The following is a 54,871-nucleotide window of genomic DNA, read 5'->3' on the forward strand; positions in this document are numbered from 1 at the left end:
TAGGCCCCACCCACGATCAGGAGCAGGCCCACGACGAAGGCCAGCCCGGCCCACGACGCCTCCCGTTTCATGTCCCCCATCCCACCACCGTCCGGCCCCGGTTCACTCCTTCGTGGGTCCGCCTGTGGATAAACACTTCGATGTATCCACAGGCTCGTCTTCACTGACGATGTGCCGCGCAGAAGAGTAGAAAAGGATGGGATGCGTGATTGTCGCCATCCTGATCGGCTGCGAAGTCGGCTTCTGGCTCCTGCTCGGACTCGGCCTCGCGAGCCGCTACCTCTGGAACCGCCGCCGACTCAGCACCGCCCTCCTCATCTGCGTACCGCTCCTGGACGTGATCCTCCTGGCGGCAGCCGTCATAGACATGCGCGGCGGCGCCACGGCCGACCTGAGGCACGGCCTGGCGGCCGCGTACCTGGCGTACTCCATCGTCTTCGGCCACCGAACGATCCGCTGGGCCGACGCCAAGTTCCGCCACCGCTTCGCCGACGGCCCCCCTCCCTGGAAACCACCCGAGGGCGGCACGGCCCGCACCCGCTACGAGTGGGGCTTATGGCTCCGCATCGTCCTCGCGTACGCCATAGCCTGCGTTCTTGTGCTCGGTCTGGTCTGGCTCGTCAACGAACCGTCCCGCACGGGCGCACTGATCGATTTCATGTACGGCATGCTGAAGGTGCCACTGATCGCCCTGCTCTGGCCACTGAGCTACACCCTTTGGCCAAAGAAGGTGGGGTCTACTGGAACGTGATGGCGGTTTCTGGTTCGAGGCACGGCTCTGGACCCGCTATGCTGGTTCACGCAGCGAGCGGCCGTAGCTCAATGGATAGAGCATCTGACTACGGATCAGAAGGTTGGGGTTTCGAGTACCTCCGGCCGCACAGCACGTCAAAGGCCCTTCGGGATCATCCCGGAGGGCCTTTTTCGTGGTCGTACAGCAGCGTTGTACAGCAACGTCTGCGGCTAAGCGTTCTGATCCGTAGTCAGACGCTTATTCAACTGGTCGAGCGCCTTGCGGGTCTCTGGGCTTGGGATCTGCGTGTAGACGTCCATGGTCATCGAGATCTGCGAGTGACGCAGGATGCGCATGGCCACGCGCGGGTGGACGTCGAGGGCGGCCAGGAGTGAGGCGCAGGTGTGGCGGGTGTCGTGCACGCGGATGCGCGGGACTGCCGCGTTGCGGCAGTGGTTCTCGAAGGCCCGGTTGAAGTTTCGCGGTTCGATCGGTGTCCCGGTCCGAGTGGTGAACGTCAGGCCCGAGGGCTTCCACTTCTTACCGGCGGCCTTGCGTGCTTCCTCCTGGACGCGTTGACGGTGCCGCAGCGCCGAGACGCACAGGCCGAACAGGGGGAGGGATGCCGTCGAGTCGTCGGTCTTGGTCGTTTCGCGGTGGAGTAGCCGGCCACCGACCCTGGTGAGCTGGCGGGAGATCCAGAGCTGTTCGCCGCCCAGGTCCACGCAGTCCCAAGCCAGGCCGAGGACCTCCCCGCGGCGCAGGCCCAGGACGAGGATGAGCACGTAGGCCGCGTACAGCGGGTCGTCGATCGCTCGTAGGTGTTCGAGGAACCTGCGGGCCTCGTCGACGGTCCACACCGTGTGCTGACGCTTCTTCTTGGTCTTGCTGGCGCTCGGCAGCGTGGTCAGCGATGCGACGTTCTTGGAGATCAGTTCCTCCCGCAGGGCATGGCCGAGGGCAGAGCGCAGGACGCGACGAATGCCCGCGATGGTGCCGCGGGACGGGTAGCCCTTGCAGCACTTGCCGAGCGAGCAGCACCGCCGCTTGTGTTCGGGCCGTTTGTGGTCCTTCTTCTGATCGCAGCAGGTGCAGAGGGTGGGCAGGGTGTTCAGCCAGGTCTGTACGTCGCGGACGGTCAGCTTGTCCAGGCGCTTCGTGCCCAGGCCGGGGATGATGTAGAGCCGGACGAGTGGCTCGTAGGCGACGTAGGTTGTCGGTTCCCGGTTGGGTTTGATCACTTCTTCCAGCCAGCGGGACAGGAAGGCGGCCAAGGTGGGGTTCTTCGTCGGCACTGGCCCCTTGCGGGACTGCTCGTGCAGTTGGAGCCACTTCTCGTGGGTCTCCTCGCGGGTCTTGCCGTACGCCCACTTGCGGGTCTTCTGGCCCTCGGGCGTGGTGACCCAGACGTAGCCTGCCCAGCCGTTCTTGTAGGGGAAGATCGAGCCCTCGTTGTTGGCGCGGGTACGACGGCCTTGGCGAGGGCGCTTGGGCTCCTCTGGGGTGGCGAGTGCGGTCTTGGCGGGCATCAGGCGGCCTCCTCGCAGAGCCAGGTCACGTAGTCGTTGAGGGCGGTTGCGGGGATGCGGCGGCAGCGGACGCCGACGACGACGGAGCCGAGTTCGCCGGAGCGGATGAGGTTGTAGAGGGTCCAGCGGCTGACCTTCAGGGCGGCCATGGCCTGCGGGACGGTGAGCAGCTCACAGGTCATGTAGCCCGCCTGACTGCGTTCCGGAGAGCGCGGCGGCGAGGAGTTGGTCTCCGGCTGAGTGGCCCTTGCCTGCGTACTCCCATTCGCTGATCACGAGGACGGTGTCTTCGGCGAAGAGGGGGAGGCGTCCGTGGGTGACCTCTTCGGTGTGAACGAAGCGCTCTCTCGCTGCTCGGAGTTCGCCGAGGGTGGTGGAGTAGCGGCGGGAGCGGGTGGAGAAGTGGCCGCGGAAGCCGAGCATGTGGGCCCAGTCCATGAGCCGGAGTTCGGCCAGTTCATCGAGTGCGCCGAGGTGCATGCAGGTGGTGATGAGGCGTCGGGCGTGGTCGCGCAGGTTGAAGGCTTGCAGGTTGTCGAGGGGGTTGATGCGGCGGTCGAGGGTGCCGACGCATTCGGCGGCTTTGGTGGCGTACTTGGAGATGTAGCCGGCCACGGCTTGTTCGGTGAGGTCGCCGTCGAGGGTGATGGGGCGGATGTCGAGCTGATTGCCCCAGCGCAGCACTCGTGCGGGTTGATCGTCGTGGGCTGGGACGGTGGCGGAGACGGCTCTTGCCGCGTGTTGGATGGCTTGGGTTAGGGCGTCGGTGGTGGCCCAGGCAGGGGGCGGGAATGCCGGGCCGGTGGGGCCGTCGAGGCGGATGACGGCGTGGAAGTGGACGACGCCGCGTCGCTGGTATTCGGCGACCTTGGCGAAGGAGAGCGTGAGGTGGTGGCGGAGGTCTTTGAGGGCTAGGTCGCCGAGTTTGGCCAGGTGGCGGCGTACGGAGTCGGCGAAGCGCTTCCACAGCAGCGGGGCCAGGGCGTTGAACAAGACGGAGCCGGTGTAGTTGTAGCAGTCGGGGCAGAGCGGTTCGCCGAGACGGGGATCGTCTGTGCTGTGTCGTTCTGTGCAGGCCATGACGTGCCCATGGGGGCAGGTCTCGGCGTTGCGGCGGGCGTGGCAGGGCAGGGCCTTGCCGTTCTTGTCCTTGTGGGCGTGGACCGGGCCGAAGGACGGGGCGGTCAGGGTGACGAAGAGCGTCGGGTGGGTGGTGACGGTCTCGGGGACGCCTTTGCCGCCGATCAGGCCCGCGCGGATGAGGTGGTAAGTGTCGGAGCGGTAGGTCTCGGCGCAGGCCGGGCAGCGGGAGGCGCGGCGGGTCTTGCACGGCACCCGCAGGACGCCGTCGGGCTCGGTGCGAGTGGTGTAGCGGTGCAAGAGTCCGCCGGTGGCGCGGTCCCAATGTTCGACCTTGCCGCGTAGGTGGATGGGCTGTCGGCAGCCTCCGGTGCGGTGGATTTGAGCGGCCCAGCGGTCGTAGTCGGGGTGGTTGAGTCGGGCGATCATGCCCGCTTTTGCGTGCGCGGTGGTGTGGGTTGTGGGCAAGATGGAGACCTCCTTTTGCTCGTTTGGGTGGAGGGATGGCCCCCGACCTGGCGTGTGTCTTGGCGGATGTACAGCCAGGCCGGGGGCGCTGCGCCTTTAGGCGCCGTGGTTGTCGATGCCGGTGCCGTCGCAGTCGCGGCAGCGGTCGCGGTCGTTGTCGAGGCCGCTCCCGTTGCAGGTGCAGCAGTGGTAACGGACCACTTCGATCAAGGCCGGTCACCCCCTTTCGCGCGGCGCGGTGGTGAGGTAGATGCGCCAGTAGCAGGGATTGGCGCGGTTGGGGTAGAGCCGTGAAGCGGCGATGACGGTGAAGTACAGGCGCAGGTGGAGCAGAGCGTCGATAACTTCGGTGCGGGTTCCTTCGAGGCGAATGCGCATGATCGTCTCTCCTGGTCAGGCGGCGGGTGTCGGGTCGGGCTGAATGCAGCCGTGGTAGCTGGTTTCGGCGGCGTGGCGGGCGCGGGCGGCGGCGGAGATGGCTACGGCTCGGTATTCGACGGGGCCGAAGAAGACGGAGGTGGCGTAGTGGCCGTAGGGGGAGTCTTCGTAGTCGATGGGGGAGCCGACGCGGGCGGCGATCTGGTCGATCTCGGCGCACTGGTCGGCGTCGCTGTCCTGGCGTGAGAAGTGGTGCAGGGTGAGGCTCGGGGACACGGGCAGGTCGGGGTGGTCTTCCAGGAAGGCGGCCAGGTCGAGCAGGCCGTTGATGAGGGCCCTGTGGTGGTCGTTGGTCATGGGATGAGGTCTCCCTTCTGGTCAGGCGGTTCGTAGGGTGCGCAGCAGATCGGAGGCGAGCTGGTTGGACACGCCCAGGTGGGCGCGCAGGGCGTCGCGGGTGATCGGCCTGCCGTGTTTGGCGTGGTGTTCGTCGGCGACGCGGCGGGCGTAGTCGACGAGCGCGGGGGCGAGGTCGCCGTCCTGGTCGTCCTGACTGTCGTCCTCGGCCGAGTCGTTGTTCGGGACGAGTTCGGGGACCGGATACGAAGCGAGGACGGGCGAGGACGAAGCCGCGGACGGTTCGGGACGAGGACGAGCAGCGCGACGTTCAAGCATCGAGATGGCGATGAGGAACGCGCCTGCCGGAGTGGCGGCGGTGATCCAGCCCCAGGCCGTCGGGGCAGCCTGCTGCAGGTTGGCGGCCAGAGACAGGATGATGCCGCCGGTCAGGACGAGGACGGGCCAGGAGATGAGGCCGCGCCGGTCCTTGCCGTGCTTCTTGTCGCGTTGGCGTTCGCGGGCGGCCATGACGCAGGTCAGGTCGATGCAGACGGCTACGGCCCAGGACATCCAGCCGCTTTGGCCGTGCTCGGTGGCGGTGTCGCGAATGTGGGTGAACGATCCAGCACCCGCGATGACGGCCAGGACGAGGACCGGTCCGGTGTCGAGCATCCAGCAGGCCAAGCGCCGCATCGTCGCACCCTCCTTTGCTGTGGTCAGGCGTTAGCGGGTTCGGGTAGGTGGGCGGTGATCTCGTCCCAGGACGGGGCGAGGTCGGCGTGGGTGCGGGCGGCGTGTTCGGCGGTGGCCTCGGTGACGTAGAAGGAGCGGGCGCGGTACCACTGGCCGTCTTGGCCGGCGACGATGGCGACGCCGGGTGTTTCGGCGGCGATAGCGCGGGCCGACGCGAGGGCGGCCGGGTCGAGGTCGCCGAGCGTCATGGTCGCGGTCTCCGGATCGTTGACCCGGTGACAGATCCGTCCGGAGCACTGCGCGCGCAGTGCGGTGACGCCGGGGCCGAGGTCCGAGCCGATCCTTTGGCCGCAGCAGAACAGGTAGATGCCGAACGCCCGGCCGAGCTGGGCGACCCGCAGCAGGGCGGTCGAGGTCTTGGCGATCTCGTCTTTCTCGGACTTGTCGGCCATCAGGTAGAGCTCGGCCAGCTCGTCGACCAGGACCACGACTGGCACTGGGCGGAGGGCGGGCGGGAGTTGCCAGATGTTGCGGGCGGCTGTCTGACGGCACAGGCCCATCCGGTCGATCATCAGGCCGACGAGGTCGCACAGCAGCGTGACCGACTCGGCGCGGTTGGTGGCCAGCGCCGACAGGCGGGGCGCGTAGGGGGTGAACTCGACTCCGCCCTTGAGGTCGAAGCCGACCAGGGCCACGGGTTGCGGGGCCAGGGCGACGATGAGGGCGTTGGCGAGGTTGGACTTGCCGGACTGGGTGGCGCCCGCGTTGAGCCAGTGCGGCACTGTCCGGAAGTCGATCACCCAGGGGCGGCCGGTCTCCAGACGCCCCACGGTCACCTTGAGCAGGTCCGGCGACGGTGGGAGCTCGTCGACCTTGACCAGCGGGTCACGCATGGTCGCCATCAGCACGACCCGGCCGGGCCGGGGTGATGAGACCCGTACGGCGTGCACGCCCCAGGAGTGCGCGAGGCGCTCGGCGGCGTCGGCGTAGTCGCCGGGTGTCTGGCCTTCCAGGGTGTGCAGGGTGACGCGCCAGCCGTAGCGGGTAGGCAACGGCAGCCAGATGAAGGGTTTGGTGTCGACGGCGACCCGCTGGAAGCGACGGCGCACCTTGACCAGGCCGGTGGAGGCGATCGTGCCGGGCACGGTGGTGAACCACCAGCGTTGCCGCTTCTTGGTCAGGCCGCAGCCGAGCGCGACCCGCCGCCAGGACGTGCGCACCGATAGAGCGGTGAGTGGGAAGCCGAGTGCGAGCCAGAAGGACGGGTAGTGCCAGCGGCGCCAGGCCCACAGCCCGGCCGCCGTGGCGGCCAGGACTGCGAGCAGGACGGGCGCGTCAGACATCGGCTGCCTCCCGCACGGGCAGCAGGGCGGATGCGCGGTAGGCGATGCCCCACCGGCCGGCGATCTCCCACACGTAGCCGAGCAGGCCGACGGCGGTGACCTGGTCGCCGGTGGTGATGGGCGGCTCTCCGGTGGTGCCGATCTTGACGAGTTCGATCCGGCCGAACTCGTCTTCGACCGAGACGGTGACCTCGTAGACGGTGTTGCCGTTCTTGTCGGTCTTGATCTCGCCGGTATCGCGGTTGAGGACGCGCGGGCGCGGGGCCTTGACGCAGGTGATGGCGAGCTTGCTGACATCCACGGGGATCGGGACGGAACGCATGGGCGGTGACCTCCTTATTCGCCTTAGCCAACATAGTTAACCTAGTTGGCTCAGTTGTCAATGTTGGCGTGGCCGACTTGGTGTGGTGAGATGGACGGTGATGGTCAAGCACACCGGGCGGGCCGGCTATCTCCAGATCGCCGATGATCTCCGAGCGCAGATCCGCGGCGGCTCTCTCGCGCCCGGAACTCCGCTGCCGTCCACGGCCCAGCTCGCCGAGCAGTACGACGCGTCGCTGTCGGTGGTGAAGATGGCCGTCGGCATCCTGCGTAACGAGGGCCTGGTGATCGGGCAGCAGGGCAAGGGCGTCTTCGTCAGCGACCCCGACGAGGCGCCCGCCGCCGAGGGGGACGTGGCGGGTGAGGTGGCCGAGCTGCGCTCCGCCGTACAAGATCTGTCGGTACGGCTCGCGCGTGTCGAGGAGCAGTTGGCTACGTCCACGACACCCCGTTCCGGACGTAGCAGCCGGTAACCTTCCGGGCCAGCGACGCCGACACCCCGTCAGGGCGCTGCCGCAGGCTCAGTGCCTTGTCCTCGCGGCGGATGCCGACCAGGACCGTGATGTAGCCCACCAGCAGCGTGACGCCGAGTAGTCCGGCGATGATCAGCGGAATCACGTCCAGGTCACCCCCGCCGCGACGAGGCCGCGAGGGGTGCGCGGGGGACGGCGGGTCTCGCCGCGCTGTCGGTTGTTCTTTCGCTTGCCCGCCCGCCTCTTGACCCAGCGCTCACGAGCCAGGCACTTGCGGCACCGGGTCTGGCCGTCTTCCAGGCATGCGCCGCACTCGCAGGCGGGGTCGGGGTAGATCTCGTCGGTCATGTGATCACCTCTCCTTCCGGTCGCTGTTCTTGCTTGCGAACCGAGAATGCGACGGAGAGTCAGGACGAGATCACTACACGACGGGACATGTTCAAGACGTCCGGCCTACGATGGCCAGGTCCCCGGACGTCCCTCGGAGCGGGTGAGATGGCGAACGAACGGCTACGTGCGGCCCTTCTTCAGAAGGGCGTGAGCATCGGTGATCTGGCCGAGGCGATCGAGGTCGACCCCAAGACCGTCGAGCGGTGGGTCACCAAGGGCCGTGAGCCGTACCGAAAGCACCGGTTTGCTGCGGCTTCGTACCTGGGCGTAGACGAGGCGTACCTGTGGCCGGACGCGCTGACGCGTGAGCAGGTCGCCGCGGCGTCGGGCAGTGAGGTCATCGCGATCTATCCGCACCGCTGGGCCGTTCCCCGGGACATCTGGGGACGACTGTTCTCGGCAGCGTCCGAAGAGATCGGGGTTCTGGTCTACAGCGGCTTGTTCCTCGCCGATGACGGGGGCATGGTGCGGCTGTTCGCCGACAAGGCGCGCGCCGGGGTGAAGGTGCGCGTTCTGCTCGGTGATCCCGACAGCGCCGAGGTGGCGCAGCGGGGGAGCGACGAGGGCGTGGGGGAGAGCATGGCCGCGCAGATCCGCAGCGCTCTGGTCTTCTACCGGCCGATCACCGGCCTGAACAACGTCGAGATCAGGTTGCACCACACGGTGCTGTACAACTCGATCTACCGCGCCGACGACGAGTATCTGATCAACACGCACGTGTACGGCACCCGCGCCGGCAACGCGCCGGTCCTGCATCTGCGCCGGGTGGCCGGAGGGGACATGGTGGCGACCTACGCCGAAAGCTACGACAAGGTGTGGGCGCAGGCCAGGCCGGTAGAGTCCTGAAACATGGCCCGGCGGATCGACTTCCACCACGACCCCGACGCGCCCGCGGCCAACAGCCTGGTCCCGTCGGTGAACGTCATCGTCACCAACGAGCGCGGCGAGGTGTTGATGATCCAGCGGTCGGACAACGACAACTGGGCCGTGCCGGGTGGGGCGATCGACCTGGGCGAGTCGCTGCCTCAGGCCGCGGTACGCGAGACGCTGGAGGAGACCGGCATCAGGTGTGAGATCACCGGCCTGGTCGGCACCTACACCGATCCCGGACACGTGATCCTCTACACCTCCAACGGCGAGGCCCGCCAGGAGTTCTCCATCGTCCTGACCGGCCGCGCGATCTCCGGCTCCCCGACCCCAAGCACGGAATCTCGTGAGGTGCGGTGGGTGCCCCGCGATGAGGTCGCATCGTTGCCGATGGCAGCCTCGATGCGCATGCGGATCGAGCACTACCTATCCGGCACCGGCCTGCCCCACATCGGATAGCGCAGCCTCCACCGCGCGGACCGACGACACGATGCACGGGGTGGCGGCGGTGATCGACCGGCTCACCACATGGTCGGCCCCATAGCGGGCGTGGATCTCCGCCAGCCGGTCGCGTACATCCAGGTGCCGGCCGTCCGGGTCAGTGGTCATGTCGCAGTAGGTCAGCGCCCTGACCAGGTCAGGCCGTTCCTGGTCGAACTCCTTGGCCAGGACATCGAACAGGTCACGTTGCCGCGCCTCGTTGTCCGCGCATGAGTGGTAGGCCACCAGGCGGCTCAGCCGGTCGTCGGCCCCGGCCACATCACGCAGGTAGCGGGCGCCGTCGAGCTGATGCATGCCGGTGTCGACCAGGTCCGGGGCGTAGCCGATGTCATGCAGCAGACAGGCGGCGATCAGGGTGTCGGTGTCCGCGCCGAGAATCGGCGTCAGGGTCTCGGCCTGCTCGGCGACTGCCTGGGTATGCGCCCAGCGCCGGGGCAACGCCGTCTGCAGTAGGTCTTTGGCCAGGCCGTACGCCCACTCGATATGTCCCACGTCGTTCACGATAGGCATCAAGCACGTGCGGGAATCCAGAGGGCGAGCCTAGACGTCCCGGGACGTCTTCCCACTCTCGCGTTTCGGAGCCGGACGAATCAGAGCCGGACGAAGCGCCCACGCCCGTGCTCGGCCACGATCAGCCCTTCGCGTTCCAGGACGGACAGCGCCTGCCGCACCGTGTTGCGCGAGGCCGCGAAGCGTCGCCGTAGCTCGGCCTCGCTGGGCAGCGCGGCACCGGGGGCGAGGTCACCGCGTTCGATCTGCTCGCGCAACTCTCCGGCGATCACCTGATAGCGGTACGGGACCGCCGTACTCTCCCCAGGCACCACGCGGCCCTTGGACGGGACGGTGACCAACAGCCCTTCGTCCTCCAGGATCGCCAAGGCACGCCGTGCCGTGTTACGCGCCACCCCGAACGTCCGGCACAACTCCGCCTCTGACGGCAGCACACTGCCCGGCCCGAACTCGCCCGACCGGATCCGCTCCCGCAACCGGTCGGCGATCTGCGGGTAGACCCGACCACCGGTCAGCCATCGCCCCCTGGACATCGTGTCAGCCGCGGTAGGCATCGAGGATCTTGTTCAGATCGACGCTCAGGTCACCCTGCTCTCCCTCACGCCACCCCTCCCGAACAGCCCTCTCGATCCGGTCCACGGCGCCAGCCATCTGCAGGAACGACACCCGCTCGTCGTCCTGGTCGCCCCAGTAGAACCAGCAGAACGGCAGGTGCACGAACACCCGCCGCATCCGGCACCGGCCGTCGGTCACATCCAAGGCCGGCCGCCCGTCCTCCGCGAGGATGAGCACGGTCGTGACACCCCGGCTGGTGAGCTGTTCGCCCAGCGCGGTCAGGAGCCGCTCCGCGTAGGCCCGCTGCTGCTCCTTGATGGTCTTGCTCGTCTGCACCCTCGTCCTCCCTGACGTCCGTACGGAGTTCGTCGTGTGCGTCGAGATTCGCCCCGCAGCCGGGGGCGGGAACACCGCAACTCGGGGACGTCTAGGGACGTCTGATGTTAACGTCGCAGAGCAGGGTCATCTTGCGAGAGGAGCAAGCCGGTCCCATGAACGAAAACCTCCGCTACGCACTGGCCACCGCCCGGCTCAACACCACCGACGTCGCCGCCGCACTGGCCGTCGACCCCAAGACCGTCAGCCGATGGCTCCAAGGCCGCATCCCCTACCCACGCCACCGCTGGGCCGTCGCCGACCTCCTCCACGTCGACGAAGCTGACCTCTGGCCCGAGATCGCACCACGTCACCAAGCACTCGCCAACGGCGTTCAAGCGATCTACCCCCACCGCTGGGCCATCCCTCAGACCGTCTGGCGGAACCTCTTCAACGGAGCCAACGAGGAGATCGGCATCCTTGCCTACAGCGCGCTCTTCCTCGCCGAAGACCGCGGACTCCTCGACATTCTCACCGTCCGCGCCCAAGTCGGCGTCAAGGTCCGCATCCTCCTGGGCGACCCCGAAGGACCAGAAGTGGCCACACGTGGAGCCGACGAAGGAATCGGGGCCGTGGTGATGGCAGCCAGGGTCAAGAATGCGCTCACGCTGTACCGGGTGCTGCATGGTGTTCAAGGTGTCGAGATTCGGCTTCACCGCACAGTGCTCTACAACTCCATCTACCGCGCGGACGATCAGCTTCTCATCAACGCCCACGCCTATGGCACAGCAGCCGCCAACGCACCCGTCATGCACCTTCGCCACACCGACGACCGAGGACCGGCAGCCACCTACCTCACCAGCTTTGAACACATCTGGACCACCGCCGAGACCTACTGCCATTTGCCCTAAGCCACCTGTGGACAGCACAGAAAGCAACTTATCTACACGTCATTAAAGGCGGTCCGCTACGCGGCCCGCCGGGCGCGCCGGTCGGCAAGCGTGCCCGGCTGCGGCTCTTCGGCCGGTCCGGGCACGCACCGCCCGCACGCCCGGAAGGCTGGCACAAGTCCCCAGTCAACGCCGTGACGATCGCTCACTTCGGTACTCAATAGACGTGGTCGAGGCGATCGACTGCCGCGCGGCTTACGGTGCTCGGGCCTGGCGGCCCTGCGCTTCGGGTCCGCTTGCCAACGGTTGACGAGGTTGCTGTCTCCGCTAAGCGCACTATGGCTCCTCGGCCAGCCACCACTAGCGCCGCCCGCGCGCTCGCTACCGCAAGCCACAAAGTTGCTCCGAGAACAGGACACCGAGGCTGCTCAGGGACTCGGCCAAGGCTGAACGGTAGCGGTCGGGGCGGCGTTCGGCCAACTCCCGACGAAAGGCGACAGCTTCGTCAGTCAGGGAAGCGGCGTGGCTGGTGCCGGCCGGGACGACTCCTCACGGCCAGTACGTGCCGCGCCGCCGCGGGCCGCTGATGGGTGCAAACCGTTGCTGTCGTTTAACACCTCTTGTCGCTGTTTGTGGCTCTGCCATTTCCGTGGATCTGTCGTAGGCGATCTTCGTCAGGTATACCGAGCGGTCAAGCCATCCCGGGTCGCCTCTGATCAAGGCGGAAAGAGACAACGTCGATTATTCAAGGCCGGGAACTCCACACACACGGAATTCTGTAACTTTATAACCGTCTATCCTAACATCTGAATCGTTGGAGCCGAGAACTGTAGTGTCAGATCTGCAGTAGTGCAGGCCCTCTTGATGGCGATAGAGCTTGGTCACCCAGAGTGGCGTATTGATGCCAATATGCTCGTGTGATCGAGCCACTGATGCCGACATGCTGTTACGCGCAACAACGGCGTCAAGCCCTCGTCGTACATCGCCTACCACCAGTTCATCACCATCAATTACGCAATACCAATCTCCGTCGCGGCCTATCAAATACGAATTCCTCTTGTGAACTTCAGTGAGCCACACCTGCGCTGGAATGTAGGTGACTCTATAGAGTCTTCCCAGGCGCTCGATCAGCTCCATCGTTCCGTCGGTAGAGCTTAGAGACCAGGAAAAACAATGCCGCAAGAAGCACGAACGTTTTTGCGCGATCTCAGGCACTAGACCGTCGACGATAACAACATGATCGACAAACGGGCCGATCGAATTAACGGACTTCTCCAGCGACCGAGCCGAATTCCACACCGAATAGCATGCGTAAACAGTCATTTCTTGCTGGATTTCCTAACTCGCGTCCAGTACAGGTGGGCGCGGTGCGGAATGTCAAACTTGAGCACTCCGGGAAGCCAACTTCCTATGATCTTAGTCACTTCCAATAGAACGGAAGCCCGCACCTGTTCATTCAACTCTGAAATGAAGCTGGTTTAGGCAACACGGCCCAATAGGCCATCCAGATACTCACGTTGCACATGGCGAAACTGTTCATGGCGCAATGGCTCGAATGGTGCCCGTCGAAAGGCGGAAGGCCATGTGCTATTAGCATACCTTGGAGCGTTACCCGCATGTCGGTCAATTAGGCTATTCAGTTCTCGAATCCATTCCGCCAAGTCGTCCCTGACATTCCATACTAGAGCAAGCGACCCCTGAGGGCGAAGTGTGCTGTGGATCTCTGCTTGTGCTTGTCGGCCCCGAAACCAGTGCAACGACTGTCCCGCAGTCACGGCATAGACCGAGCTCGTAGGAAGAGGGACTGCCTCTGCAGCCGCCGCCAAGATATAAACTTGTCGTCGCGATGGGCGCTGTATTAAGCAGCGCAAGCATTCCCGCCACTGGTTCGACCGCGATTACTCTTCCTGCGAATGGAGTGAGTAGGGTGGTCAGCTTCCCCGGTGCCGGCTCCAAGATCAACTAGTACGGGCTGGGCACCTAAGCGAAGGATCTCGACCAGACGCAGTACTAGGTCGGCCGGATACTCTGGCCTTCCTCTGTCGTAAACGGATGCTGCCTGCGTGAATCCACGGCCAGCGGTCTTGTGAATGCATAGGCCTGACTTCTGACGGCTACTCACAAACCGGTTCCTCTGCGGCGATGGGTAGGCTTATCGGGAACACAGACAACCGTTCGTGAAAAGGTAGGGTACAGTAGGTTGAATTAGAGATCAAAAAAGCTTTTCCGCATTTACGGCCATCTTCAACCCAGAGAACACTGCCTACGCGAGATCGGTTTGAGGCCTGAATACACGCGCATAGGAACCCGATGGCATACAGGTTTCGATCAAAACCAGCGAGTTCGCTTGAAAGTTCCCCCGGGTCGATTCTCACATTGTTCGACTCCGCTCGGATAACCCTCAAGTACCTAGGCTGGAAACGCGATCGCGGCCGTCTGAACAACCAGTGTGTCCATCGGTCGAGACGCAGGTTGCTAAACATTGCAAAGCTGAATTCGGTTTTTAGACCGAAATATGGCGCTAGTCCGTTCATCGCGAACAGTGCGGTAAAGATGGCAAGGCCGCTTATCGGAGCGGCACCGTTAACAAGAAATGGATTGCTAGCATTGGCCGCGATGATCATCCAGAAGAGAACCAACCAGACTCCAGAGAAGCTCATGTGGTTGGCAATTGCAAGGGCACGCCAGCGATAAGGAACATGGTTCCCTAGTACCCACCCCATTACCATCCCAAGGAGCAGAAGTAGATAATGAGATCGCAGGCAGAGCCATAGGTCCATCGAAGACAGCTCCGGACGGAATGAGACGAGAGCAGCGATCATCATCATTGAAAAGTGCACGTGCGCCAGAATGCCAAAGGCATAATGGAGAAGCATGGCAGCTACGATCGCAACACGTTGGGTATCGGAATTCGTGAGCAGAATGGGGATGCCTATTTCAGCCACTACTATAGCATAGGGGGCTTTTCGGAGGGATTTGGGAATTCGCTCGAGTTCGGCTCCCTTCTGCAAAAGATAATGCACGGGCAGCCCGACGCCGCAACTAAGCATGGGGTCAAAGAAGTCACGGTTGAGCTTGTGCACCCCTGCAAAACAGTACACCAGAACAACGGCGACGCGGCACACTGTTGCGACGAAAGCAATCCGACTTTCGGCGTTAGAAATGCATGCCGAGCTCGCATATGCCCCTAGGATGAAGCACGCAAGCACGATATGGTTTGGAAGTCTCCTCGGAAAACTAGCGCTGTGTACAGACAGCACAGCAAATGCGATAGCGGCACTTGCTGTCGAAGGCGCAGCAATCAGTGCAACAGAAGCGCTAGCAAGTAGGGCGTGTACGAGCGCGTGACAGATTCCTGAGAGTCGCAAACCGAGGACAGGCGCCAATCCATCTGTGATGTAGGCAAACCCACGCGCGGAAAGATACACAGCCTCGTGCAGTAGGAGTCCCGACCCGATGAGCTGAAGTGTTAATGTGGCAGTCAAGATGGTCGCTCTGAGAGATCCTCAAGGAAATCGATTCCAAATAGCTGCGTCAAACGGCCAGAAGCTGTTGAGGTGCCAAATCCAGGGGAGGCGGCGTGAAAGTGACGAGCATCAAACAAGGCAACGCGATTGAACTGCATTGGCACATAGCCGATCTCTTCCCACTTCGATGGATCTGCCCCCTGGCTACGAAGCATCGAAATAGTGTTTGAATCAGCACCTACAAACGACTCAAGCTGCGTCTCTCGGTGCCGATAGAAGATTACTCCCTTTCGTCCGTTGCAAATCTCGGGCGTTGAGAGGTAGCATACTCCGGCCCACCGACCTGTGCGTCGATGGAAGTGCACCGTGTCACGATCGCCTTCAAGCGAAAGAGCATATGCACCCGAGGACGGAATACCCCAGAAACGAAAGGAGGACTCGACACTATCCCAGTCGGGTTGCTTTTGGCTCGAGATGATGTGGGCGAGCCGAAAGTACGTCGTTTTGGCATCGGGATGACGCTGCAGTGAATTGCTTGCTACTCCACTGCCGCTTAGATGACGCTCGAATTGGCAGCGAAGCCCGAACTCGCGTACGGAGGCAGCGTCCACGTAGAACTCGTCAATCACACGAAGGCGGCGAGCGACCGACGGCGTCCAGTCATAATTTGTGGTCAGTTCGAGCATGGATTGACTCGGCTTAGTCGTGAATTGCGGCAGGCAGGCGCGCTCTGATCCAAGCCGGGACCCCTTGCTCCTCAAGGTACCTGTCCGTCACGGACTTGAAGGCGTCCCGGAGTTCGTGCGTTTGCAAGTCGTAGCCATTTTCCTTTGCGTATTGCTGCAACTCCGTAAACGAGCCAATACTCGCCGTTCGCTCATCGGCCTGACTGATAATGCGCTCGACGAGCTCTATAGCCGCCGGCGTGCCTGCCTTGTGGGTGTGTGGCATTTCTTGATTTTCCTTTGTTTTGGGCAACGTTGAGTGATTTACGTTGCACGTGAACGATGGCTTGAGAGCTTGAGGAGAATACCAAAGTCATCCGCCCAACAGTGGCGCTTCAAAGCCCACCTTTCCCCGCTACTAGAAAAGTCAAAATAGACCGATTGCTTGGCCTCTCGTTGCTTCGACGTTGAATCGTGAGTGCATGAGATCCAAACGAAGCCTGATACTCCCCTCAACTTGAAGAAGGCGCAGGACCCCATCCTGACCCTTCGTGTTTCGTTACTTACCCATCGTGACGATACTCCATGCCGGCGAGCCTCGGCGACGAGCCGGGCAAGCGTGTCGGAGCTCGGCAGAACCGCGTGGTTGTCGAAGAAGAAGACACACTCACCGCAGCCCGGCAGGTGCCAGATGATGGTGAGGATGGAGCGGCCGACCGCGACGATGGCGCGTTTCTCGCCGCGGCGCCGGGCGATGCGCCCGTAGCGTTCGCCGAGGAAGGTGTTGGTCCTGCCCGCTATCACCGCTGTTTCGCCCAGGATGCGGGCCAGGTAGGGGTTGCCGTGGCCGGTCGCGCTGTGGCCCTTCTTGCGTCCGGCGGATTGCTTGACCCCTGGCGCGAACCGTGCCCAGGAGGCCAGATGCTCGGCCTTCCACGCCGCAATAGCCTCCTCATCCCGCTCCATCGCCCGCCGAACCGGCACCGGCACCGACCAGCCATGGCCGTGTAACAGCTTGCCCACGCCCTCGGTGGTGTAGCCGATGTGAAACAGCCGCCCGATCAGCGTCTTGACCCGGCCCAGCGTCCAGCACTGATCCTCGACGTATCCCCAGGCCAGCGGTCCGCGTCGCAGCTCGGCCTCCAGCCGCGCCCATTGCCGGGCCGACAGTTTCTCCTTCGACACCGGCCCTTTGGAGCGCAACGCCTGCGTCCCACCCTCCAACCAGGCCTTACGCCAGCGCGTCACCGACCGCTCGTGCACCCGTAATCGCGCGGCGACCGTCTTGGTCGACTCCCTGGCCTCGAACCACTCGGCCGCCTGCAGCCGTACACGCTCGCGCCGTTCCTGCTAGGCAGGCGTGTACCCACCCCTCTGCCCACACCGCATACCACGGTCGTACCACACCGAGCGCTATCCGTCGCGACCCGAATACACTACGCATTCGACCTGTGTAGCCGTGCCGTTGCGGCCCATCAAGTCAGCTACCCCGGCTGAGGTCTGCGACCTCAACAACGAACTCCTGGCTCGTGGCCGCGCTGACGCTGCGTATCGTTATCAGAACCTCTTAAGGGACTGGGCAAGAGCTGATTTCGTCGCAGACGAGCAGTTACGGCGACCCCCGTCCGTCGTGTCCAAGACCAGCCTCTCGCCGACGTCTGCCAATCTATGCTGCGCCAGGCGCACAGCCCCCACGCCATTTTGCTTTTCAGCCCAGCATCAGGCATCGTCGAGATCCTCCGCCAGCCAGATCTTCAAACAGCGATGCTCCGATAAGGCTCTGAGCAATAGTCGGGTCCTATGGATCACGCTTTCAAGCGGCTGGACAACTCAACGTATAGGGCTACCAGTGAGCGGTGGCCTGTGCCGATGGCGCTTGAACGGGGTGCGAATGGTGCCCCTGCGCCTGGTATCCCTTGTCGGCGAAGGCCTTAACGCCGGCAGCGGTCAGGGACGCGATCAGGCCTGCGGTGCGTACAGCGGTGGTCATATTAGTATATCAATAACGATATATGCATTTATTGGCCGCGGGAGGGTTTATCCAGCCGCCCATTAGTCTAGGTGTATCTAAATTAACAGTGAGCTAAATGCGAGGTATTCGCTAGACGCCTATGGCCACCGCCTCCGTTAGGCGATATATAGAAATGACCCTCGGCGACCCAAAGGCTATCAATGTTAGTCATGGTAAGCGTTGGCGCCATTGAGTCCGAATCCTCTAGGTGTTACAGTTGCAAGGAGTTTCTACTTCAAGATCCATGGAGCTCATCTATGGCAAAGGTTTATTGAAGCCCGAACGCCAATACATTTAATGATGGAGGCAGGTATGGCTTTCGTGCCCCAAAAAATCTCACTCGAAGAAATAGTGCGCATGCTCCAGGCTGACAAGGAAGAATACTCCAAGCCTCCCCTTACAGTGCTCTTTGGTGCCGGTTGTTCATCCTCCGCCGGAGTACTCTCCTCTGCAGAAATAGTGCGTCTAATACGCGCGAACTACGCTCCTTATATTGACAAATGGACGCCAGACCCTTCGTCAAATGCTCCAAGCACGTACGAACAGTATATGGATAGACTTGATCGAGATAGGCGTGCCATCATAGTCCGTGAGGCCGTCGCTGCGGGCATGAACAATGGGCGGAGCAAGCTAAATTGGGCACATTTGGCCCTTGCATGGCTTCAACAGGCCGGATATATCCGCCTTAGTCTCACCACTAACTTCGACCATCTGATCGCTGACGCCTACGCGCTAGTTGGCGAGCCAGTACGCACCTTCGATCTTGCCACCGCAAGCACCTACCCGCCAATCGACCATACAGCGAATCGCGCCTTTGCCTATGGCACGATTGTGCACCTCCATGGTCAAGAACCATTGCTTCATCTGGTCAACACGCGACGCGAAGGCGCGGGATTGGACAGGCGCTACAAAGAACTGTGGAACGATGCCTTGTCTGGATCCAATCTCCTAGTTGTTGGTTATAGCGGAAAGAGTGATCGAGTCATCCGAGCCCTCACTGCGCTGGATAAGGCCAAGGGTTCTACGATCTTTTGGGTCACCCATGAATACGCTCCGATAACGGGAAACGCTCTACAGTTGGCCAGGAAGTGTGAAAAGTTTAAACTTGTTGAAGGATACGAAGCCGACAGCTTTATGGCTCTTCTAGTAACGGAAGGACTCCGGCTGCCAACTATCGAACCACTAAAATTGCCGCCCCAGCAATTTCTGCGCACACAGCTTGAGCGTGTCATAACAGAACCCTATCCTGCCTGGAGTCGTCCCATGGCTGATGATGATCCAGCTAGATTTAACGATCCCGTTGTCGAGATTATTGGCCTTCTGTCAAAGCAGATAGATAAGTGGTATCGAGATCAAGAACGATCTGCGGGTATGGATTTGCTGATGGCCGGTTTCGGTAGGGATCGGCCTGAGATCGACGCGGCATTTGAATCATGGGCTGAAGATAGAGAAGATCCAGGGATTCTTCGATCAGCATTGCGAAACGCCATTCGCGCTACCGTTTCAACGGGTAAGCTGAACGATGCCCAGCATTTCAGAGAGCTATTGCGCCAACTGATTGCATCCCCAAGCTCGGCATACGATTTGGTGGACTGTATGGATCTGGCTGAGTCTAGCCTTGCTATCTTCGGGCTCCAGCGCGCGAAGAATAGAGAGCAAGCTGAACGTGAACTCGAGGACGCCGAGAATTACCTCTTGCGGGCGCTCACCCTCGATCCGGATCACAGAGATGCCCTACTCAAGCTCGGGGTGGCCATCGGTGAGCGTGCTAGATTGGTTTCCCGCAGGGATGCAAGCGCTGCCGAAGCCCTGTACGTAGACGCAGAGCGGCGCCTCCGTCATGCGCTCGATCTAAATCCGGAAGACCCTGTGATACTTCACAACCTGGGGCTAGTCAGCGGAGAACGCGCGTTGATGATTTCGGAGAGGGATCCAGAAGCTGCCGATGCCCTGTATCGGGACGCTGAGCGGTCCCTTGCGGATTCCCTCTCTAGGCGTCCGAATCATCCCGGCACCTTGTTCGATCTTGCGTGCCTCTCTGCGCTAAAGGATCCTATTAACAGAGCAGTCGAAAGAGTAATTGACTGGTGGATGCATGACCCGCGAGACGCAGAGGCAAAAAAATCCGCCATCGAAGCTGATGTCACCTTTGACAGAATACGTGACGAACCAGAGTTCGTAGAAATGCTAGAGCAGCTCAGTGTGGCATAATCATACTGCTGTGCTGCCTCCGGTGCTTGGGTCGGGCGCCTCTACGCTCTGGTCGCGCACCAAGGTATGAACGCGACGAGCATCTCGCAGTAAGCGTACGGAGGAATTCGCCCCCCTTCGAAGGCGCGGTTGAAGTTCCTCGGTTCGATCGGCGTGCCGGTTCGAGTGGTGAACGCCAGGTCCGAAGGCTTCCACCTGTCGCCGGCTGCCTTGCATGCCTCTTCCTGGACGCGCTGACGGTGCCGGAGCGCCGAGACGCAGAGGCCGGACAGGGGGAGGGATGCCGTCGAGTCGTCGGTCTTGGTCGTCTTGCGGTGGAGAAGCCGGCCGCCGACTCTGGTGAGCTGACGGGAGATCCAGAGCTGTTCGCCGCCAAGGTCTACGCAGTCCCAGGCCAGGCCGAGGACTTCCCCGCGGCGCAGGCCCAGAACGAGGATGAGTACGTAGGCCGCATAGAGGGGGTCGTCGACCTCTCGTAGGTGTTCGAGGAACTTGCGAGCCTCGTCGACCGTCCACACCGCGTGCTGGCGCTCGGCAGTGTGGTCAGCGACGCTACGTTCTTGGAGATCAGTTCCTCCCGTAGGGCATGGCCGAGGGCGGAGCGCAGGACGCGACGGATGCCCGCGATGGTGCTGCGGGACGGGTAGCCCTTGCAGCACTCGCTGAGCGAGCAGTTGCGGCATGAAGGCCCGGGCGTCTAAAAGGAGGGCGGGATCGTCTGCGTAGAGTTACGGTCGGGGTATGAGCCCCGTGGCGCCCGAGGTCGTGCTGGCCGCCAAGCTTCAGGAGCTGTTCGCGAAGATATGCGAGCAGAGTGATCGACTGAGCGATTTGCCCGACCGGCAGGCGACGGGCCAGGTGGCTGCGTGGTCGGTCGTTCAGGAGGTTAATGCGGTCGCCGCGGACGTCGCCGAGCGGAACAGGTACCTTCGTCGGTCTCTGACTGGACGACAACGAAGGCCTGTGAGCGTTCACTGGGGGAGGGCGCTGGATGGGGACGCGCTGCATTACCTTGGCGTAGTGGGGGTGCTTCGTAGCCGGCGATCGGTGCCCGATGATCTATGCGGCCAGGTCATGGCGTTCTTGGCGGGGCCTTCGATTCCTATCCAGCGGCATGTGGTGATCAACGCCAATCTTGATCTCGCCGAGCCTGTGGAGGTGGCCGGGTGGCAGCTTTGGCGTCCGACGCGGGAAGAGCTCGATTCGGTGCGTCCGGTTCAGGCGGCTATGGCATATGCGCCGTCCTCGGGATGGGATCCCCTGTTGTTCGAGGGCACTTGCAGCATGCTTTCTCGCATCGACGCGGAGGCGAACCCGAGAAGTCATGTCACCCGTCTACTCCCAGCTTTTATCATGGACGAGATATTTGGGCCGGAATTGAGCATCGCCGCCTGGCCGCCGCTGCTTCTGCTTAATCTCTTCTGCGATGATCCGGTCTCCGTGGTGTCGGAGTACGAGGTGGAGCCGGGGCGTTTTATGGAGATGGTCAGAGGGGAAAGGCTGACCACCACCATTATCGGCGGCCCAGGCGATGAACACGAGATTGTGGCGTTCGGCCCCTTTTGGGCATCGGGCGCCAAGTTGGCTAGCTTGCTCAGATTCCTAGCGCTTCTGTCCGACCATTTGGACGGGTGGTTGCCCCGAAGGAGAATGGCGCATCAGAAAGGGCATCCCTTTCACCGTCTTCAGCGGAGTGCACAGCGATTGCTGTCGCTCAATCCATGCATCGGCTACGACGGCACTGTCGTCTTCCGCAGGCGGTCTGGGGAAGTGGTGCTTTGGTGCGTGGCCGCCCTCGAGCACCTGCTGACCTCAGCCGGGGAGAGGGACGGCGATCTCACCCGCCGTGTCGCCCAGCGGGCGGCCGTCTTGGTGGGCCACGATGACGAGCACCGGCTTCAAATCGAAGAGTTCGTCAAGAGCGGGTATCGAGTGCGGTCCCTGCTCGCGCACGGAGACGCGCCCAGTGATAGCGGCACCACTGAGGCGCTAGCTGAGAGCATGCGCAGGTTGCTTCGTGAGGCGATCACCCGCCGGATCGTCCTCGGGCCGGAGATCGACATAGCCATGTCATGCGACCGCGCGTTGCTCTCGGCGAGCGAACGGGGGTCCGTCATCGCGGCTCCGTATGAGCAATTTCGAGCCGCTCTATGAACCGGGGGCCTCACTCCTTGAACATGACGAGCAGGCCGTATCCGAGCGGCGCCCCGATAGTGATCGTCGCCGTAATCCGGGGGGCGATTGGCTGACGCCGTGACGATCGCGTACTTCGGTGCACGCCGTTCGTGGTCGGGGCGATCGCCGTCAGGCCCCTCCTTCGTCGGGTCCCGCCATCGGGTGACCATGGCTGAGGTGACTGCCGTGCCAGCGGAAACATTTGGCGCTGGCCGATCTCGCTAACGCTGTCGCTAACAACGACCTTGGACGATCACGGACGTAGGTGCACTGGGATCGCGCGATAGAGGCCTGTGACCTGCATGTCGAGGCACAAGAGGACGGCTGTGGACGATCACGTTCTCACTCGTAATAATGTGTTCGGCTGCGGCCGGGGACGATCGATGGGCTCGGTCTTGTCTGATTAGGGTGGCGGGTTGCCGCGGTCCTCCTTCCTTGGCCGCTGAGAGGTTCGGGGTTATGGCTCGAATGTCGTCGGAAATGCGTTTCCGACGAGTTTGTAGCCTATCTATGCAAGTGCCGTATGATCTACTCATGTCACGAGGGCAACATCGACAGCCCGCTCGCGGAGGTCTTCACCTTACGAAAGAACAGCATGCCCTGCTAGCTCTTGTGACCTGGGCCGTCGCTGTGGTTTCGATGACTACCGATGTAGTCGGATCTTTCAAAGATGATCCAGCTCCAGTTGGCGTCGCTGTTACCCCTACGAGCGGCACGGCGGAATCCACTTCCAGCGGGGCTGAAAGTGATATGCGTGATTGGGTGGAAACGGCGCGAAAGGTATGCACCGACACCTATTCCGACAACTTTGATGCTTGGCGCATGTGCTACGACCAAATCGTCAGCCGCGCTGAACTGTCTGTGGTTGACAGGCCCGTTCGCTTAGTCAAGATATCCCAGTAGGATGCCTCGGTGATCTACGATGGCGACCTCGTGAGCCGGTTCACCCGGCACAGCGCTGTGCGCCGAGGTTGTTGTCGTTGAAGTTTGCCGAGCGATGAAGTTCTGGGTACAGCAGCGCTGTACAGCAACACCACCTCGCACGATCACACGCCACCGAGCCGCATCTACCGCCTGAGCACGCAGAAGTGTCGCTGACGAGACGCTCGCCCTTTCCTACGGATCAGAAGGTTGGGGTTTCGAGTACCTCCGGCCGCACACACGCTGGAAGGCCCTCCGGGATCATCCTGGGGGGCCTTTCTCGTACCCACCCGTAACCCGATTCGGTGGTTGGCCGTCTGATGCCCGCCCCGCCACAGAGGGCCTCCGCTTCGCTCCGGGCGTCCTTCTGGGGGCGCCTGCGGCGCACAACGGGCTTCGCTTTCTGGGCGCTACGCGCTTTCAGGGCTCAGGCGTTGCCTCCAGCCGGGCCGAAGCCCCGGCCCCTGGAGGACCTCGCTCCGCTCGGACGCCCTCCCCAAGCAGGCTCCGCCTGCGAAGACCTTGCTTGACCCTAGACCCGCCAATGAATGGACGGCAGGTGCGAAGTCACATTTTTTTCTACGCGCCCACCCGATCGGCCAGCCCACGCAGGTCAGGCGAGGCAGGATCCTGCATGGACAGCAGGTCAGACGCCAACTGGCGGACCACGCGATGGTTGCGGATCTGCTCCGGCGTAATGGACTCGGCCTCCAGGAGTACGGCCACCGCCTCGTCGACCTGGCGTCGCTGTGCATGCGCGCGAGCGAGGTCGACGTACAGCCGAGCCTTGCGCTCACTCGACAGCGTCGAGGTGTCCACTGCGGTTCCTACCCGCAGCGCGTGTCCGGCGTCGCCCAGCTCGACCGCGACGGCCACCTCGTGGAGGGCGACGTTGGCCGGTCCGAACTCGGTGTTGTAGTCGTTGTGCCCGTCACCGACCCGCTCGGCCATCTCGCGAGCTCGCGCGAGGTGCCCGTACGCGGTGTCGGCCTGGTTCAGCCGGGAGGCGGCCACGGCGCGTTGCAGGGTCAGGCTGCCCCACAGCGACATCGCTTCGGGCTTACCCTGATCGGTGAGGAACCACAGGGCGTCGGCGGCGGTGCGGGCGGTCTCCTCCACCTGGTCGAAGTGGCGCGCTCCGAGGAAGACGAAGCCGAGCCGGAAAGCGCCGGCCGCCATCATCAACGGATCACCCGCACGCTCGGCCGCGCTGATGGCCCGGTCGGCGGCGATCCATGCCGCTTCAGGCTCACCCAGCTTCGCCAACGACGCCGAGCACGCCTGATACGTGACCGCCAACAGCTCGAACAACTCGGCCTGGCGCTCGGGCGGGGCCGAGCGGACGGCGTTCTCCAGGATGGGCACCAGGCCGCGAAGCAGGTCGGCCAGTTCGTCGTAGCGGGCTTCGTGGGTCAGCTCCCACGCGTGATCCACCCGCGGCTTGAGCTGCTTGGTGGCAGGCACAGGGGTGGCGTGCAACATGGCCTGGAGCGAGTGAGCGCCCGACAGCACGAGGCGCAGCCCGGCCGTACCGGGTACCTCGTCGTTGGTGGCGGCGACCACGGGAGCTTCGGCGGCCAGCTCTGAGAGCGGCACATCGAGCGTCTCGGCGACCTTCTCCAGGACTGACATCCGATCGACTTTGCGTACGCCGCGCTCCACCTGGGAGATCCATGCCACCGATCGGTCCACCAGCCGGGCCAGTTCCACCTGAGACAGGCCTCGTCGCTTGCGCTCCTGGGCGATGCGTCTGCCCAACGCTCGCTGGTACTCGGTGCTCACGACGCCGTGCCCTTCCCGCTCTGTAGTTCCAGCCAGTCGACCTCGACCGAGGCCAGCAGCGCTTCGCGAGCCCCCAGGAACCGCTTGGTGTGCTCGGTCTGCTCGTGGGCGTCGAAGGCTGAACGGTCTCGGTACAGCTCGTAGAAGATCCGCTGGAGCGGCTGGCCGTCCACCCGGTGTGAGGCGTACACGAGCGTTCCCGGCTCGTGCTTGCGGATCGCCTCGATTGTCTCACCGACGAGCTCGTCGAACGCCGCGGCGCTCGTCTCGTCCTTGCAGGTGAATCGCACCATGAGTCCGAACATGTGCACCCTCCTCGGGCCGCCGCCTCTAACTGGATCTCTGCTCTTTACCTGACCAGTACTTATTGTGCGGCGCAAGTACATCAAGTCGCTTGTACTAGAAGTATAGCACCAGTACTTTAAGTACTGATAGCAGTTGGCAGGGCTTTGACCTGCACGAACGTGAGGTAAGCCGACGTGACAACAGCCTTGAAAAGCCACAAAGAGATCCACCGGTGGTGCCGCAACTTCCCAGGCACCAGGAGCCAGATACGCGAAGCCCGCCGCTTCGTCACCAGCTACCTGGCCGACCGCCCCGAAGCCGACACAGCCGCACTCATCGTCTCCGAACTGGCCACCAACGCCATCCGCCACACGCGCAGCGGCCAGGTCGGCGGCAATTTCGGGGTGACCATCCACGCGGGCGGTGAACTGCTGATCCTCGCCGTCCTGGACGATGGCGGCCCGACGGGCCCGCACATCCGGCAAGCTGCCGAATCCGAGCAAACCGGTCGTGGCCTTCACCTCGTCGAGGAACTGACGACACGCTGGGGCGTCTACGGCGACGAATACGGTCGGACGGTCTGGGCGCTCCTGGCCTTCGCACCAGCCCCGCCTGTCAGGTGACATCGCGCCTGGCTCCCCATGTGCCGCCGCCGGAGCCGAACTGCACCCCATTGATCTGGATGAAGCCACGCAACGACCCGCGGTGCCGGGTGATCGCCTGGACCTGCGACTGCGACGAGGTCGTATATGAGCTGTGCGCCGCCGGCGGCCAGACCTTCATCAAGCGCACACACCTCAACAGCCCCACCACCCATGAAACCCACCGCATGAATACACGCGAGGGAAGAGACATCTGGCGGGCGCTACTGTCCGGGCGCGTGCGATAGGCCAGGTAGTCCGCTCAGCCAGCCAGGAACTGTCTAGGACACTAGGCACAATCAAGATCATCCAAGACGCGCTCGACTCTGGATGAGAACTTTCTCTACGGTTTTCAAGGGCAGCCCGCCTGCGGCGACCTGCCGTGCGTCGGGCGGTCGCTGGCCGCGCTGCGGCTCTTCGGCCGGTCGCGACCAGCGCCGCCCACGCTCCACGTACCTACGCAACCATGTACCGGGTTCTCAACTTCCGGGAGCGCAAGGCTAACTCTGCGTTCATATATTTCTCGAGCTGGCGTGGACGTTTTTGCCCGATTCGGGCATAACGGCCAGGTCTGCATCCTTCATCCCACCTCAGAAGGTATAGCGCGAAGGCTCGATGATCTGATTAGGTTCTGGGATGTCGGTCCCCTGCCAGTGGAGCGTGCCATGTCGTCAATGTTGATGCGTATGTCGTTGGATGACGGATCGGGTCAGTTCATCGTTGCTGACGTAGATGCGGTTGACCTGGATGATGTCGAGCTGGTCTCGGGCGAGGGCCGCATTGCTAAGGTCTCAACGAGCCTTTCTCAGGCGTTCGACAATGTCGAGCCTGCCTTGAAGATGATCGTAACCCGTCTACGGGACGCTGCTCAGGCTCCAGAGGAGATCACAGTAGGATTCGGGTTGAAATTCGGTGGAGAGACGGGACTAATCTTCGCCAAAGGGAAAACCGAAGCGTCGCTGACGGTATCAGTAACGTGGTCAAAGCGCCCGAAGGAGGAGAACTCCCAACAGGGAGAAGCTGAAGATGACTCAGACGACCAGCCCTGAGACCTCCATCGTGCAGGTTCTGGGACCTGCGGACGCGCCGATAGGCATGGGCTTTATCGCGGGTAGCCGACATCTAGTCACGTGTGCGCATGTCGTTAACGCCGCTTTAAAGCGTGAGGCACGGGATAGGTCATCGCCAGGCCAGCCTTGGCTACAAGTCGAATTTCCGTTTGCTGGTGAGGTGGGTGATCGGATTGTGCGGCGTGCCCGAGTTGAGTCATGGCTGCCGCGCGAGGACGTTCCGTTCGAGATCCTAGATGTTGCGGGACTACGGCTTGATGAGCAATTGCCTTCAGGTGCAGAACCAGCAACCCTCGCCTCTAGGCAGCAAGCCGGAGAGACGCTCCGAAGAGTGCAGTTCTGGGGGCCCGGAATCAAGACTGTGCGGGGAGGTCAACGGGAAGGTCACGTTACTGGCGAGTCGCTGGGGAGGACTGATCGGGCTCGTCTTCAGGTTAATCAAGAGCTCGACGGAGTATTCCGTGCAGGGCCTGGTTTTAGTGGCGGCCCTGTCTGGGAAAAGACCACGGGGCAGGTCGTCGGAATTATTCAGGCGGTGCCAACTAATTCCGACGCAATTGATATTTATGTAATCGACGGCGACCTGCTTGTTGAGGCATGGCCCGATGTACTGTACCGCCCACCTCCCTGCCCATATAAAGGGCTGGCGGCGTTCACCGCGGACGATACGGAGCATTTCTTTGGACGCGAAGAGTTCACCGAGCAACTTATTGGGGCCGCACAAAGCGAACCCGTTATTACTGTGTTCGGCCCATCAGGCTCAGGGAAGTCCTCAGTAATCGCCGCAGGTCTTGTCCCTGCCCTTCAATCGCACGACGGCCTCGCAGTGGCAACATTCAAGCCGGGAAGTCACCCGATATTAAATCTTGCCGGCTCATTGGCAGGCCTAACTAGACATAATGCAACGGCCTCTCTGTCTGAGCTCGACAGATGGACGGAGGTTCTGCATCACGGCGGCATGGCAGGCGCTTACGAGATAATTACAGCAGCAACCGGCGCGCCGAGGCTCCTGATCGTTGCGGATCAGTTTGAGCAGCTATTTACTGATTGTGTCGCACTTGATCGTCAGGCATCCTTGCTGAACCTCCTTCAAGCGCTTGTTCACGACTGTCCCGATGGTTTGCAGGTTGCCATCACTATCCGAACGGATTTCTTCGGTGAACTGTGTGCAGCTGACGACCCACTGGGTTCTTACATACAGGCAACCGCTCACGCTCTACGCCCGATGACTGATTATCAGCTCAAACGAGCCATTATCCGCCCAGCCGAGGTAGTTGGAGGGAATAAGCCGACTCAATTTGACGATGGCCTCGTCGATTTGATTTGTGATCATTTCCGCGGGCAGCCAGCAGAGCTCCCATTGCTAGAATTCACACTCACTCGTCTGTGGGAGTTGCAGCATAGCCGTGTATTGAGTCTGAAGGCGTATCGCGACCTTGGCGGTGTTGCGGCAACTTTGGCTAGCTATGCAGACGATGTAGTCGGCAATCTTAACCCAGCTCAGTATGATGCTGCGCGGCGTATTTTTACAGAGCTCGTTCAGCCTACTCGAAAGGACATTGCACGGCAGGCTCGGCAGGGTGACCTTCGCCCTGCCGACTGGTCTACGGTCGAGCTTCTTCGAGACCAGCGTCTCCTTGCCATCAGCAGACCCACCGATGGTTCTGGGAATCACATAGTTGAAGTCGCGCATGAGGCCCTGCTCCGCACGTGGCAGCGTTTGCATGATTGGCTGAGCGCCAGCGAGGTATTCAGTGAATGGAAAGCGCGTACAATAGTCGCAAGGGATGTTTGGGAGCGATACGACAGAGATTCCGAACTTCTCTTGCGTGGTCCGTTATTGACGCAAGCGATGCAGATGGCGCGCAAATATCCGGAAGATGTTTTGGGGTTGCATGATTTCATAAACGCGAGCAGGATTGAAGCCAGGGCAGGGCAGCGACGCCCAAATCTAACCGTGCGACATGCGATTTCACTCCGCTTAGCTCACCGCAGCGAGATAATGCTGCGAGAACAGCGTAACGATCCTACAATAGCGATCGTGCTCGCCATTCATTCAGTTCTGCAGCTCCCCACCTGGCAAGGACACCAGGCTCTACGCCAGGCGACGAGAGGGCTCGGAACCCATGAGGGTGGTGCAGCATGGCAGGGGCTAATCCGCGAAATAGTATTCAGTCCCCATGGGACACATCTTATCAAGATCAGTACCGACCCGGGCAAGCCACAGTGGGAGATCGTCGTAGGAACAGGTCCTTCTCGCCTCATGCACGATGACGCTGTATATGCTGTAGCTTTCAGCCCAGATGGCTATCATCTTGCTTCATTCACCAGTAGGGCTGCAAATATTTGGGACCTAAATACAGGTAACCTAACTATCTGCCTAGGCCAGGATGGAAGTGATGGATGGAATGATTTTTCCTTCAGCCCTGATGGGACAAAGCTAGCCATTGCAGGAGCTGATCGCACTGCGCGCATATGGGCCGTCAGTGCAGGTATTGAGATAAGCCAGTTCGTCCACGAAGATGAAGTAAAAGACGTCGCATTTAGTCCTGACGGAACTAGTCTGGCCACCGCCAGCGGCCATACCGCACGAGTTTGGGATACTGGCACTGGAAGTGTTACTGCCGTCTACGATCATGGCAGCGATATACATGGTGTGGCGTTTAGTCAGGATGGCGAGCACATCGCGACCATAGCAAATCATATATTGCATATATGGAGCGCGCTCACTGGTCAAGGCATTGTGCGGATCAGTAATGGTGAAGAGATCTTCCGCGCCTACTTCAGCCCCGATGGGAGTTGTATTGCTACTCTTAGCGAACATGTCGTTCGCGTTTGGCAGGTCGGCACCGGCGTGGAACTGGTCAATTTCTTGCATGAGGAGAAAGTGTTTGATGTAGATTTCAGCCCCAATGGCACCTATCTCGCAACGGTAAGTGGGTCGATTGTACATATTTGGGATTTCGCTACAGGGCTCGAAACTACGCGCATCGCACTTGATGGTGCTGCACTTGGCGTCACCTTTAGTCCTGATGGATCGTATTTAGCTACCGCTGGTGCTGACCACACCGCACGTCTCTGGAATCTGGATAGCTGCTCAGATTCTACTCGCCTCAAGCATACGGGCCTAGTATGGGGCGTCGCCTTCAGTCCTGATGGTAACCACCTGGCCACCGCCTGCAGTGACGGCACTGCCCGAATCTGGGAATCCAATACGGGTACTGCCATAGCCGATTTGATCCATGGCGATGAAGTAAACAGTGTGGCCTTCAGCCCAGACGGAAGCCAGCTCCTTACTGCATGTGATGATGCCACTGCGCGCATTTGGAACGTAGTTACAGGTATAGAAGATGCTCGGCTTGATCACTACGGGGCAGTTTGGCAAGCTTGTTTTAGTCCAGATGGCCTGCGTGTCGCAACGGTAAGCAATGATGACACTGTCCGGCTATGGGAGACCGGAACGGGTTTGGAAATAAGCTGTCTAATCCCCGGCGGACAAGTAAATGCAGTTGCCTTCAGCTCCGATGGTGCTCGTCTCGCGACAGGAGGCAGTGACCACGCTGTGCGTATATGGGACCTAAGTACGGGTCTGGTTATTAGCGACCTTGCGTACGAGCATGCAGTGAATGGGCTCACATTCAGTACCGACGGCAACATGCTCGCCATTATTTGTAATCAGGTTGTGCATGTTTGGGACGCGAATGCCGAGGTTGAAATCGTTCAGCTGGAGCATCCGAGCGAAGTATGGGGGGTCGCATTCAGCTCTGACAGCACCCATCTTGCTACTGGGAGTAGCGACCGGGCGGCGCGGATCTGGGATCTTAGCACGGGTGCCGACATCATCTATACAATTCATGACGATCAGGTTAATTGCGTCGCTTTCAGTCCCGACGGTGCTCATCTTGCTACAGCAAGCCTCGACGGCACTGCATGTATCTGGTGGGTTATGCCACAGGCGGCGGCCCATGAGGCACTTGCGCTGCTTCCTAGAAACCTTACGGCCGAAGAGTGGAGCCAGTACCTTCCAAGTGCTGATTTCCGAAAGCTGCGACCTGACGTTGGATAGAGATCTTGGTGAAGATCTATTCAGATGTTTGGAATGGTGGCCGTGTCGATCGCCCACTTCTATCCTCACCGTAGGATGCGGGGGCGATCGGTTGCCTGGCACTCCCTTCATTGGGATTTGCCATCGAGCGCCATGAGCGACAGCACTGACGACAAACGTCAGTCACCTCCAGCGCGTGCTTGCGCACCCGTGACCGCTGACCTCGCGGAGTGTGAGCAGCAGGCGAGTCCGACCGCCTGAGATGCGGAAGGCGAGGCTGCCGCGGGGCTTCCGTTCCTCAGGCCTGGCGGCCCTGCGGTACGGGTCCCCTTGCCACTGGATAAGTCGGCTGGTCGTCTGCCGAACTGCTGTAAAGCAGCCGAGTACAGCAACGCCAACACACCTGAGCGCGTGGCATCACCCGCCATCTACCGCTTGTCCAACAAGAAGACCACTCGGCCATGTGTCTGGCTCCCGTTTGCAGGCGGGAGGTCCAGGGTTCGGTTCTCCCAAGCCTCTAGATCAGTTGGGCCAGGATCGTCGCGAACAACGGTCTACTTCCTGACGGCTGGCCGGCTTTCCTGGATGAACTAAAGCTGTTGGACCTACGATGACGGCCGTGGATGTGGACTGGGTCGCTGTTGCCGTCGCTGGAGTTACCGGCACGATCGCCATTGTGATCGCTTACGCCTCGTACCGGGCGTCAGCACGATCAGCCGACGCCTCAGAGACATCGGCTGTCGCTTCGAAGGACTCCGCCAAGGAGGCCGCCAAACTCACTCAGATCGAAAGCCAACGGCGCCAAGATGAACGCGAGGACCGCCACGAGCTGCTCGCCCCCGCCCTGCCGCGGGAGATCGAGACGACGTTGGAGCAGGGCTCGATCAGTGGCCACAAGAGCCTTTTCGCCAATGTCGTCGTTACGTCCCCCCGTAACTATCGCGCGCATGTAGTGGGCTGGACCGGGACCTCGATGGTGCCTGTCAGCGGGCTCGACCTGCAGGTGCTGGGGCAACGGATGTACAAACTCCACATTGAGCACTGGGCGGCTGACCAGGAAGCGCCTCACGTTAAAGAACTACGGTTCAAGTTCTGGCCCCCGATGGGTGTTGACGAGAGCAACCCGTGGTCATGTGCTTGCGGTCGGCCCACAAGTGAGGACACAGAGCGGCTGGGCCATTGGGAGATTCGCCTTCCAGTTGAACGACCGAGGCGCCCGCGGATCCGCATCCTGTCCCCATAAACAGCTACTCGACGACTTTGTCCATCGAACCCGGAGGGGTCCGCCGAAGCCGCAAAGCCGAGTCCCCGCGGCGAACGGGGTGACGACAGCAGTCAGCCCGCTATGCAGCCTGCTGTACAGCAACACCGCCTTACGCGATCACACGACACCGACCCGCATCTACCGCCAGAGCAGGGGAGAAGCTCGTCGACGTGGGCCTGCCCTTCTCTACGGATCAGATGGTAGGGCGCATGGATCAAGGAGCGAGAGTTCGTCTGCTGGGCGGACTGAACGTCTCTGCAATCAAGGCAAGTCAGGCCGCCGCGAGCGCCGATGTCGGCTGACGATCTGTCGTGTCCAGCGCATATACCAGTCCAGGAACGGCACCGGTTCGCTCCAGCCTCCATGCAGACGGCCCGACGGCTCGACATCCCTCCAGGGAGCCGATGGCCACCAATACATATCCTTCGCCCAGCCCATCTCGGTGAGCCAGACAGTGCCGGCGTATTCACCGTTCATGGCAAGCATGCTGATCCACGAGCACCCGTGGCTGCACAGGAACATGGTTCCAGGCGAGGGCTTGTCCATCCAAAGGGTGGGATCTGCCCCGTCGACGGCGAGGCGCCGCAGTTGCCGCACACCATCCCGAGTCACCGGGAAGGGCTCCCAGGGGTAGGCGGCGACCTCGGTTTCCTCCTGAAAGTACTCACGCTCCAGTTGGGTCTCTTCCACGATCCAACACAGGTCGAGCAAGTGGCTGGGCGAGACTCCCCGGCCGAAACGCAGCAGGAACGACCGGAACTCGTCAGGAAGCGGCGCGCCGATCACTTCCTCAAGGTCCACGACCTCGGATTCGGGCAGAGGAACAGCCGTCGAGAGATCAGCGAGCCGGGATAGTTCAGTAGCCATTTCATCCAGGCTGAGGTCTGATCGCAATGGCTTCTCCGGGTTGGAGGTCAAGACGCACAGGCTAACGGAGTCGAAGGCGGCTGCGTTCTGCCTGGGGCGGCGAGCCTGAGCATCCGGCCACAGGCAGGGTGATGCGATATTCGCCGAATGCCGCTCTACATCCCTCGCGAGGACGCCGGTTACCTCAGTGGCGCCGTACCGATGCTGGTTCTCGTCTCGACTGAACTAATCGAGCGGATTCCCGTTTTCCAGCTCGATGCAGGCAGGCCGTTGCCCTGTGAGGGCTGGCAGATCCTCGCGGCCTGACAGCCTCGGTGGTCGACGGCCCTGGTGATTCTGGGATCTTCGTCGAAGGCGTCGTCCGTCCCGAGGAGACCGAGGAGCGCTTGGCGTGGCTGAAGGCCATGGACCAGGCCGGTGGTGCGGTCGTGCTGGTCGTCGACTCGCACGTTTCGGTGGACAACTGGACGGCCCTAGCAGATGGTGGGAAGGCCCAAGGCGGGTTCGTGCCCACGGTGCACCGGACCAATTGATCGCCGAGAGGCGGGCGGCACCTGCATGCCGTCTCGGTACGGCCATCGGCCCGATCGATCTTGCTAACGCCGCTGCTAACAACTTCCCCGGACACCGGTGTACGCCCGTGGAACCAGATCAAGTCGGGGAGGTCGTTGAGCAGGTGCTTCTGACGGCGGTGGACACTTTTGGACGATCGCGAACTGACTACGGATCAGAAGGTTGGGGTTTCGAGTACCTCCGGCCGCACACAGCATCACCAGGGAGTTCCTTGATCTCAAGGGACTCCCTGAGTCGTTTCTGGGGGCCGACTGTAGCGACGCCGGTTCGTTCACTGAGGTTCGCCTCCGTTCGTAGTCGTCTTTTCACTTCGTTGATGTCGGGCGATGTACTCGTCCACAGCCTTCGAGATGAGCCACGATCGGCTCCGGTCCTCTCGCTCGCCGATGGCGTCGAGCCCCGCCTTCTGCTCGTCCGTCAGCCGGACGGTGGTCGGCTTGTTCGACACGACTACATTGTAATACGGATGACTACATTCGACTACACCTGTTTCAGATAGGCCGCGAGTGCTGGAATTGACCGCAGCCGTGTAGGGCTTCTCTTCGTGTTCCTGCACTTCAGCGGGTGTTTGTAGAGCTGTGTAGGGTCTATCTGTTCCACCTACGCGCCTATACATACAGAACCAATACCTGGATCCCTACACACCCCTACACTTCCGCAGGTCAGCAGCGTGCGGGTTCATTGAGCGAGGCGGCCGAAAAATCCGAGCCTGGCCAGCATCTACCGGGCCCTGGGCTGAGCACGACAAGCGGCAGGCCTACCCCGAGGCCGTCGAGGCGGCGTGGGTCGGCCATGACGAACAATGTGGGCGTGAACGTTTGGGTGGTACGTCCGTGAACTGGTGGCAGGGACTGCTGGGGTTTGTCGCTGGCTTGCTGATCTCGGTGGTGACCACGCCTGTCGGGGTGTCTGGAGCGGTGTTCCTGCTTCCGGTCCAGCTCAGCGTGTTGAATGTGCCCAACCCAGCGGTGACGCCGACCAACCTGTTGTTCAACGTCGTGGCCACTCCGGGGGCGTTGTTGCGCTACCGCAAGCGCGGCGATCTCGGTGGGCCGTTGACCCGTCTGCTGGTGCTGGGTACCTTGCCCGGCGTCGTCATCGGTGCGCTGGTGCGGGTCTTCCTCCTGCCCGGCTCTGGGGTGTTTCGCCTCCTGGTGGCCTGTCTGCTGTTTCCGCTGGGCTTATGGCTGTGCGTGCGCACGCTGCGCCCGGCGCGCGGCCACGGTGCGCCGGACGGCCCGTCGCCGCCTATGATCACCGCGCTTGCGGTGGCCGTGGGGACGGTGGGCGGGATGTACGGCATCGGCGGTGGGTCGCTGCTCGGGCCGATCCTGGTGGGGCGTGGACTGCCGGTCACGAAGGTCGCCCCCGCCGCGCTGGCCACGACGTTCGTTACCTCGATCGCCGGGGCGCTCACTTACGCCGTGCTGGCGCTGAGCACTCCTGGCGATATCGCGCCTGAGTGGGGGTTGGGCTTGCTGTGTGGGCTGGGTGGGCTGATCGGCGGCTACGTCGGCGCTCATCTGCAGCCCCGGCTGCCGGAGACCGCGCTACGGCTGCTTCTGGGTGTTTTGGCCACTGCTTTGGCTTGCCTGTACGCCGTCCAGTCCCTGATCTGACCCCCGCGCCAGGCGGCGCTCCCAATCCACCGGCTGGCCGTCCGGTCGGGACCGCTGCTGCCGGTTGGGCGCGTCCTACGGTCGGCGAGATTTTGACGGGGCCGGGATCTGGCTGCCCGCAAGATGGCGGCTAGGTCCTCGGGGACGGGCCCCTCCAGGCGCTGCCGCCGCAGGGGCGGGTCGGCGCCTGGTTTGGCGGAGTGCTCTGTATCAGGGTTCGGTGAGGTGGTGGTAGGCGTCTCGACTCGGGCAATCGATCGAGTGAACCGTCTGGGCCGGTCATCGGCTCGCTGCGGTGTGGGTGCCGGTGCGGGGCACCCACGCTTCTACCTGGGGCCGGCGTGGGTGCCGGACGGTGCGGGCAGAAGTTCGGAGGCGTTGTCGCGGCCTGCCGGCCAGAACAGGGGCTGGTCGAGGCCGGGGTAGCGGTGGTTTTGGATGAGCGCTTGGGTGGCGGGCTGGAGCAGGTGGTCCTGCAGGGCCAGCGCGCCGGCCACGTTCGCGCGGGGGAACTTGGCCAGGTTGACCACGACCGACACCATGATGCGGTGGAACATCTCATCGCCGTACAGCACAGGGCGTAAGGGGAGCGGGTTGTCCTGCTGCCAGACGAGGAACGGGGTGAGGCCCCAGAGGCTGTAGCCCCGCTGCTGGGCGGCCGCTCGCATGGCCGCTTGCGGTTGGAGTCCCGTGTCTTGGTACCAGCCGGTCTTGTCCGGTCGGCCGGCGGCGTTCCACAGGATGTCGGCGATGTAGGTCAGCCCCGGCGTTGCGGTGGCGATGAAGGGCGCACGCGCGGCGGCGATGCGGCTGAACGCCGCGACGGGATCGGTGAGCCCGGCCACGCCGGCCGGGTCGCTCGTGTGCATGATCAACGCGGTGGCGTTGAACAACACCGTCCGTGGCCATTGGCCGAGGCCGTCGGTGATGAACGCTTGGGTGTCGGTGTGCCCGAAGTGGGAGAAGATGAGGTCGGCCTCGCCTGCGCGGGCCTTGGCGTAGACGTCTTCTCCGATGTAGACCTGCACGCGCCGGCCGGTTCGCGCTTCGAACGGGGCGAGCAGGCGCGGCAGCAGGCCTCCGTCCTGGATGGTGGTGACGCTGGCCAGGCGGATGGTGGTTCTGGTCGCGGCCGCCTGGCCCGGTGTCGTGCTGGTCGCCGACGCGCTCGTCGTCCACCCCGTCACGCCTGCCGTTGCCAGTGCGAGCAGGCCGCCGGCCGTCACCGCGTCCCGGCGCGATAACTGCGGTGCGCGATCTTGTTGGTGCGCTTCATCTTGAGCGTGCATGTCTGTCTCCTTGTCCGGTCTTGGTTACCGGCCGTTTGCGTCGTTGGGTGTCGTGCCTGGGCGCGCTGGATGGCGAGGCGGCGTTGACGTGGTCTGCCCTGCGGGAAACAGGTGGCGGTAGCGGTCGAGGAACACCTCGATGCGCTCGGCCTGTCGCTGCAGATCGGTCGCGCGTTCGTGCAGGTAGGCCTCACCCGCTGGGGTCAGGCGGTAGGTGCGGCGCGGTGGTGCGTCATCACCCAGCATCCATTCCGCCGTCACCAGGTCCTCCTCCGCCAGTTGGCGCAACACCCGGTAGACCACCGACGCATCTTGCGCGGCCCGCCGGAAACCGAGATCGGCCAGGTAGCCGGCCAGCACATAGCCGTGCCTCGGAGCATCGGCCAGCGCGAGCAGGACAAACGGCACCATCCCCTGTCCCGTCCCGCTCCGATCGGCACCGCCGCGGCGTGCAGCCATGGCTCAGGCTCTTCCGTCCTTGGTGACAAAACGACCCTATTGACATATTGACCCCCACGGGCGCAAAGGCAACCCCGGCCTGGCCAGCATCTACCGGGCCCTGGCCGAGTGCGACAAGCGGCAGACCTATCCCGAGGCCTTCGCGGCGGCGCGGGCCGACTTCGCCGCTCTGCACGCCACCGGTCAGACTGGCTGATCACGTTGGCACCGGCACCGGCCAGTTAGACCGATGCCGGGCGTAGCCGGTGTTGCCCTCATCGGTCGTGTGACCGATGCCGAGCCGGGGCGCCCCAAGTTCACTTGGCCGTGGGTGCGTTGCTGCTTGTGCTGGTCTGCTCCGTTCCAGCTGGGGCGAATGCGCCGTCAACGGCGTGGGCGAGCGGCGCTTCGGCGGGCACCCAGGGGCGGGCCTCCGCGCGGACCAGCACGTCGTGGATGAGGGTGACCACTTCCTCAGGGGTGAACTCCATCGCGTTCTCGCCGACGGTGATCTCGAAGCTGCAGCGGGAGGGGTCGGGTCCGGACCGTACCCGTCCCCAGAGCTGGATGCCGTGCTCGGCGAGGATGGCCGCCCCGGCCTGTTCGACGGCCCGCCTGGGGGCGGGCAAGTGGATGTGGAAGATCGGCGTCTGGGGAGGGTCGGGGTAGGCGCGGGCGGTGCCGTCGGCGTTGATCGCGGCGGCGATGGCGATCGCGTGGTCTCGGTAGGCGGACATGTGCGGCGCCAGGGTGTCGAGGCCGACCAGGGCGGCCAGGGCCAGCGGCCACGCGTCGCGGATGCCGCCGCCGAGTCGCTGCCGCCACACCTGAGCGGCGCGTATCGTATCGGCGTCGGCGGCGAGCACGGCGCCGCGCACGCCCTGCAGGCTCTTGTAAAGCGAGACGTACACCGAGTCGAACAGGGCGGCGATCTGGTCGAAGGGCCGCCGGTAATAGGTCTGCGCCTCCCACAGCCGTGCGCCGTCTAGATGCGCGGCGGCGCCGGAGGCCCGTACGAGCGCAACCTGCTCGCACAAGTCATCCCATTCGGGAAGCAGGCCGCCGAGGTCGCGCTGCGGTAACTCCCACACGGCCGCCGCCAGCGGCTCGCCGATCGCCGCCAGATCCTGTGCCGTCATCAGCTCGAACAGATCCCCGGTACGGCGCATCCGCAGACCGTGGACGGCGTTGTAGCCCTGTTCCTCCCACACGTCCAGATGCGACTGGGGGTGAGCGGCGAAGGTGCGCCGTCCGCGCCGGTCGGCATGGATGCGCAGCGCGACCTGCTGCGCCATTGTCCCGCTCGGGAAGAACAGCGCGGCCTCCTTGCCGAGGAGAGTGGCCATGCGCTGTTCGAGCACTGCGACGGGGCCGTCGGGGCCGTCTGGCGGGGTGTCGTCGTCCACGAGGGCGAGCATGCGCTCCAGCACGGCGCGCGGCCTGCGCCGGATGGGCGCGTGCAGGAACAGGGACCGCCGTACGGGCGGAGTGGGGTCGGTCATGGTTACGCTCCATTCTGATGCGAATAAAGTGCAGTAGCGCAATATCCGCTACTGCTCTCCCTGCTGGCCTGCGCCTCTTCACTCGCGCCAGAGGCGAGTGGAGGGGGCGCGCAATTCCCTCGTCCGTGCATCGTCGTGCCGATGCTGGGATTGAGCCAGGCCGCCAGGCGGTGGCGGGCCCACCCGGCGGAGTGCTTGGCGCTGCCCGTGCAAAGCCGAGGGCCCGCGCCGGGGCGTGTAGTCGAGGGCGTAGCGCACATCCGGGGAGGCACCGCTTCAACTATCTCGGTTGCCAGCGGCCGATCTTCTTGGCGAGGAGGGTGGCGCCGATGCGCGCGTAGAAGCGTTGCGCGGCCACGTTGGCCTCGGCGACCTCCCAGTGGATCAGCTTGCCGTTGGCGGCTTCGGCGACGGCCCGCATCAACTGCTCTCCTACGCCGTGGCCGCGTTCCGCGCCGGTCACGTACAGGTCGTCCAGAGCGAGGTAGTCCTCGCCGGACCAGAAATGGATCCGCTGCAGCCAGGACACGTAGCCGATGGCCCGGCCGTCCCGTTGGGCGATCAGGTAGGTGATCTCCGGGCGAGCGAGCATCCGCTTCAGGTCGTCGACGCTCACCGTGATGGCCGAGGGCTGGCCTTGGTGCTCGGCCAGCGCACGGATGAGGCTGTACACGGTGGAGGCGTCATCGGGCGTGGCGCGACGGATGACTATCACGATGGTCCTCCCAGATGGGGGGCAAGGGGCAGCGGATTGGGGGGCTGTGTGCTCTTCCAGGCCGGTTGCCGCCGCCTGCCGGGCGGGCGAGCCGGCTGCGTCCGGCGGTCATTGGCCGGGGGTGCTGCCGGTGAGCGGGATGTGGCTCAGCCGGCGCATCGCCAGCACCGCCGCGCCGGCGGCGATGATCGCGGCGATGACGGCCGCCGTGTTGAGCCCGCCGGCGAACGCCGCCCGGGCGGGAGCGAGCACGGCCGCGGCCAGCTCGCCCGGCAGCGTCTGCGCCGCGGTGACCGCGCCGTCGAGGCTGTCGCGGCTGGCCGCGGCGGCCTCCTGCGGCAGGCCGCCGGGCAGTTCGGCGCTGACCTGGCCGCGGTAGATGGCGGCGGCGATGCTGCCGAGGATCGCAATGCCGAGTGAGATGCCCAGGTCGCTGCAGGTGGTGGCCAGTCCGGAAGCCGCGCCGGCCTTCTGCGGCGGTACCGAGCCGACGACCAGGTTGGTGGTCAGCGCCATCGAGGGGGCGACGGCCGGGTAGAGAACGATGAATCCCGCGACCAGGAGCGGAAGCCCGCCGGTGGCTCCGACCTGGGTGAGCATCAGATAGCCGATCACCTGCACGGCGAGCCCGGCCGCGATCAGGTGGCCGGGGCGGATACGGCGGACCAGGACGGGCGAGAGGGTGGAGACGACCACCAGCAGCGCCGCGCCGGGCAGCACCCACAGCCCCGCCTGCAGCGGTGAGAGTCCCTCGACGAGCTGCAGGTACTGGGTGAACAGCAGGTAGATGCCGCCGAGCGCGGTCGCGGCGAGCAGGAACACGCCCAGCGCGCCGCTGACCGTGCGGTTGGCGAACAGCCGCACGTCCAGCAGCGGCTCGGCCAGCCGGAGCTGGCGGAGTACGAACCAGGTGCCGAACGCCAGCCCGGCCGCAATGCTCACCAGCGCCGGCACGAGGCCGTCGTCCTTGGCCAGTTCCTTGACGCCGTAGACGATCGGCAGCAGGGTCGCCAGCGTCAGCGCCACGCTGACCAGGTCGAGGCGGCTCGCGGCGGGGTTGCGGTTGTCCGGCAGCAGCAGCAGCGCCGCGCCGATCGCCACCACCACCATGACGGGCACCGCGACCAGGAAGGCCGCCCGCCAGGAGAAGGCCTCCAGCAGCGCCCCGCCGAGCACCGGGCCCAGGCCGGTCCCGACGGAGATACCGGCCGACCACACCCCGACGGCGATGCCGCGCTGGCGGGCGTCGGCGAACGTGGCGAAGATCAGCCCCAGCGTGGCGGGCATCTGAGTGGCCGCCGCGACGCCCAGCACAGCCCGCCAGAGGATCATCAGAGCGGGGTCGGAGGTGTTGGCCGCGAACAGCGAGACGACGGCGAAGACGACCGCGCCGCCGATCAGCAGCCGCCGGTGACCGATCCGGTCGCCCAGGGTGCCCATGGTGACCAGCAGCCCGGCCATCAAGAAGCCGTAGATGTCGATGATCCATAACGTTTGGGCGCTGCTCGGCTTCAGCTCCGCCGCCAGCTGCGGGATGGCCAGGAACAAGATGGTGAGCATCATGAACAGCAACATGGCGGGCAGGACCAGCACGACCAGCCCGAGCCACTGCCTCAAGCCGGCGCGCTGAGTGGAGCCGATATCCGCAGATGACAACGGAACATCCCTTCAAGATCGAGTTTTAGGTGCTTGGCGACCCGTGCCGCCGAGGGATTCTCCGTAGGGATGGCCTCGTGCGCCAGATGCCTCCGGCGCACGAAGCCTTGAACCGTACCCTGGTTAGGTACATTCGAGACAGGACCTTACCCTGGAGGGGTATGAGGGCCGCGTATGTGTCCGATGAAAACAGCGAGTCTGAACGGGGCGCCTGAACCGGAAGGATCTATCCGCGTTCGGCGTGCTGCCCGTGGTCGGAGACCTGGGCGTCGAACCAGGCGTGCAGCGCCTTGATCAGGGACGCATCGGAGGTGGTGTAGGTGATCTGGGCTCCGGTGGAGGTGGGGGCGTAGCGGATGTCGATGCGGCTGTGGCCTTGTTCGAGGTCGCGCAGGCCCGGCATGTCGCCGCCGTGGATGGAGGCGGGGTCGCCGAAGTCGCCTTGCCTGAAGTTCGCGGCTTCCTTGGTGAGGTGCTCATGGATGAGCTTGACCTGCTGGGCGTCGGCCGGGTCATCCGCGGTGACGGTCTGCAGGCCGCCGGTGGCGGACTTGGTGAAGCGGTGGGTGGTGCGCTCAAGGTCGAACGGCATCACCTGCTGGCCTTTGGCCGCGATCTCCGCCTGGCGATCGGCCAAGGCGGGTTGTCCGTTCTGGCCGATGAGCACATAGACGGCCGAGGCGACGGCGATGGCCGCGAGCGCGGTGATGAGCAGCAGGACGCGTCGATTCTTACGTTTCATCTATTGCCTCCGTGAGGATTTCGAGGGCGCGCAGCACGCTGGCGTGTTCGCTGGCAGGGACACGGTTCAGGATCGCCGCGAAGCGTGCCGCTCTGGCCTTGGCCAGTTGCGCCGCGGCGTTGGTCCCGGCGGGGGTGAGCTGGACCAGCACGCCGCGCCCGTCATCTGGGGCCGGTGTGCGCTCGGCCCAGCCGCGGTTGATGAGCTGGGTGACCAGGCGGCTGGTGGTGCTCTTTTCCAGGCGGAGTCGCTGAGCCAGGTCACTTTGCCGTAGGGCGCCGTCCCTGGCCAGTTCGCCCAGCGCGTGGGCCTCCGATACCGGGATGGGTCGCCCGCAGGGGGTCTGGTCAGGCCGATGGAGACCGAAGGCCCGGACAAAGCTTCCCACCGCTTCCTGGAGTTCACGCTCATCCGCCATGGTTCGACCTTACAACTATCTTGTTGTAAGGCACAACCAAATCCGATGTGATCACACTCGGCCCCGCAGAAGACAGTGCAACTCAGCGCGCCGACCGGAGAATCCGTCTAGTCGTCCTCGGCGGGCAGTCGGCCTCACCATCCTGGACGGGGGTAGCACTGGTCGTTCTCATGGCGATGGGACCCGCCCTCAGTTGGCCGATCGCGGCAGCCTCGACCGCGAGTCTGATCCGCGTCCTGGCCATGACCCCCCGGGGACTCTCCGCGACTCTCACCCGTTGGCGTCGCCGCTAGTCTCCAGCGGCAGAGCTGCGGCGTTCGATGAAGATGACGTCGCGCCAGACGCCGTGGTGGCGGCCGATGCGCTCGCGGGTGCCGACCACGCGGAAGCCTAGTCCCTGGTGCAGCGACAGGCTGGCGGCGTTCTCCGGGAAGATCCCCGACTGGATGGTCCATACCCCGGCGTCCTCGCTGGCCGCGATGAACGCCGACAGCAGCGCCCGGCCGATACCGTGCGCCTGGCAGCCCGGGTGAACGTACACGCTGTGCTCCACGACGCCCGCGTACACGGGCCTGGCCGAGACCACCGAGGCCGCCACCCAGCCAACGATCTCGCCCGTCTCGGTGTCGGCGGCCACAAAACGCAGGTGCGGCAGCTTGGCCGCGGTGAACCCTTCCCAGCTCGGCGCGACGGTCTCGAAGCTGGCCTGGCCGGTGTCCAGCCCGGCCTGATAGATGGCCAGTACCTGCTCGGTGTCACTCCCGCGCATCGGCCGGATCTCTACCCCCGGCACAGAGGCGGGCTTGACGGCCTGGACGATCGCCGAGTGCACACCGTCGCCGTGATCGGCGCTCAGTGTGATCCGTACACCGGCGAACCCGGCGGCCGCCAGCAACCGCCGGTACTCCGCCACCGGCAGCGCCCCGGCCACGCATCCGATGCGCTGCTCGGCCGCCACGCGAGCGGCCGGATCGATCGAGCCGTCGACGACGACGTCGCTGACGCCGAACCGGCCGCCCGGCCGCAGCACCCGGAACGACTCGGCCAGTACGGCGGCCTTGTCACCGGACAGGTTGATCACGCAGTTGGAGATGACCACGTCCACCGACCGGTCCGGCAGCGGCACGCGCTCGATCGTGCCGTGCAGGAACTCCACGTTGGTCGCGCCGGCCTGCTCGGCGTTGCGCCGGGCTAGCGCCAGCATGTCGGAGCTGGCGTCCAGCCCGTAGACCTTGCCCTGCTCGCCGACTCGGCGGGCTGACAGCAGCACGTCGATGCCGCCGCCCGAGCCGAGGTCGAGCACGGTCTCACCACGCTGCAACGCGGCGACGGCGCCGACGAGGGATACGGTGGATGATCTTGCCCCGCCGCATCGCTCCTGGCGGCAGTCTCGCATAAGGGGAGAGGAGGTCAAGCGTTAGAGGCCGAATCACGGGCCGGCCGCCAGAACTCGTCCACGCAGAGCCTCCAACTCCCGTCTCAGGGCACATGGCCCGGCGAGCATCAGGGCATGTACGGTGCTTACCTCTCGGGCGGATGCCCAGATGTCCGAGGCGGGGGTCTGGAACGGTAGGACCTCGATCGAGTGGACTCGGAACGCAGGCGGGGTCCAGGTATCGCATGCCTCCGGTCCCGCATAGGTAGGTGGTAGCGCCGGTCAGCCAGGCGAGGTCGGCCAGCCGCTGCGAACGTTCGCCGCGTGCGAGCAGATCGCTGCTGTGCAGGATTAGCCCCGGCCACCCGATCTCCTCCAGCAGCATGCGCGTGGACAACTCCGTCACGTCCGCCAGCCGGTCCGTGCTCTCGAACGTGGCCAGCACGGGTTCGAGCCGCCTCTTGAACGGCGGCCAGTAGGCGCTGCGCCGGTAGTGATCATCGAGGAGCTGGACGACGCGGCGCCGTCAGCGGGCGGGATCAGCCAGGCGTACTCCGCGAATGGTGGTGGAGCGGCCGTGTGGCAGATGGGTAGAGATGGAGAGCCATCGCAGCGGCCGCGAGCCGTCGAGCGAGGCGAGGCACGCGCGGTGCTGGTCGTCCGTGCGGGCGAACTGCACGTCGTCCAGGACGATCCAGTAGTCGGCGGTGAAAAGTTTGGCCAGGGTCGCGAGCCGGGGGAAGAGGTTGGAGTTGATCCCACTTCGCCACGCTGCGGGGAGCCACGCCGAGGTGCTGGGCGAATGTCCGCACGCTCATCCGCAAGGCAAGGCGAAGTGCATGCGCTTCGAGGCCGGTCCACTCATGCACGGTCGTCACGTCGCTGCTCCCCTCCACGGCCATGGAAGCACCCAGAGGTACCGAGGACCTACGGAAGCGCAACGGAAGTGCGACAGCGGGTCGTATCCAGCCGGGCTGGGGCTGGTCATGCTCGAAGTGCGGGTCATCAGCCCCGGCCACGGTAAGGACGGCTACCTTGTGGACACTCACCGAACAACACGATGTGGACGGCCCGATCGTCTATGGGTACCTGCGGCTGCACCGCTCGACACCCGAGCGGCAAGCAGCGCTGACGGTGGCCCTCACCCAGTACTGCGAGCAGCACGAATTCCAGCTCTGCGGCATCTTCACCGATCGAGGGACCGAATCGGCGGCCGCCCCCGCATTCGCCGGGTTGTTGGACATTCTCCTGTCCAACGTCTACGGGGTAGTCCTGCCCACTGCGCGCCACCTGGGCGGGAAGCACATCGCCGCTCGGCGGCGAGAACAACTCAACGCGATCGGGACGCGGCTGCTGCTCGTGCGTGGAGCTCTTCGTACGGCCGCCTCCTCCGCCAACTGGAACATCCACAACCCGGACGCCATCCGGACCATTGACTACCGCGCTGAGGAGACGACACGGCGTCCCGACCCGGACACGCCGCGTTTCCTCGTCGACCTGGCGGACATCCCGCAGAGCGGCTGAGCGGGGCATAGCAGCCACGAAAGACAGGCGTGCGGCACGCTGTGCTGCCACGCCGAGCGCGGGCGACCCGGTGTAGTCGCCCCCGTCGTACCGCGCTCTCCGGCGCAGGCCGAGCTCCACCACCAATCGCTCGGCCTGCGCCATCACATCGTCCCTGCTCCCGAGGAGGAATCCATGCGGGCCAGTGAGGCCAAGGCCGCCGCCGGTGCGGCAGCGAGGAGGCAGGTAGCCGACCTTCAGGGTCGTGCTCGCGGCATGACGGTCGACAACGTCACCGAGGTCCTGAGCGACGAGACAGCCCAGCGCCTGGCCGCGCAGTTGCAGGCATCGTGGGACGGCCATTGGCAGGTGATGTGGGAGCCCTGGGGCCGCACGTTCCGGGCGTTCCCGGCGTACGACATGGATGTCAACACCCCAGTAGTGGGCGGCAGCCTCCGCGAGCTGTGGCGCAACGTCCTCAACGTCGATCAGGAGCTGCTGCTGGCGGTGGCTGAGGCCATTCCGGCGCACCGGCCCACGGTCGTCTACATTCCCCCCGGCTTCTTCGAGGAGATGGCCGAGTGAGCAAGCAAGACGCGGTCAGGCATGCGGCCCCGCGCGCAGACGGGGGCGCTGCTTCGCGTCTTGGCGCGGGCCTGCGCTCAACCTCCGCCACTGTCGCGCGGGCCCGCGCCGCCCAAGCTCATCGCCCACGGCAGGATTGTGCGCAGCCGTGGGCGATGATCCAACTCCCAGCCGCCCTCTTCCCCACTGCGCGAGCCACCCCTGCTCGCCATGGACGGGCCGCTGGGCCGAGGAAGGCGGACATCGGGGTGCGCCCGTCCGCCTTCCTCGGGTCACCTGAGGGGCTACAACCCCCCGGCCCAGCCAGCAAAGGCCACATCATGAACGGTGCCATGGCGGGCCCACAACGTCTCCACCTGCTGAGGGCTACGCGCAATCTCCCGGCCCGCAGCGGTTCCGCCCCGGCGGGCCAGGACGGGGCGATGACCGGCCCCTGCCCCCTGACCGGAGGAGTCCGGAGAGTCTCCCATGGATCTGATCGTGCTCGTGTACGGAGACCCCTGGACGCCCGACCTACCAGCGGATGCCACCCTCCGCCCTGGGCTCGCACGGCCATTCATCGTTGTCGGCCTGGCCCTGCTACTGGTGCTCAGCAGCAAGAGACCCAGCGCGGATGCCGCCCACGCGCAGACCGTGCACGTTTCGACTTCCCGGCCGAGCCCGGGGTGCCCGTGCCCGGCCGGGAGACGCTGGCAGGCGCCTTTACCCGCGGGGGATGGCGCCTGCCAGCCCCCGGCGTGTGCAGTGGACAGGGGTGACCGACCTCGCCACGGTGAACCCGCGCCGTACCAAGCCCCTCCGCAAAACCGGTGACCGGAAGACACACCACAGGGAGATCATTCAGTGAATGACGAGACCATCGACCAGGCGCAGGCCGGCGAGCTGAGGGACAAGCTCGCGGACGAACTCGCCGCGGCGGGGCACATCAAGTCGGCTCAGGTCGACCGGGCGTTCCGGACGGTCGACCGGCACGCGTTCGTGCCGACCGGCACCCCGCTGGAGGTCACCTACCAGGCCGACAGCGCGGTGGTCACCAAGCGGGATGAGCACGGCACGGCTATCTCCTCCGTCAGCGCCGCGTATGTCCAGGTGGCGATGATCGAGCAGGCCGAGCTGGCGCCGGGCAAGAGCGTGCTGGAGATCGGCTCAGGCGGCGTGAACGCGGCGATGCTGGCCGAAATCGTCGGGCCGGATGGCGAGGTGATCAGCGTGGACATCGACCCGGAGGTGACCGACCGCGCCACCGAACTGCTGGACGCCGCCGGGTACGGCGACCGGGTGAAGGTGATCACGGCCGATGCCGAGCACGAGATTGCCGGGTTCGGGCCGTTCAAGGCGACCATCGTGACGGTCGGCGCGTGGGACCTGGCCCCAGCGTGGCTGCGCCAGTTGGCCCCTGACGGCACGCTGGTGGTGCCGTTGCGGATGAACGGCGTCAGCCGCTCGATCGCGTTCCGCCGCACGAACGATCACCTGACCAGTACGTCCGCTGTGGTGTGCGGGTTCGTCCCCATGCAGGGGGCCGGTCAGCACGTCGACAGGGAATTCCGGCTGCCCGACCCCCACGGGCACGCCGTCACGCTCCGGTTCGACGACGGGGCGCCCGACGACCCCGCACTGCTGGACGGCGTTCTGGCAAGCGACCGCGCCGAGGTGTGGTCCGGCGTCACGATCGAGAACGGCGTGTCGTTCGCCGACCTGCACCTGTGGTTCGCGAGCTTCCTGCCCGGTTTCTGCAGGCTGGCCGTCGAGGAGGGAACCGACCTCGCCCAGGAACGCAAGACGTGGTTCCCGTTCGCCGGAGTGCGCGGCGACTCCTTCGCCTACCTGTCGGTGCGGCCCGCACTGGAAGGCGCGGGCGCGGAGTTCGGGGCTCGCGCCTACGGACCGCATGGCCAGGAGGCGGCGACCGCAATGGTCGAACAGATCCAGGCGTGGGACGAGCAGGCCAGGAACCGGCCGGAGCCCACCTTCGCCTACTGGCCGACCGGCAACACCCCCGCCGACCTGCCCGCGGGTACGGCAGCCCTCCACAAGACCCACGGTCTTGTCACGATCTCCTGGCCCACCGGCTGATCGGCCGTTCAGACGGGCCAGGATGCCTGAGACTGTGAGCGATAGATGGCGGTTCCCAGGTTTTGTTGGCGGCCGGATGCTGGGCGTCCGGGTTTGAGTCAGGGGTGGAACAGGTCTCGGCCCGGTTGACGGAGGATCCAGCTGTCGAAGTCCTCCCGCCTGTAGATCGGCTCGGCAGGGACCAGCCGGATCTGGGGGCGGTCGTCCATCCACCAGATCTTGAAGTCGGTGACCGTTCCCTCGGTTGGCCATCGGCTGGACTCGAAGGGCAGTAGAAGGACGTCGACGAATCCGCCGATGGGCAGTGCGAGGTCGACTCCGATCCCGATTGCCCCAAGGCGGGGAACCCAGACGACTGTGCCGCTAACGAAACCTGGGAAACCCCGCAATCCCGCAGACGGGTTGGCTCGCAGCCGCCATCTATAGCTGGGCGTCGCATCGTCAATCTCCCCGGCAAGTCGCGCGCTCGCCGCGTCTCACCGGTCCATGAGCGCGAGGCAGCCGTCCTCGAGCGTCGGCTCGGCCGGCGGGTCCGGCAGCGCGGCCGCCACCGGCTCAGGTGACCCGGCAGCCCGGTCCTCCCGGGCTCATCCCAGGAAAAAGCGCGCCAGAGCGCCGGTGACCGCGGGCGCGTCATTCTCCATCGGAATGTGACCGGCGCCCGGAATGCGAACCAGGGTGGTGTTCGGGATCTCGGCGGCGAACCGCTCGGCGTACCCCACCTCCTGAAATGTGTCGTCCTCCCCCCACACCAGCAGCTTCGGCGTGCGATCGGCCTTCAGCGCGGGCACCAGGTCGAGCGTGTAGCGGCTGTCGGCCGCCCCCGCCAGTGCCATCCATGACCGGCGCACCCTCGCGTCGTTCCAGGGATCCAGGTAGTCGGCCAGCTCCCCCTCCGTCGCCGGACGGGCGAGCGCCGTGGTGATCGCCGTCCGGCGGGCGCCCAGCAGTTCCTCCGCCGTCACGGCGGCCACCACCGCCGGATCGCGGAAGCGGGCCACGCCCGGCACCGGCCATGAGTCGTACGTGACCGAGTTGACCAGCGTCAGCCGCCGCACCTCGCCGCCCACCAGCAGGTGCTGCGCCACCGCGCCCCCGATGTCGTGCCCCGCAACGTTCAGCGGCCCGCTGGCGCCCACAGCGGCGGCGAACCGCCTCACCCACCCTGCCAGCGCCGGAACCGCCGCCGTCTCGATCGTGAGCTCCCCCTCCGAGCGCCCCAATCCGGGCAGATCCACCGCCACGGGCCGCAGTCCCGCCGCCGCCAGCCCATCCATCACCGGCTGCCAGACCCGGCTCCAGTACGTCCCGTGCAGCAGCAACACCACCGGACCCCGCTCGCCCGCCGCCAGATAACCGGCCCGCAGCCCGTCGACCTCGATCGTCATTCGTTCAGCCATGGCATAACCATCGTGTTCTGATCCACCGGCGGTCAAATACCAGTTAAGGTATGCCGGTATGACATTGGCGCAGCTCCGGGCACTGCTGGCGGTGGCCGAACACGGCGGCTTCACCACCGCCGCCGACCACACCGGCATGTCGCAGCCCGCCGTCAGCCGTGCCATCGCCGCCCTGGAGCGCGAGCTCGGCGCGGCCCTGTTCGTCCGCCACCACGACCGCATCGCCCTCACCGAGGCCGGCCGCCGCGCGGTCGAGCGCGCCCGCGAGGCGCTGCGCCACTTCGACCTCATCCGCGCCGATGTGGCGGCCGCCGCCGGCGAGATCACCGGCGAGCTGCGCCTGGCCAGCCTCCCCAGCGCCACGGGCACGCTCATCGCCCGGCTGCTGCGCGCCTTCACCGACCGCTACCCGCAGGTCAAGGTGCGCCTGTTCGAGGGGGTCGACGACGACATCCGCGAATGGCTGCGCCGCGGCGCCGCCGAGGTCGGCGTCGTCACGCTGCCCGCCCCCGGCCTGGACACCGTCCCGCTCAGCACCCACGACATGGTGGCCGCGCTCCCCTCCGAGCACCCGCTGGCCGAGCGACGGGTCGTGCGGGTCGCCGACCTCGCCGGACAGCCGTTCATCCTGACCACCGCCGGCTGCCGACCGCTGATCATGTCCGCGGCGCGGGAGTCGAAGGCGCGGCTCGACATCGCCTTCGAGGCCGGCGGGCCCGCCGCGATCCTGGAGATGGTCGCCGCGGGGCTCGGCGTCAGCATCGTGCCCACGCTGGGCCTGCCCGCCGAGCTCGGCGCGGTCGTCACCCGTCCGCTGGAGCCGAAGACGACCCGCTCGCTGGCCCTGGCCGTCCCGTCGTTGCGCGACTGCTCCCCCGCCGCGCGGGCGTTCCTCGACCAACTGGCCGCCTCACCCCGACCACCCGATAACTAATCAAGATCGAGATACGCCGTTGGTTGACTGAACACGCCCGAAGCTTGCGGATTGTGACCTTAGCGGCCGCGCAGATAGGCGCGATGGAGTACCCAGGGAGTAGAGCGGGCGCAGATCATCGAGGCCGGCTGGCCTGGATCGGTGATTTCTCGCCTTTGTGCGCGATGCGGCCGTGGAGGCCGCGGTCACGTCCACCAAGGTGGTGTACAGCAGCGCCATACAGCAACACCGCCATACGCGACCGCGTGCTGCCGATCGGCATCCACTGCTTGACCAGGGCGGGACGCCACTGACAGGGCATCCGCCTTTCCCTACGGATCAGAAGGTTGGGGTTTCGAGTACCTCCGGCCGCACACATGCAAGAAGGCCCCTGAACAGGCATTACGCCATCAGGGGCCTTCATGATTTCTTGATCGTTCGGGGTTCTTGCTAACAGGGTGGCCCCCGGTTGCTCTCCTGCTTGCCGATGGCGTTGGCGAAGACACCGGCTGTCGAGGCTTCCGTCGCTGGGATTACGTGGGCACGGAGCGTGATGGATGAGCCGGCCACCTTTGCAAGGCCATCGTGGTTCTGCAGAACTACCAGATCGCTCGAGGATGAAAGGGTTCAGTGCGTGGTGCCGGGAGACTCCAGTCCGGGCATCGAATCACTGCGTGGCAACGTCGGCAGGGATTCCACGACGAGAACTACTACTTGGGTTGGGTGAACGTCCTCCGTACTCGCGTAGACGCCAGGACATACCACACGCCGACGACTGCTGGCGCGGAGTCGATCACCGTCCCGAGGGCGGACTTCATACCGACGATGTGCCAGGACACCAGGAAGACGACCGATAGCACGTGGAAGATGACGTTGTTAATGATCGCTGACTTCCGCCTTCTGAACATCAGGACGTAGAGCACAACGGTGTACAGAACAAGAAAAAGGTTGCCGATCACGTACAGCAGGAGCGAAGGCAGCGGCACGAATGAGTCCATTCCCGCCAGTGATGGATCGGCATTGATGATCAGGGTGGCAACGGTCAGGCCCAGTCCGTGGAGGGCCAGCACGCCCAACATGATGACGTAGATGAGCAACCACCCGCGGATGCCCTCCGGCGCGACTGTCGAGCCTCGTACCGTGACGTCGCTCACGACTCGCTCCCTATCGATACAACAATCGCTTTCCGCCAGTCTGGCGGCGTAGGACATGGCGTGTCAGTAGGCCTAACCCGTGGGCTTTAGGGGGGTAGCACTACCGGGCGGTGTGGGGGCTCCTCACGGCAACAGCGTCGAAGCACGTTGGGCAGAGTGCTGTACAGCGGCGCCGTACAGCAACACCGCCATACGCGACCGCGTGCTGCCGATCGGCATCCACTGCTTGACCAGGGCGGGACGCCACTGACAGGGCATCCGCCTTTCCCTACGGATCAAGTGGTCATCGCGTAGAGGCATGACGATCGCTGACTTCCGTACAGACGTACGGGGTCGGGGCGATGCGCTGCCGCGACCCTCCTTCGTCGGGTCTTGCCACTGGACAAGGTGGTGCTGACGACGACACCGCTGACGACAACCGACAACGTCGGCTTCCGTCAGCGCACGGTGGCACCCGTCCACCACGCTCTGACCTCGTGTGGGGCAAGACGATCAGTGGCTGATGTCCGTGACGCTCCGGGGTGCTGCTTGGTGAACGCCACGGTCCACCAGCTGGAGCCACGCTGTCGAACGTCAGCCAATTGAGCCAGCCCGTGCGCAGGTAATCGAGCCACTCGAAGTGGGGTGCTCACGAAGGACAGTAGAGCCGTTTGGGTGGTAGGTGCTTAATTGGGCGCTTTAGCGTGGTCTTGTGGTCGATGTGACCGTTAGATGACCGTCCTAGCAGCACGCAATGCGGCTGGAGGTCATTTCCGGCGTCGGCGCCAGTTCAGGCACCGGCCTCGAGCACGGCGAGGTCGCGCACCGCATAACGGTGATGCTCGGCCTCTTCCTTCAGCACCACCTTGAGGCAGCGGCGCACGACGTACTCCTGGTCGGGATACGGGTCCGCCGGCCTGCGACCGCATACCCGATCGAGTTCGGCCTCGGTGAGCCCGTCGACGACACGTCGCATCGTGGCCATGCGGGCGAGCCGCGGCGCGAGTACCTCGTCGAGCGTCGGGGTGGCTTCGAGGGTGAGCCCGAGCTTCGCCGCTGCGTCGGGCGGCATCCCGCCGTAAGGGAAGCCCAACGGGTGGTACGGCGCTTCCTCCTCCAGCACGGCATTGCCGAGCCAGGCATCGCCGGCGAGTAGCAGGTGCCGTTGGGTCTCGACCAACGACCACTCGCCGTTGACCTGCTCGTGCAGCTTGGCCTCGGGCAACAGCCTGGCGCGGTCGAGTGTCGCCGCCCACATCGTCTCGATGGCATCCCAAGCAGCGCGATAGTCGTCGGGGGACGCGGCGTCACGCGCCAGCACCCGCGTGGGGTGCCGCCGGTCGAGCTCGGCCTCGACGTAGGCGGTCACGTCGACGTCGTTGACGACGAGACGCTCGAAGTCGCCACCGAGGTAGACGTCGCTCCCATAGCAGTCGACGATCTTCAGACCGCTGACCTCGCAATCGCGGATCTCGAGACCGGCAAGGTCGCACAGGTGGATGCGGGCGCCACGGAACTGGTCACTCTGGGCGTACTCAGCAGCCATCGAGGCAGTCTTCCGCACCCGCCCCGCCCGCGCCACCTTTGGCAACTAAGTTTCGGGGCCAACCGTGTGGAACGTGCTCACGCCCGCGTCCCGCTTCGCTTGGGCAACATAGGCCAGCCGCGGGGCGCCGATCGCCCGCAACCAAGGGGGCGCCCGCCGAAGTCAGGCGATCGACGGCCGGTCTACTTGTCGTCCTTCGTGCGTCCCGACGTGCCGTTCTTTCCGGGTCGCTTGTTCGGCCGGTAGCTGGGTCCATCCATGAAGACCCGGTAGCTGGAGTTGATCAGTCGCATGACGATCGCCGAGCGGCTCGGCATCGCGAATCAGGGCGCGCACAAGCTCTACACGACGACGCTCGCCGCGATCCCAGCGTTGGAGGTCGCCGAGTATCGAGCCGAGCAGGCCGAGCGCCTGGACGCGCTGCTCGCCAAGGCGAACGAGGTCCTGGCCGCCGGACACGTCGTGATCCAGCATGGCCGCGTGGTCATGCAGGACGGCAAGCCGGTCCGCGACCATGGGCCGGTGCTCGACGCCATCAAGACCGTGCTCGCCATCGAGAAGCAGCGGGCAGAGCTCTTCGAATTCAAAGTCCCGGTGAAACAGCAGATTCAGACGGCCCAGACGGTCACGTCCTTCAAGGACGGCGACCTCGACGACCTGCGGCAACGGCGGATCACGCGCCCCATACCTGGGCAATGGCATCCGAATGGTTAGCTCCGGTGCTGGGCTCCGCGACTGCTTCGCACGGCACCGTCTTCACCTGATTCACCGGACATCAGGGGCGGCGGCACCCGGAGACGGTGGCCAAGCAGGCCGCCGCCAGTCCGCTCGCGCGGGAAGCGAGGCGAGCCGAGGCATACACGGACCTGGACTTCGGCGCAGTTCTCAGCCGCCGCCCTTGGAGAAGTGCTGGTAGTCCCATACCGTTCGGAAGGACACGGGAGATGTCGCTGGCATCCGATTGGATGAGGCTCGTGACTACTCATGATGTGGCCCGGCTGTTGCCTGATATTCCGGTGCTTCGCGATCTGTGCCGGTCCATGGCGGTGCTGGAGGCCATCTTGAGCCCGGAATGGTTCAGTCGCTACCACTCCTTCGACGCGGGCTGGAGTCCTGGGGAGGAGATGGCCTCGATGCGTAACGGCTCGGGAGACGAATACTCCATCGTCTTCTCCGCGGCGGGTGCGTACATTCGCGGCTTCGACCACGAGGCGGCGATGAGCCCGCACGGCGACGACGGACCGTGGCCGGGGGTGCTCGACTCCGTCCCCGAGGTCTTCCGCCATTGTGTGGAGGAGCCGGCGTTCTGCGACGAGGACGGGATGCCGGTCGTGACTGCCTGCCTGTGGCGTGAGGTCGGCGACAGTCGTTGGCGAGTGGGGGAGATCGACTACCCGGACGGCGTGAGCGATCCCGATGGGGCGGCGGGACTGTTTGCACGGCTCGTCGATCCGTCTCCGGAGGCGTTCCGGCGGTTCGCGGAGGACTACTACGAGGTGCCCGTGGATCTCGATGCGGTGCGCCACGTCTATGCCCTCCGTCCGCTGACGCAGGCGGTGGTCACCGCGCTGAACGCTGATCTTGCCGTCAAGGACCTCGCCGACGACCTTGCGGCAGCCCGGTATCCGTCCGTTGTCAGCTGACAAGCTGGAAGACCAGCGCCCATTCCCCAGCGGTAAGTCGGGTGGCAACAGCGCCGAAGCGCGTTGGGCAGAGTGCCATACAGCAACACCGTCGGCGCATTCGAGGGGTCGTCGCAACACACGTGATCAATTGCTGTCAGCGGTCAGCATAGCCGCGAGAAAGTCCGCGCTGACCCCGAGCGTTGCGGCGATGGCCGCCCGCTCCCTCGATAGCGGGGAGTGGGCGGCCGTTCGTCTTGCCTGCTCATGCGATGCGGACGGCGGCGAGATTCTTCGGGAACCGACGCATGTGGTGGGCGCCTGGCCAAGGTCGGTCACTCTGTCCAGCGTATCGGCGTGAATACGCTGACAATGGGGATCAGGGGGTCACGCTGAGGGGTGTCAGCCAGTGGATCTCCAGGTCTTCTCGTAGGTAGTCCATGCGGTGCTGCTGGAAGTGTGCGAGTTCGGGACGCGCGAGATGCGCGCGCAGGTCGTCGGCCGACCGCCACAGTTCGTAGAACACGAACGTGCTGGGATCAGCCACGTCGCGGTGGACCTGGTACTGCATCGAGCCAGGCTCGGCCCTGGTCGGCTCCACGAATGACAGCAGCAGCCGCTCCAGCTCATCGGCGCGCTCGGGCTTCGGCCGGGCGAAGCCGTAGATGCCGACCGCCCCGCCTCCTTCAGGTACGACAATTTTCATACCTGCCGACGCTAGCCATCGGCCAGGTATGATGCAAATCGTACCTAGGAGTGAGCCATGGATCTGGGCAAGGTGTTCCGCGCGCTGGCCGACGACTCCCGCCGCCAGGTAGTGGCCGAACTCGCGGCCGATCCCGAAGACCGGGAGCGTGCCTGCGGCTCGTTCGACCTGCCGGTGAAGAAGGCCGCGCGCACGCATCACTTCCGGGTGCTGCGCGAGGCGGGGCTGATCATGCAGCGTGACCACGGCAACGGCAGCGCCGTCTCACTGC

The 54,871-nt window shown here is 64.4% G+C and carries 58 protein-coding genes, 1 tRNA gene and 3 pseudogenes (2 of these 62 only partly in view); 22 read left to right on the plus strand and 40 right to left on the minus strand.

Translation table 11 applies throughout. From position 1 onward, the window contains the following. Window positions 1–80: the 5' end (the start) of a histidine kinase gene (locus ACGFNP_RS11130; protein ID WP_358342591.1), read on the minus strand. 1,060 nt of this gene lie to the left of the window's left edge; only the first 80 of its 1,140 coding nucleotides appear in the window; its start codon is at window positions 78–80; its stop codon lies off the left edge, out of view. 125 nt (window positions 81–205) lie between these two features. On the opposite strand from ACGFNP_RS11130, the gene ACGFNP_RS11135 reads away from it, so the two are divergent. Then, window positions 206–751: a hypothetical protein gene (locus ACGFNP_RS11135; RefSeq protein ID WP_393317232.1), complete on the plus strand. Its 546-nt coding sequence runs from the start codon at window positions 206–208 to the stop codon at window positions 749–751. 57 nt (window positions 752–808) lie between these two features. Further along, window positions 809–881, plus strand: a tRNA-Arg gene (locus tag ACGFNP_RS11140). Window positions 882–963: 82 nt separating this feature from the next. Here ACGFNP_RS11140 and xerC read toward each other — a convergent pair. From xerC to ACGFNP_RS11180, 8 genes are all read right to left on the minus strand, one after another. Next, window positions 964–2,262, minus strand: coding sequence for a tyrosine recombinase XerC (gene xerC / locus ACGFNP_RS11145; RefSeq protein WP_393317235.1), 1,299 nt, complete (start codon window positions 2,260–2,262; stop codon window positions 964–966). Continuing rightward, on the minus strand, window positions 2,262–2,444 hold the full coding sequence (locus tag ACGFNP_RS11150) for a helix-turn-helix domain-containing protein (protein ID WP_393317238.1): 183 nt from the start codon (window positions 2,442–2,444) through the stop codon (window positions 2,262–2,264). The genes xerC and ACGFNP_RS11150 overlap by 1 nt, the downstream gene beginning before the upstream one ends. Further along, entirely contained in the window at window positions 2,434–3,771 is a 1,338-nt protein-coding gene (locus ACGFNP_RS11155; RefSeq protein WP_393319645.1) for a replication initiator, read from the minus strand. The genes ACGFNP_RS11150 and ACGFNP_RS11155 overlap by 11 nt, the downstream gene beginning before the upstream one ends. Before the next feature lie 255 nt (window positions 3,772–4,026). Beyond that, a complete protein-coding gene (locus tag ACGFNP_RS11160; protein ID WP_393317241.1) occupies window positions 4,027–4,188 on the minus strand; it encodes a hypothetical protein in 162 nt (53 codons plus the stop codon). Between the two features lie 15 nt (window positions 4,189–4,203). Further along, complete coding sequence (locus ACGFNP_RS11165) at window positions 4,204–4,545, minus strand: hypothetical protein (RefSeq protein WP_393317244.1); 342 nt, start codon at window positions 4,543–4,545, stop codon at window positions 4,204–4,206. Window positions 4,546–4,566: 21 nt separating this feature from the next. Next, entirely contained in the window at window positions 4,567–5,220 is a 654-nt protein-coding gene (locus ACGFNP_RS11170) for a DUF2637 domain-containing protein (protein ID WP_393317247.1), read from the minus strand. Between the two features lie 23 nt (window positions 5,221–5,243). Next, on the minus strand, window positions 5,244–6,563 hold the full coding sequence (locus ACGFNP_RS11175) for an FtsK/SpoIIIE domain-containing protein (protein ID WP_393317250.1): 1,320 nt from the start codon (window positions 6,561–6,563) through the stop codon (window positions 5,244–5,246). After that, complete coding sequence (locus tag ACGFNP_RS11180) at window positions 6,556–6,885, minus strand: hypothetical protein (protein WP_358046787.1); 330 nt, start codon at window positions 6,883–6,885, stop codon at window positions 6,556–6,558. The genes ACGFNP_RS11175 and ACGFNP_RS11180 overlap by 8 nt, the downstream gene beginning before the upstream one ends. A gap of 100 nt (window positions 6,886–6,985) precedes the next feature. Here ACGFNP_RS11180 and ACGFNP_RS11185 point away from each other — a divergent pair, with 100 nt between their 5' ends. Next, window positions 6,986–7,357 carry a winged helix-turn-helix domain-containing protein gene (locus ACGFNP_RS11185; RefSeq protein WP_393317253.1) on the plus strand — a complete coding sequence of 124 codons (372 nt, stop codon included), beginning with the start codon at window positions 6,986–6,988 and terminating at the stop codon, window positions 7,355–7,357. Here ACGFNP_RS11185 and ACGFNP_RS11190 read toward each other — a convergent pair. Together ACGFNP_RS11190 and ACGFNP_RS11195 are read right to left on the minus strand one after the other, a co-directional pair. Next, entirely contained in the window at window positions 7,317–7,502 is a 186-nt protein-coding gene (locus ACGFNP_RS11190; RefSeq protein ID WP_393317256.1) for a hypothetical protein, read from the minus strand. The two genes, ACGFNP_RS11185 and ACGFNP_RS11190, sit on opposite strands and share 41 nt — an antisense overlap. After that, on the minus strand, window positions 7,499–7,705 hold the full coding sequence (locus tag ACGFNP_RS11195) for a hypothetical protein (RefSeq protein WP_393317259.1): 207 nt from the start codon (window positions 7,703–7,705) through the stop codon (window positions 7,499–7,501). The genes ACGFNP_RS11190 and ACGFNP_RS11195 overlap by 4 nt, the downstream gene beginning before the upstream one ends. 189 nt (window positions 7,706–7,894) lie before the next feature. On the opposite strand from ACGFNP_RS11195, the gene ACGFNP_RS11200 reads away from it, so the two are divergent. Together ACGFNP_RS11200 and ACGFNP_RS11205 are read left to right on the plus strand one after the other, a co-directional pair. Then, complete coding sequence (locus tag ACGFNP_RS11200; protein ID WP_393317262.1) at window positions 7,895–8,593, plus strand: helix-turn-helix domain-containing protein; 699 nt, start codon at window positions 7,895–7,897, stop codon at window positions 8,591–8,593. Window positions 8,594–8,596: 3 nt separating this feature from the next. Further along, window positions 8,597–9,073 (plus strand): NUDIX hydrolase, encoded by a 477-nt coding sequence (locus ACGFNP_RS11205; RefSeq protein WP_393317265.1) that lies wholly within the window; start codon window positions 8,597–8,599, stop codon window positions 9,071–9,073. Here the strand turns inward: ACGFNP_RS11205 and ACGFNP_RS11210 are convergent. From ACGFNP_RS11210 to ACGFNP_RS11220, 3 genes are all read right to left on the minus strand, one after another. Beyond that, window positions 9,041–9,607, minus strand: a complete 567-nt coding sequence (locus tag ACGFNP_RS11210; protein WP_393317268.1) for an HD domain-containing protein — start codon at window positions 9,605–9,607, stop codon at window positions 9,041–9,043. The two genes, ACGFNP_RS11205 and ACGFNP_RS11210, sit on opposite strands and share 33 nt — an antisense overlap. 98 nt (window positions 9,608–9,705) lie before the next feature. Then, a complete protein-coding gene (locus ACGFNP_RS11215) occupies window positions 9,706–10,179 on the minus strand; it encodes a GntR family transcriptional regulator (protein WP_393317271.1) in 474 nt (157 codons plus the stop codon). Beyond that, window positions 10,163–10,516 carry a hypothetical protein gene (locus tag ACGFNP_RS11220; RefSeq protein ID WP_393317274.1) on the minus strand — a complete coding sequence of 118 codons (354 nt, stop codon included), beginning with the start codon at window positions 10,514–10,516 and terminating at the stop codon, window positions 10,163–10,165. The genes ACGFNP_RS11215 and ACGFNP_RS11220 overlap by 17 nt, the downstream gene beginning before the upstream one ends. 155 nt (window positions 10,517–10,671) lie before the next feature. Between ACGFNP_RS11220 and ACGFNP_RS11225 the strand changes: the two genes are divergently transcribed. Continuing rightward, window positions 10,672–11,406, plus strand: a complete 735-nt coding sequence (locus ACGFNP_RS11225) for an XRE family transcriptional regulator (RefSeq protein WP_393317277.1) — start codon at window positions 10,672–10,674, stop codon at window positions 11,404–11,406. A gap of 720 nt (window positions 11,407–12,126) precedes the next feature. On the opposite strand, the gene ACGFNP_RS11230 is transcribed toward ACGFNP_RS11225, so the two are convergent. From ACGFNP_RS11230 to ACGFNP_RS11260, 7 genes and pseudogenes are all read right to left on the minus strand, one after another. After that, complete coding sequence (locus ACGFNP_RS11230) at window positions 12,127–12,522, minus strand: hypothetical protein (protein WP_393317280.1); 396 nt, start codon at window positions 12,520–12,522, stop codon at window positions 12,127–12,129. A 341-nt stretch (window positions 12,523–12,863) separates the two neighbouring features. Continuing rightward, window positions 12,864–13,256 (minus strand): methyltransferase domain-containing protein, encoded by a 393-nt coding sequence (locus ACGFNP_RS11235; protein ID WP_393317283.1) that lies wholly within the window; start codon window positions 13,254–13,256, stop codon window positions 12,864–12,866. A gap of 243 nt (window positions 13,257–13,499) precedes the next feature. Then, entirely contained in the window at window positions 13,500–14,468 is a 969-nt protein-coding gene (locus tag ACGFNP_RS11240) for a hypothetical protein (protein ID WP_393317286.1), read from the minus strand. A gap of 398 nt (window positions 14,469–14,866) precedes the next feature. After that, complete coding sequence (locus ACGFNP_RS11245; protein ID WP_393317289.1) at window positions 14,867–15,538, minus strand: hypothetical protein; 672 nt, start codon at window positions 15,536–15,538, stop codon at window positions 14,867–14,869. Between the two features lie 303 nt (window positions 15,539–15,841). Further along, a complete protein-coding gene (locus ACGFNP_RS11250; RefSeq protein ID WP_393319648.1) occupies window positions 15,842–16,702 on the minus strand; it encodes a winged helix-turn-helix domain-containing protein in 861 nt (286 codons plus the stop codon). A gap of 18 nt (window positions 16,703–16,720) precedes the next feature. Further along, a pseudogene (locus ACGFNP_RS11255) lies at window positions 16,721–16,849 on the minus strand (helix-turn-helix domain-containing protein); the annotation flags it as partial. Window positions 16,850–17,365: 516 nt separating this feature from the next. Continuing rightward, a pseudogene (locus ACGFNP_RS11260) lies at window positions 17,366–17,501 on the minus strand (IS5/IS1182 family transposase); the annotation flags it as partial. 339 nt (window positions 17,502–17,840) lie between these two features. Between ACGFNP_RS11260 and ACGFNP_RS11265 the strand changes: the two are divergent. Next, a complete protein-coding gene (locus ACGFNP_RS11265; protein ID WP_393317292.1) occupies window positions 17,841–19,739 on the plus strand; it encodes an SIR2 family protein in 1,899 nt (632 codons plus the stop codon). A 41-nt stretch (window positions 19,740–19,780) separates the two neighbouring features. Here the strand turns inward: ACGFNP_RS11265 and ACGFNP_RS11270 are convergent, their stop codons facing one another. Next, window positions 19,781–20,257: a site-specific integrase gene (locus ACGFNP_RS11270; protein WP_393317295.1), complete on the minus strand. Its 477-nt coding sequence runs from the start codon at window positions 20,255–20,257 to the stop codon at window positions 19,781–19,783. Window positions 20,258–20,480: 223 nt separating this feature from the next. Here ACGFNP_RS11270 and ACGFNP_RS11275 point away from each other — a divergent pair, with 223 nt between their 5' ends. Continuing rightward, window positions 20,481–21,893 (plus strand): hypothetical protein, encoded by a 1,413-nt coding sequence (locus ACGFNP_RS11275; protein ID WP_393317298.1) that lies wholly within the window; start codon window positions 20,481–20,483, stop codon window positions 21,891–21,893. A gap of 1,521 nt (window positions 21,894–23,414) precedes the next feature. Here the strand turns inward: ACGFNP_RS11275 and ACGFNP_RS11280 are convergent. Then, on the minus strand, window positions 23,415–24,617 hold the full coding sequence (locus tag ACGFNP_RS11280; RefSeq protein ID WP_393317301.1) for a helix-turn-helix domain-containing protein: 1,203 nt from the start codon (window positions 24,615–24,617) through the stop codon (window positions 23,415–23,417). Next, complete coding sequence (locus tag ACGFNP_RS11285; RefSeq protein ID WP_393317304.1) at window positions 24,614–24,922, minus strand: putative quinol monooxygenase; 309 nt, start codon at window positions 24,920–24,922, stop codon at window positions 24,614–24,616. Before ACGFNP_RS11285 ends, ACGFNP_RS11280 begins: the two co-directional genes overlap by 4 nt. 174 nt (window positions 24,923–25,096) lie before the next feature. Here ACGFNP_RS11285 and ACGFNP_RS11290 point away from each other — a divergent pair, with 174 nt between their 5' ends. Beyond that, entirely contained in the window at window positions 25,097–25,525 is a 429-nt protein-coding gene (locus ACGFNP_RS11290; RefSeq protein ID WP_393317307.1) for an ATP-binding protein, read from the plus strand. Here ACGFNP_RS11290 and ACGFNP_RS11295 read toward each other — a convergent pair. After that, window positions 25,518–25,685: a hypothetical protein gene (locus ACGFNP_RS11295; RefSeq protein ID WP_393317310.1), complete on the minus strand. Its 168-nt coding sequence runs from the start codon at window positions 25,683–25,685 to the stop codon at window positions 25,518–25,520. The two genes, ACGFNP_RS11290 and ACGFNP_RS11295, sit on opposite strands and share 8 nt — an antisense overlap. 523 nt (window positions 25,686–26,208) lie before the next feature. Between ACGFNP_RS11295 and ACGFNP_RS11300 the strand changes: the two genes are divergently transcribed. The 3 genes from ACGFNP_RS11300 to ACGFNP_RS11310 all read left to right on the plus strand — a co-directional run bounded on the left by ACGFNP_RS11300 (window position 26,209) and on the right by ACGFNP_RS11310 (window position 31,901). After that, a complete protein-coding gene (locus ACGFNP_RS11300) occupies window positions 26,209–26,592 on the plus strand; it encodes a CU044_2847 family protein (RefSeq protein ID WP_393317313.1) in 384 nt (127 codons plus the stop codon). A gap of 46 nt (window positions 26,593–26,638) precedes the next feature. Beyond that, window positions 26,639–30,679, plus strand: a complete 4,041-nt coding sequence (locus ACGFNP_RS11305) for a trypsin-like peptidase domain-containing protein (protein ID WP_393319650.1) — start codon at window positions 26,639–26,641, stop codon at window positions 30,677–30,679. A 598-nt stretch (window positions 30,680–31,277) separates the two neighbouring features. Then, the gene (locus tag ACGFNP_RS11310; protein WP_393317316.1) at window positions 31,278–31,901 is read left to right on the plus strand and encodes a hypothetical protein; all 624 of its coding nucleotides are present in this window, start codon (window positions 31,278–31,280) and stop codon (window positions 31,899–31,901) included. Between the two features lie 282 nt (window positions 31,902–32,183). On the opposite strand, the gene ACGFNP_RS11315 is transcribed toward ACGFNP_RS11310, so the two are convergent. Next, window positions 32,184–32,840, minus strand: coding sequence for an SMI1/KNR4 family protein (locus ACGFNP_RS11315; protein WP_393317319.1), 657 nt, complete (start codon window positions 32,838–32,840; stop codon window positions 32,184–32,186). A gap of 96 nt (window positions 32,841–32,936) precedes the next feature. Between ACGFNP_RS11315 and ACGFNP_RS11320 the strand changes: the two genes are divergently transcribed. Together ACGFNP_RS11320 and ACGFNP_RS11325 are read left to right on the plus strand one after the other, a co-directional pair. Continuing rightward, complete coding sequence (locus ACGFNP_RS11320) at window positions 32,937–33,095, plus strand: hypothetical protein (protein ID WP_393317322.1); 159 nt, start codon at window positions 32,937–32,939, stop codon at window positions 33,093–33,095. Window positions 33,096–33,175: 80 nt separating this feature from the next. Next, window positions 33,176–33,322 carry a hypothetical protein gene (locus tag ACGFNP_RS11325; RefSeq protein WP_393317325.1) on the plus strand — a complete coding sequence of 49 codons (147 nt, stop codon included), beginning with the start codon at window positions 33,176–33,178 and terminating at the stop codon, window positions 33,320–33,322. A 311-nt stretch (window positions 33,323–33,633) separates the two neighbouring features. On the opposite strand, the gene ACGFNP_RS11330 is transcribed toward ACGFNP_RS11325, so the two are convergent. Beyond that, a complete protein-coding gene (locus ACGFNP_RS11330) occupies window positions 33,634–33,978 on the minus strand; it encodes a CopG family ribbon-helix-helix protein (protein ID WP_393317328.1) in 345 nt (114 codons plus the stop codon). 217 nt (window positions 33,979–34,195) lie between these two features. Between ACGFNP_RS11330 and ACGFNP_RS11335 the strand changes: the two genes are divergently transcribed. After that, window positions 34,196–34,981, plus strand: coding sequence for a sulfite exporter TauE/SafE family protein (locus tag ACGFNP_RS11335; protein ID WP_358438502.1), 786 nt, complete (start codon window positions 34,196–34,198; stop codon window positions 34,979–34,981). Window positions 34,982–35,307: 326 nt separating this feature from the next. Here ACGFNP_RS11335 and ACGFNP_RS11340 read toward each other — a convergent pair whose 3' ends face one another. The 9 genes and pseudogenes from ACGFNP_RS11340 to ACGFNP_RS11380 all read right to left on the minus strand — a co-directional run bounded on the left by ACGFNP_RS11340 (window position 35,308) and on the right by ACGFNP_RS11380 (window position 43,873). Next, complete coding sequence (locus ACGFNP_RS11340) at window positions 35,308–36,270, minus strand: hypothetical protein (protein WP_358342309.1); 963 nt, start codon at window positions 36,268–36,270, stop codon at window positions 35,308–35,310. Between the two features lie 24 nt (window positions 36,271–36,294). Beyond that, entirely contained in the window at window positions 36,295–36,729 is a 435-nt protein-coding gene (locus tag ACGFNP_RS11345; protein WP_393317332.1) for a helix-turn-helix transcriptional regulator, read from the minus strand. Window positions 36,730–37,025: 296 nt separating this feature from the next. Next, complete coding sequence (locus ACGFNP_RS11350; protein WP_393317335.1) at window positions 37,026–38,210, minus strand: threonine aldolase family protein; 1,185 nt, start codon at window positions 38,208–38,210, stop codon at window positions 37,026–37,028. A 280-nt stretch (window positions 38,211–38,490) separates the two neighbouring features. Then, on the minus strand, window positions 38,491–38,925 hold the full coding sequence (locus tag ACGFNP_RS11355; RefSeq protein ID WP_358342305.1) for a GNAT family N-acetyltransferase: 435 nt from the start codon (window positions 38,923–38,925) through the stop codon (window positions 38,491–38,493). Between the two features lie 108 nt (window positions 38,926–39,033). Then, window positions 39,034–40,581 carry an MFS transporter gene (locus ACGFNP_RS11360; protein WP_393317339.1) on the minus strand — a complete coding sequence of 516 codons (1,548 nt, stop codon included), beginning with the start codon at window positions 40,579–40,581 and terminating at the stop codon, window positions 39,034–39,036. Window positions 40,582–40,807: 226 nt separating this feature from the next. Next, the gene (locus ACGFNP_RS11365) at window positions 40,808–41,323 is read right to left on the minus strand and encodes a hypothetical protein (protein WP_358342303.1); all 516 of its coding nucleotides are present in this window, start codon (window positions 41,321–41,323) and stop codon (window positions 40,808–40,810) included. After that, entirely contained in the window at window positions 41,313–41,741 is a 429-nt protein-coding gene (locus ACGFNP_RS11370) for a MarR family winged helix-turn-helix transcriptional regulator (protein WP_393317342.1), read from the minus strand. The genes ACGFNP_RS11365 and ACGFNP_RS11370 overlap by 11 nt, the downstream gene beginning before the upstream one ends. Before the next feature lie 289 nt (window positions 41,742–42,030). Continuing rightward, complete coding sequence (locus tag ACGFNP_RS11375) at window positions 42,031–43,062, minus strand: GNAT family N-acetyltransferase (protein WP_393317345.1); 1,032 nt, start codon at window positions 43,060–43,062, stop codon at window positions 42,031–42,033. Further along, window positions 43,049–43,873, minus strand: a pseudogene (locus ACGFNP_RS11380) (WbqC family protein). Before ACGFNP_RS11380 ends, ACGFNP_RS11375 begins: the two are co-directional and overlap by 14 nt. Before the next feature lie 278 nt (window positions 43,874–44,151). Here ACGFNP_RS11380 and ACGFNP_RS11385 point away from each other — a divergent pair. The 3 genes from ACGFNP_RS11385 (at window position 44,152) to fxlM (ending at window position 47,280) form a co-directional block, all read left to right on the plus strand. Further along, a complete protein-coding gene (locus tag ACGFNP_RS11385) occupies window positions 44,152–44,640 on the plus strand; it encodes a hypothetical protein (protein ID WP_358342291.1) in 489 nt (162 codons plus the stop codon). Between the two features lie 174 nt (window positions 44,641–44,814). After that, the gene (locus ACGFNP_RS11390; RefSeq protein ID WP_393317348.1) at window positions 44,815–45,204 is read left to right on the plus strand and encodes a hypothetical protein; all 390 of its coding nucleotides are present in this window, start codon (window positions 44,815–44,817) and stop codon (window positions 45,202–45,204) included. A gap of 843 nt (window positions 45,205–46,047) precedes the next feature. Beyond that, the gene (gene fxlM, locus ACGFNP_RS11395; RefSeq protein ID WP_393317351.1) at window positions 46,048–47,280 is read left to right on the plus strand and encodes a methyltransferase, FxLD system; all 1,233 of its coding nucleotides are present in this window, start codon (window positions 46,048–46,050) and stop codon (window positions 47,278–47,280) included. A 587-nt stretch (window positions 47,281–47,867) separates the two neighbouring features. On the opposite strand, the gene ACGFNP_RS11400 is transcribed toward fxlM, so the two are convergent. Beyond that, complete coding sequence (locus ACGFNP_RS11400) at window positions 47,868–48,680, minus strand: alpha/beta hydrolase (RefSeq protein ID WP_358342284.1); 813 nt, start codon at window positions 48,678–48,680, stop codon at window positions 47,868–47,870. A 58-nt stretch (window positions 48,681–48,738) separates the two neighbouring features. On the opposite strand from ACGFNP_RS11400, the gene ACGFNP_RS11405 reads away from it, so the two are divergent. Further along, the gene (locus tag ACGFNP_RS11405) at window positions 48,739–49,614 is read left to right on the plus strand and encodes a LysR family transcriptional regulator (RefSeq protein WP_393317355.1); all 876 of its coding nucleotides are present in this window, start codon (window positions 48,739–48,741) and stop codon (window positions 49,612–49,614) included. Window positions 49,615–50,303: 689 nt separating this feature from the next. Here the strand turns inward: ACGFNP_RS11405 and ACGFNP_RS11410 are convergent. Further along, window positions 50,304–50,747, minus strand: a complete 444-nt coding sequence (locus ACGFNP_RS11410) for a DUF2569 family protein (RefSeq protein ID WP_393317358.1) — start codon at window positions 50,745–50,747, stop codon at window positions 50,304–50,306. Window positions 50,748–51,516: 769 nt separating this feature from the next. After that, a complete protein-coding gene (locus tag ACGFNP_RS11415; protein ID WP_393317361.1) occupies window positions 51,517–52,272 on the minus strand; it encodes a DinB family protein in 756 nt (251 codons plus the stop codon). Window positions 52,273–52,563: 291 nt separating this feature from the next. On the opposite strand from ACGFNP_RS11415, the gene ACGFNP_RS11420 reads away from it, so the two are divergent. Together ACGFNP_RS11420 and ACGFNP_RS11425 are read left to right on the plus strand one after the other, a co-directional pair. Further along, window positions 52,564–52,986 carry a hypothetical protein gene (locus tag ACGFNP_RS11420; protein WP_393317364.1) on the plus strand — a complete coding sequence of 141 codons (423 nt, stop codon included), beginning with the start codon at window positions 52,564–52,566 and terminating at the stop codon, window positions 52,984–52,986. A 260-nt stretch (window positions 52,987–53,246) separates the two neighbouring features. After that, the gene (locus ACGFNP_RS11425; protein ID WP_393317366.1) at window positions 53,247–53,915 is read left to right on the plus strand and encodes a hypothetical protein; all 669 of its coding nucleotides are present in this window, start codon (window positions 53,247–53,249) and stop codon (window positions 53,913–53,915) included. Window positions 53,916–54,273: 358 nt separating this feature from the next. On the opposite strand, the gene ACGFNP_RS11430 is transcribed toward ACGFNP_RS11425, so the two are convergent. Next, window positions 54,274–54,600, minus strand: coding sequence for a putative quinol monooxygenase (locus tag ACGFNP_RS11430; RefSeq protein ID WP_125644822.1), 327 nt, complete (start codon window positions 54,598–54,600; stop codon window positions 54,274–54,276). Between the two features lie 57 nt (window positions 54,601–54,657). Here ACGFNP_RS11430 and ACGFNP_RS11435 point away from each other — a divergent pair, with 57 nt between their 5' ends. After that, a protein-coding gene (locus ACGFNP_RS11435; RefSeq protein ID WP_358342272.1) for a helix-turn-helix domain-containing protein crosses the window boundary here: on the plus strand, window positions 54,658–54,871 show its 5' portion. It continues 107 nt past the right edge of the window; 214 of the gene's 321 nt are visible here — the first part of the coding sequence; its start codon is at window positions 54,658–54,660; its stop codon lies off the right edge, out of view.

It is taken from the genome of Nonomuraea sp. NPDC049269 (genome assembly GCF_043197155.1).
In the GTDB taxonomy this organism is placed as follows: Bacteria; Actinomycetota; Actinomycetes; order Streptosporangiales; family Streptosporangiaceae; genus Nonomuraea.

What these genes read in the sequence shown, in the direction of transcription:
- ACGFNP_RS11390 (WP_393317348.1), top strand. Translation starts at nt 44,815, where the DNA reads ATGCGGGCCAGTGAGGCCAAGGCCGCCGCCGGTGCGGCAGCGAGGAGG.
- ACGFNP_RS11345 (WP_393317332.1), bottom strand. Translation starts at nt 36,729, where the DNA reads ATGGCTGCACGCCGCGGCGGTGCCGATCGGAGCGGGACGGGACAGGGG.
- ACGFNP_RS11305 (WP_393319650.1), top strand. Translation starts at nt 26,639, where the DNA reads ATGGGCTTTATCGCGGGTAGCCGACATCTAGTCACGTGTGCGCATGTC.
- ACGFNP_RS11370 (WP_393317342.1), bottom strand. Translation starts at nt 41,741, where the DNA reads ATGGCGGATGAGCGTGAACTCCAGGAAGCGGTGGGAAGCTTTGTCCGG.
- ACGFNP_RS11285 (WP_393317304.1), bottom strand. Translation starts at nt 24,922, where the DNA reads ATGTTCGGACTCATGGTGCGATTCACCTGCAAGGACGAGACGAGCGCC.
- ACGFNP_RS11420 (WP_393317364.1), top strand. Translation starts at nt 52,564, where the DNA reads ATGACGATCGCCGAGCGGCTCGGCATCGCGAATCAGGGCGCGCACAAG.
- ACGFNP_RS11275 (WP_393317298.1), top strand. Translation starts at nt 20,481, where the DNA reads ATGAGCCCCGTGGCGCCCGAGGTCGTGCTGGCCGCCAAGCTTCAGGAG.
- ACGFNP_RS11155 (WP_393319645.1), bottom strand. Translation starts at nt 3,771, where the DNA reads ATGATCGCCCGACTCAACCACCCCGACTACGACCGCTGGGCCGCTCAA.
- ACGFNP_RS11215 (WP_393317271.1), bottom strand. Translation starts at nt 10,179, where the DNA reads ATGCCTACCGCGGCTGACACGATGTCCAGGGGGCGATGGCTGACCGGT.
- ACGFNP_RS11405 (WP_393317355.1), top strand. Translation starts at nt 48,739, where the DNA reads ATGACATTGGCGCAGCTCCGGGCACTGCTGGCGGTGGCCGAACACGGC.
- ACGFNP_RS11195 (WP_393317259.1), bottom strand. Translation starts at nt 7,705, where the DNA reads ATGACCGACGAGATCTACCCCGACCCCGCCTGCGAGTGCGGCGCATGC.
- ACGFNP_RS11245 (WP_393317289.1), bottom strand. Translation starts at nt 15,538, where the DNA reads ATGCTCGAACTGACCACAAATTATGACTGGACGCCGTCGGTCGCTCGC.
- ACGFNP_RS11265 (WP_393317292.1), top strand. Translation starts at nt 17,841, where the DNA reads ATGGCTTTCGTGCCCCAAAAAATCTCACTCGAAGAAATAGTGCGCATG.
- ACGFNP_RS11175 (WP_393317250.1), bottom strand. Translation starts at nt 6,563, where the DNA reads ATGTCTGACGCGCCCGTCCTGCTCGCAGTCCTGGCCGCCACGGCGGCC.
- ACGFNP_RS11225 (WP_393317277.1), top strand. Translation starts at nt 10,672, where the DNA reads ATGAACGAAAACCTCCGCTACGCACTGGCCACCGCCCGGCTCAACACC.
- ACGFNP_RS11365 (WP_358342303.1), bottom strand. Translation starts at nt 41,323, where the DNA reads ATGAAACGTAAGAATCGACGCGTCCTGCTGCTCATCACCGCGCTCGCG.
- ACGFNP_RS11295 (WP_393317310.1), bottom strand. Translation starts at nt 25,685, where the DNA reads ATGAAGGTCTGGCCGCCGGCGGCGCACAGCTCATATACGACCTCGTCG.
- ACGFNP_RS11350 (WP_393317335.1), bottom strand. Translation starts at nt 38,210, where the DNA reads ATGACCGACCCCACTCCGCCCGTACGGCGGTCCCTGTTCCTGCACGCG.
- ACGFNP_RS11430 (WP_125644822.1), bottom strand. Translation starts at nt 54,600, where the DNA reads ATGAAAATTGTCGTACCTGAAGGAGGCGGGGCGGTCGGCATCTACGGC.
- xerC (WP_393317235.1), bottom strand. Translation starts at nt 2,262, where the DNA reads ATGCCCGCCAAGACCGCACTCGCCACCCCAGAGGAGCCCAAGCGCCCT.
- ACGFNP_RS11180 (WP_358046787.1), bottom strand. Translation starts at nt 6,885, where the DNA reads ATGCGTTCCGTCCCGATCCCCGTGGATGTCAGCAAGCTCGCCATCACC.
- ACGFNP_RS11340 (WP_358342309.1), bottom strand. Translation starts at nt 36,270, where the DNA reads ATGCACGCTCAAGATGAAGCGCACCAACAAGATCGCGCACCGCAGTTA.
- ACGFNP_RS11415 (WP_393317361.1), bottom strand. Translation starts at nt 52,272, where the DNA reads ATGGCTGCTGAGTACGCCCAGAGTGACCAGTTCCGTGGCGCCCGCATC.
- ACGFNP_RS11320 (WP_393317322.1), top strand. Translation starts at nt 32,937, where the DNA reads ATGCCGCTCTACATCCCTCGCGAGGACGCCGGTTACCTCAGTGGCGCC.
- ACGFNP_RS11330 (WP_393317328.1), bottom strand. Translation starts at nt 33,978, where the DNA reads ATGTATAGGCGCGTAGGTGGAACAGATAGACCCTACACAGCTCTACAA.
- ACGFNP_RS11400 (WP_358342284.1), bottom strand. Translation starts at nt 48,680, where the DNA reads ATGGCTGAACGAATGACGATCGAGGTCGACGGGCTGCGGGCCGGTTAT.
- ACGFNP_RS11230 (WP_393317280.1), bottom strand. Translation starts at nt 12,522, where the DNA reads ATGGAGCTGATCGAGCGCCTGGGAAGACTCTATAGAGTCACCTACATT.
- ACGFNP_RS11160 (WP_393317241.1), bottom strand. Translation starts at nt 4,188, where the DNA reads ATGCGCATTCGCCTCGAAGGAACCCGCACCGAAGTTATCGACGCTCTG.
- ACGFNP_RS11150 (WP_393317238.1), bottom strand. Translation starts at nt 2,444, where the DNA reads ATGACCTGTGAGCTGCTCACCGTCCCGCAGGCCATGGCCGCCCTGAAG.
- ACGFNP_RS11185 (WP_393317253.1), top strand. Translation starts at nt 6,986, where the DNA reads ATGGTCAAGCACACCGGGCGGGCCGGCTATCTCCAGATCGCCGATGAT.
- ACGFNP_RS11165 (WP_393317244.1), bottom strand. Translation starts at nt 4,545, where the DNA reads ATGACCAACGACCACCACAGGGCCCTCATCAACGGCCTGCTCGACCTG.
- ACGFNP_RS11300 (WP_393317313.1), top strand. Translation starts at nt 26,209, where the DNA reads ATGTCGTCAATGTTGATGCGTATGTCGTTGGATGACGGATCGGGTCAG.
- ACGFNP_RS11170 (WP_393317247.1), bottom strand. Translation starts at nt 5,220, where the DNA reads ATGCGGCGCTTGGCCTGCTGGATGCTCGACACCGGACCGGTCCTCGTC.
- ACGFNP_RS11205 (WP_393317265.1), top strand. Translation starts at nt 8,597, where the DNA reads ATGGCCCGGCGGATCGACTTCCACCACGACCCCGACGCGCCCGCGGCC.